We start from the raw sequence: 57,671 nt of genomic DNA, 5'->3' as shown, positions 1-57,671 counted from the left end.
TACGGCCGGATGGGTCACCGTATGGCCCATCGGATTTAATCTGGACTCCTATAAATATATTTTCAGCAACCATATTTTTATGAACACGGTAGGCGTATCCTTTCAAAGGCTAATTCTTGGCGTCCTTCTTAGCTTGTCGCTGACTGTTCTCGCAGCATATCCGCTGTCCAAATCGAATTTAAAGTTTCGCTCGAGATCCGTTTATTCGTGGTTTTTTGTCGTGACGATGATCTTCAACGGAGGACTTATTCCGACCTTTATGGTCGTCAAGGAAACAGGATTAATGGATTCGATCTGGGCCCTAGTGTTACCGTCGGCGGTTAATGTCTTTAATATCGTGCTCATGCTTAATTTCTTCCGCACGCAGCCGGCCGAGCTGGAGGAATCGGCGCAAATGGACGGAGCAGGCACATGGAGAACGCTTTGGAGCATTTACTTGCCGATATCCAAGCCGTCTTTGGCTACGATTGCGCTGTTCACGATTATTTTTCACTGGAATTCTTGGTTTGACGGCATGATCTATATGAACTCGCCATCCCATTATCCGCTGCAGACTTATCTGCGCACCGTTATCGTGGCCAGGGACTTAACGAATATGAATGCTAACGATCTGTCGCTGATTGCCAATATTTCTAACCGGACTGTCTTGGCTGCTCAGTTGTTCGTATCGATGCTGCCGGTCTTGTGCATCTATCCTTTCTTGCAAAAATACTTCGTTAAAGGCCTTGTATTAGGAAGCGTGAAGGGGTAGTCGACTAATACGAACTTGAAATCAGAGAGGTGTCCGATGAATCGAAATCGAAACCAGTTAAAACAATCATTCTTAGATCCGGGAATCCCATTCCGCCCTGTTCCGTTCTGGGCTTGGAATGATGATTTGAAGCAGGAGGAGTTGGACCGTCAGATCGACGGCTTCAAGGAACAGGGCATGGGCGGATTTATGATGCATGTGCGCGAGGGATTGGAAACCCCTTATCTGAGCGATGAATTCATGGAGCGTATCAAGGACAGCGTGGCCAAGGCGAAGGATGTCGGCATGAAAGCATGGCTGTACGACGAAGATCGTTATTCCTCCGGCATGGGCGGCGGCTTGGTTCCGAAGGCGGGCGGGGATGCGGTACGCGCCAAGGCGCTGACGCTGAGTTTGAGCCCATCCATGGAACCGGGCGATACGCAGATCGTTGCCGCTTATAAGGCGGTTATTGAGGGAGATCAAATAACAGAGCTGACCCGGCTTAAGCCTGATAAAGGCGGAGAGAGGCTTTATGGAAATACCGAGACATACCTTGTGTTTCGGGTCCGGATTGCCGCTAAAAACGATTGGTGTCATGGCGATACGTATACGGATTTAATGAATCCGGAGACGGCAAGGCTGTTTATCGAGAAAAATTATGAGCCTTATCGGAAAGCGGTAGGGGAGGAATTCGGCAAAACCGTACCTGGCATATTCACTGACGAACCGACGGTTAAAGGATTTTCCGAACGGCTGGATGAGCCGGAACTGACGTGGATCGCTTGGAGCGAGGTATTTGCAAGCGAGTTTGAACGGAGAAGGGGCTATTCGATCTGGGAGCTGCTTCCTTTCTTTTTCTTTGGAGGGGAAGCTTCTGCTCAAATACGGCATGATTACTGGTTAACGGTCGCGGAGACGTTCAGCGAATCGTATACGAAACAGATTGGAGAATGGTGCAGAGAACAAGGCATACAGCTCACCGGTCATTTTCACTCCGAAGGCAGCATCGTCGGACAGATCCAGCATAGCGGATCCTTGATGCTGCATTATCGGTATATGGATATACCAGGCATTGATACGCTGTGCGAGCAGACGGCCGAACATTTGACGATTAAGCAAGTTTCCAGCATAGCCAATCAACTGGGGAAGAAACGGGTCATTACCGAGACGTACGGCGTAACGGGCTGGGATCTGACCTTCGAGAACAGGAGGTGGATTGGCGATTGGCAATATGCGCTTGGAGTCAACTTGTTGACTCATCACCTCTCCTGGTATTCGCTCAGAGGTTGTCGCAAGCGCGATTACCCGCCATCCTTCAACTATCATACGAATTGGTGGAACCATGACCGGAAGATGGAGGATTATTACGCAAGGCTCAGCGCGGTGCTGAGCGAAGGCAAGCTTTCCCGCAATGTTCTCGTCATACATCCTTCCACTTCCGTGTGGACGAAGCTGGGACAAAGCGTCAATTCGGCTGCATGGAAAAACGACAGGGGTAACGAGACGCTGCTGACTGATTACGACAAGTCGTTCAACGCATTCGTTAATCGTCTAGTCGAGCTTCATATCGATTACGATCTGGGGGACGAGCTGGTTATGAAGGAGTTCGCGAGGGCTGATAAAGATCGGCTTATCGTAGGCGAGGCCATCTATGAAACTGTAATTCTTCCGTCTCTTCACAATCTGCTGTCCTCCACGCTTGAGGTGCTGCTCGCTTATATGGACGGAGGCGGCAAAATAGCAGCATTTGGGGTTATGCCTTCATTAGTCGATGGCCACTCGGCGAATCTTCATCGTTTGGAGGAACTGCTTGGACATAAAGGCTTTATCCGATTGCAGGATGCTGATGAGCTGGAAGATTTGCTGAACAGTGCTGCGTCAAGGGCGGTAAGCATTAAGGATGAGGCGGGCGTAGAAGCGAAGCCGTTTCTTCATATGCATCGTCAAATGGACGGCTGCACAGTTGCTTTTATCGTAAACAATGATAGGGATATTGGTCATCAAGTAGAGATTTGCCTCTCAGGCGGCCAATACTTGGAGGAATGGGACGCTTGGACGGGGAAAGTAATAAAACGATCCGTTCGTTTGAAAGAAGGCGGAGTTACGTTCAAAGAAAATTTTGGACCGGCGCAGTCCAAGATTTACGTTATAGGGAATGAACCGTCTGCCGATTATGAAAGCGAGCTTGTTTGCTCAGGCAATGAACAGGTAACGGAGCTTCTTAAGCCTGTTTCCTTCCAACGGACCGCGCCTAACGCGCTTATTCTCGATCAATGCCAGTATCGAATGAGGGAAGAGCATTGGTCTGAGCCAATGGAGGTATGGAGAGCCCAGCGGATCATTCGCGAGCAGCTCGGCATGCGCCAAGTATTGCATTCCGGCAATCTGCAGCGGTACTTTTGGATTCATGCGGAGCATCCCGGTAACGAGACCCCAGTGGAGCTGCGGTTTACGTTCGCTGTAGCCGAAGTACCTTCAAACGATACGTACTTCGTATTCGAGGATGCGCATCGCTTCTCGTTCGTGCTTAATGGAAAGCGAGTTCAGGCAGAGCCAGAGGGCTATTATTTGGATGCAAGCATGAAAACATTGAGGCTGCCTTCATTGCGTGAAGGTGTGAATACGCTTGATGTTCATATCGCGTACTGTAATGATATGGAGCTGGAGAACGGCTATATTATTGGAGATTTTGCAGTCGACTCTTATCGCAGAATTGTGAAAGAACCTAGCAATCTAACTTACGGAGACTGGCGTGGTCAAGGATATCCTTACTATTGCGGCAGCATGAATTATTGTTTCGAGCTTGATAAGGAAGCTATAGCTGGCAACGGATACAGTCTGGAGTTTGGCCGTTATGATGCGGTGCTGTTGGATGTCAAAGTGAACGGGGCGGCGTGCAAGACGATTCCGTGGCGAAGTGAAGCATCCGTGAATTTGGATCCGTTCTTAATGACGGCAGGCGATAATCAAGTCGTTGTAGAGGTCGTAGGCAGTCCACGGAATTTGTTTGGTCCGCTTCATCAGTTGGAGAACGATCCCAAATGGATGGATTGGTGGTCCTTCCATCCCGAGGACAATGATTATACGGCCGAGTATAGAGGCACGCCATACGGGTTAATGGAACCGGTAAGACTGCTTCGTTCCAACAAATAGCCGGATACTAATAGGACGAGGTGAGGTGTTAACAAATGATGATACCTGTAAACTTAAAGATCAATAACTATTACTCTCCGTTGGGGATTGATACGGCTAGCCCTATTTTTGGCTGGGAACTGGAAAGCGAACGGCAACATCAGATTCAGGCTCACTACCGTATTGTACTCGCTAAGCAAGAGGAGTCGCTCTTTGGTTGCGTGCAATTGCTATGGGATAGCGGCAAGGTGAACTCTTCCGAACAATTCGGCATTGTCTATCAAGGTCAACCGCTTCAAAGCGTTTCTGCGTACTATTGGAGAGTGGCTGTATGGAATCAGCATGGCGAAATGGCATGGAGCGAAATGCAAACGCTGTTTACTGGCTATCTGAACGATGAAGCATGGAAGGCCGAGTGGATCGGACGCGGCGGAGCCAAACCATTTTATGCAAGAACGGAATTTGCCTCGGAGGGACGAGTCAAGCGCGCCTATGCACTCGTGTCGGGTCTTGGCCACTTCAAGCTATACATGAACGGCGAGAAAGTTGGGCCTAACGAGATGGATCCGGGCTGGACCAATTATGCAAAGTCCGTACAGTATGTTTGCTTCGATGTGACGGACAAGATTCGCGAAGGCAGTAACGTAATCGGTTTTTCGGTCGGCAACGGATTTTATGCGGGAGATGCGGGAGATCGGCATTTCTATACGATAGGAAAAGGGTACGAACCCTACGGCACGGAGTTGCTTGCAATGGGAGAATGGCATATCGAATATGAGGATGGCTCTGTTCTATATGTAAGGACGGAGGGCGAGAACTGGAAAGTTCGCGAGAGCGCGACGACGCTGGCGAACGTGTACGGATCCGAAAATTTCGACGCAAGGCTGTATCCGAATGGTTGGTACGGGCTTGCTTTCGACGATTCGGGTTGGGAGACAGCCAAGGTTTTGTCTGCCCCTGTTGGTAAACTCGTGAGCCAAAACCAGCCTCCGATTACGGTGAGAACGGTCTACGATACGATCTTAATCGAGGAGCCGCTGGATCAAGTATACATTTATGATTTGGGCCAAAATATGTCGGGCATGTTCGAAATTTATGTCAGTGGGCCTGCCGGCAGCAAGGTTACCGTTAAGCCTGGCGAACTAAGGAACGAGGATGGTACGGTAGCTACCCCTTGGGACATTGTGACCTATTCCGAGTACACGCTTGCCGGTACAGGGGATATAGAAGTATGGAAGCCCGACTTCTCCTGCTACGGGGCGAGATGGGTACAGATCGAAGGCTGCACGCGCGACGGCGCCGACAAGTCAAAGCCGATCATTCATGATGTTAAGGGACACTTCGTAACGTCGGCGTCAGAGGATGTGGGGAAGCTGCAGACAGACGATCCTCGCATAACGAAGCTTGCTCAAATCATTATAAAAGCGATCGAGAGCAATCTGCAAAGCGTGCATTCCGATTGCCCGACGATCGAGAAGCTGGGCTGGATCGAGACAGCAAGCTTAATGGGTCCATCGATTATGTACGTAAAGAGTGTCGAGGAGCTATGGCTGAAAATTACGCGAGATATGATTGAAGCTCAGACGGAAGAAGGGTTAATTCCTGATATAGCACCGGAATATTCGAAATTTAGCGAGGGTTTCCGGGATTCTATTGCATGGGGAAGCGCAATTATCCTCGTTCCCGGGCTGCTATTGAACACCTACGGCAACCGAGCCGCTATGGAAGAAGCCTATCCTGCCATGAAAGCGTATTTGGATTATTTGAAGTTGAAAGAAGTAGACGGTGGACTTATTAACCACGGACTCGGGGACTGGGGTATTGCGCCGCAGACCGGAGGAGACTACGTCGAGAACGTAGAAACAGCATTCTATTACGAGAGTTACAGGTTGACATCCAAATTCGCGTCCTTGCTCGAACTAGGCAGCGATGCGGAGCATTACGCGGCGGAAGCGGAACGGGTGAAGCGAAGCTATAATGCGAAGCTATTGCGTAGGGTCGCTGGCGAAGGAACAGGGCGTTATGCCTATTGTAAGCCGAACGGGGAATTCGATCCGCTGAATCAGGTGGTTCAGGCGATTCCGCTTTATTTTGGACTTGTGGATGAAGAGTATCGTTCCGATATTGAATCGGCGCTATTGCATGCGGTATCAGGGAGACAGCTGCGATCGGGAGAGATAGGGCTTCGTTATCTGTTTGGTGCGCTTGCTGGCATGAAGCGAAACGATATCGTATTCGATATGATGATGCAGCCCGAGCATCCGAGCTATATTCGGTTCGTCGAACGCGGAGAAACGGCGCTGCCTGAATTCTGGACGGATGATTCCCGTTCCCGAAACCACGATATGATGGGGCATATTTTGGAGTGGCTGTATAAGGAAGTGCTGGGAATATCGTCAGTAAGGGATGCTTACAAGGAAATTCTTATTGCACCGGGTTGTTCGGGCCTAATCCAACATGTTACAGGCAGCCATCGCTCTGCCAGAGGCGAGATTAAAGTCGATTTCAAGTCCGAAATGAATGGTTTGCGGTTAGCGGTTAGCTTGCCCCCGAATACAAGCGGAATCATTAAACTTCCTATTGAATCGGATGAAATGGCGATCATGGAAAGCGACACTCCGATCAGCTTTGAACGTGTTCAAGAACATGGCCGTTTATTTGCAGTAATTCGTATAAGTTCAGGAAGCTATCAATATGCAGTGCGAGAAAGCGGAGTTAGGAATCTTTAAGAATGATTGTTGGAGCTTGATTCTGATATAGAAAAATCGAAAAGTGCTTAACTTTGCTGATGCTAGGTTAAGCACTGTTTCGTTTGAATTTTAGGAAGAGTGGTCTAACACATCGTCCGACTAAACAACTTTATTATCATAATTCCAGCTACGTAATTGTCAGGAATCATACTGATTATCAATATTTTTTCGTCGAATTGAAACTCCTAAAACAGTTGAATTAACTGGCCTTAGTTAAAGAGCTTTATTATCCCACATCAGAAGATCCTGTTATTTTGCTACTATGCGAAATAACAGGATCTTTTTTTATATTCTTCTGAGTAAAGAAGACCTAAGTTCTTTAAAAAACAGTATTTTATTCTCGATGTAAGTGACTCATTTATTTCCAAAATGCTCACTATATTCTCTTGCATTTGAACGATGATTGTCAAAAAAACACCAAATTCTTTATCCGAAAAAGGGGTACAGTTTAAAACATAGCCAAGGCCCACTTTATTTATTGTATGGAGAGATTCGATTTAGAATGGTGATTGTTCTTAGGAAAGAAATGCTCAATATGATCGAAAGTTGGCATTTTTTTCATTTTATAAAAAGTAAAAAAAATAATACGAATTTTACTCCAAATGCAAATTTCGCAATTTAAAATTTATTTGATGATAAGGTAAAATGAGCCGATCACTTTACCAACGGGAGTAAATTATCACGTATAGAGTCCTCTACTCGATTTGCACGGAGCTACATTTCAGGAATAAGCCTTTATTTTTAAAAAATAAACCTGATTATTTGAAGTAACCCTTTCGGAGGTTGCAGTACATTGAGAATAACGCCAAAGTACAGCGTTGTTTTCAAGGAGGGAACACCATGATCCATTTTAACGAACATTTCAATTTCGATTTCGACAGCAAACCATATGACCTTCTGACGATCGGCGAACTGCTCGTGGATATGATATCTAACGAGTATGATGATACCTTTCAGAACGACGGTTATACCAAGTTTTTCGGAGGATCGCCTTCCAATATATCCATTAACACGAGCAAGCTTGGCATCAACTCTCGCATTTTCTCGGCAGTGGGAGATGACGGATTAGGCACGTACCTCATAGACCGTCTGCGCAAGGAAGGCATGGATACGAACGGTATCCAGCGTACGGATTATTCCACGAGCATGGTTGTCGTATCGAAAAGCCAATCGACGCCAATTCCTATTTTTTATCGCGGCGCGGATTATCATCTAACGTACACACCCACGCTTGAAGATGCTTTGATAAAGTCGAAAATTGTCCATTTCTCTTGTTGGCCGTTGTCCATGCTTCCTGCCCGCCAAACCGTAGAACGAGTGATGGAAGCAGCCAGAGCGCATAACGCTTTGATCGGCTTCGATCCCAATTATCATCCGATGATTTGGGCCAAGCACGAAGATGGGGTCCAGTATATCAAGTCCGTTATCCCTAAGGTAGACGTTATCAAACCGTCTGAAGACGACGCCAAGCGATTGTTCGGAGAAGATACTCCTGCTAACCAAGTCGAGAAGTTTCTTGAGTTGGGAGCAAAGCTCGTTATTATGACTTTAGGTAAGGACGGAGCCATCGTGTCTAATGGCACGGAGACGAGAACATTTGACACAATGGCCACCGATATCGTGGATACGACCGGTGCCGGGGACGCGTTCTGGTCCGGCTTCTATGCGGCTGTCATTAAAGGATATCCTTTAGAGCAAGCCCTGAATCTTGGTTTTGCTGTCAGTGCGTACAAATTGAAACATACAGGTGCTGTTGTAGAGCTTCCGAAGCTGGAAGTCATCAAAGATCAATACGGGTTGTAGGAGGCATTCGAGATGGCAATCAAAAACAAAGTACAATTGATCACGTATCCCGATTCGATGGGAGGTAATTTGAAAACTCTTAATGATGTGCTGCAAAAACATTTTAGGGATGTATTCGAGGGAGGCGTTCACATCCTGCCGCCATTTCCATCCTCGGGTGATCGGGGCTTTGCTCCGCTAACTTATCTTGAGATTGAGCGGGGTTTCGGCGAATGGGAGGATATACGGAACATTGGCGAGCATTTCGACGTGCTGGTTGATTTGATGGTGAATCACATTTCTAAGCAGTCGCCGTATTTTCAAGATTTTCTCGCTAAGGGGCGGGCATCTGAGTATGCCGATTTGTTCATCACCCTAGACAAGATTTGGGAAGACGGAGTTCCTGTTCAAGTTGATGTCGATAAAATGTTCTTGCGCAGGCCATTGCCTTATTCTTCGTTCCAAATTGAGGAGAGCAGTGAGACTGAGCGCGTATGGACGACATTCGGCAAAACGGACCCTTCGGAACAAATCGATCTAGATATTCATTCTGAACAGACTCAGAAACTGCTTCAAAGCTTTTTCGAAAACTTTAAGCGGCAAAATGTCAAAATCGTTAGGCTGGATGCTGTCGGATATGTCATCAAAAAACTTGGTACCAGCTGTTTCTTCGTAGAACCGGACGTTTATGATTTTCTTAGCCAGGTCAAGCAACTAGCGGATTCGCTAGACATCGAATTGCTGCCGGAAGTGCACTCCCACTATAGCACGCAATTCAAGCTGGCGGAACAAGGCTATTGGATTTATGATTTCATACTGCCATACCGGATATTAGATACGCTCCTCAATAAGTCTAGTCAGCAATTGCGCAGCTACTTGAAGATCCGTCCGCATCGCCAGTTCACGATGCTGGATTGCCATGACGGCATTCCGGTCAAGCCGGATATGGACGATCTCATAGATACCGTCGAGGCTAGGAAGCTGGTCGATACTTGCGTGGATAGGGGTGCAAACCTGAGCTTGATTCTATCGGATGAGCATAAAGCGGCGGACGGATTCGATGTCCATCAAATTCGCTGCACTTATTACAGCGTGCTGAACGGCGATGACGATGCCTACATGGCCGCCAGAGCGATTCAACTCTTCACGCCGGGTATTCCTCAAGTGTATTATGTCGGATTGCTTGCCGGGTTAAACGATATGGATCGTGTTAAGGCGACAGGTGAAGGACGCGAAATTAATCGCCACAACTATACGGTGGAGGAAATCGAGCAATCACTGGAGCAAGAAATCGTGAAGCGGCAGCTCGCGCTCATTCGCTTTCGGAACACTTATGATGCGTTCGACGGAGCGTTCAGCGTAGTGGACTCGGCCGACGATGAAGTGAAACTCACATGGGTCAATGGCGATTGCCGCTGTGAACTTTTTGTTAATTTGCACACTAATCATACGCTCATTAAATATGTCGATCGTACAGGATATGAAGTGGACTACGTTGTTTAGCGGGAATCCAACAAAGGAGGAATTCGTTTGGCTACGTTGCAAATAAACTTTTATTCCAAATGCATGCGAAGAGAATTAACGTTCAGTGCGTTGTTGCCGCTAGACTCTCCTGAGCTTCCTGGACAATCGGTGGAGCAGGTTAAGAAGCCGATGAAGTCGCTGTATCTGCTCAATGGGTTTTCGGGCAGCCACTCGGACTGGAACAGTTTCTCGCGAATTCGGGAACTCTCGGACAAATACAACATTGCCGTATTCATGCCCGCTGGGGAAAATCGCTTTTATTTGGACGATGAGGATAGAGGAGAGTTGTTCGGGGAATATATCGGAGTGGAGCTAGTGGAGTTCACGCGCCAGATGTTCCCACTGTCCAAGGACCGGGACGACACGATGATTGGCGGTTTGTCTATGGGAGGTTATGGCGCCATTCGGAACGGGTTGAAATACGCCGAGCGATTCGGAAAGATTATTGCCTTGTCATCAGCACTTATTCCGTACAAAATAGCAAACATCGCCGACGATTATTATGACGGAATTGCGGGATATCCTTATTACAGGAGTGTATTTGGCGATTTGGATCATTTGCTCGGCAGCGATAAAGACCCGGAAGCTCTTATTCTTCGTCTGATAGAGAAACAAGCGGATATCCCGTCAATCTATATGGCTTGCGGCATCGACGATTTTCTGTTGGATGTGAACCGTAGTTTCCAGCAGTTCCTTCAAGCAGAGAAGATAGATCATACGTATAAAGAGAGCTCAGGAACCCACAACTGGGATTTCTGGAATGAGACCATCGTTGACGCGCTCGAATGGGCGCTGGGAGATGGCAGCTAGGCCTAAATGACGAATCATCTGTATACGCCCCTGAACGTTTGCTCGCTAGCCGATTGGCTTCGATCGAATGACGGGGGCTTACTTGACTTTTGAAGGACGGAGAAGGGTTATGATCCGAACGAATAGTATCGTATTTAAGTTTTCGCTTCAGCTGACGGTTATCGTAGCAATTCTTTTTTCCGTTCTCGTCTTGAGCAACATCTATTCGTTGGCAGTCGTTCGGAACAATTCGATTGCGAGTTCCAACAATACGCTCGCGATTTACGAGGCTAACATACACAATTACTTCAACAATTTCGAGAGAGATTTGACCGAGGTATTCGAAAATAACATTGACCTTACCATCGACTTTGGGAAGTTGAACGAAAGCAGCCGTTACTTTAAGTCGATGCAGCTCCGCAACGCGTTGGCGGCAAAAATGACGCGCAACGATTCCAGCGACGGCATGTTCATCGTCATACCCGAAGGCGACGTCCTGCTTGGCCAATTTAGCAATCGGATCTTTCTGAAGGACAAGCTGCTGCTAAGCGATTTCTTGAGGATACAAGCTTTTACGCCAGAACCGTCGGAGGAAGCGGCGGAGTGGGCTGCATTCGGCATTCAAGGCTCCAGCTATTTATTCAAATCGATTACCTTCTCCGGAATTAGCTTCGTTACCTTCGTCAAGGCGGATACGCTATTGTCTCTGGTCAACAGGGGAGGAGGCGATATGAACCGCTATGTCCTTAGCGATCGGAATGGTCATGTTTTGTCCTCGAATAATATCGTTCTTGATGCTAACGCCTCCACGATGGACGACTTGAAAGCACAATATAAGCGCCAATTCATGATGCTGTCCAAGCCGATATTGGAAATCGGGCAAATCACGAACCTGGTTGAGAAGCCAGGCTTATTCTCGGGATTAAAGCTGATTCAATGGCTTATCGTTTCGTTGGCGGCTATCTCCCTTATTGTCGTACCGCTTGTGCTGAAGATTCTAGCCAGAGATATATTGAAGCCGGTCCTTGAACTCGTCAAGGCGGCCAAAGATATAGAGAAAGGGCAACTGGAATTTCCACAGCCTTCCGACCGCTATTCCATGGAATTCACGAAGCTGTTTCATTCCTTTCAGTCCATGGTCCGCGAAATAACGGAATTGAAGATTCATTCGTACGAAGAACAGATTGAACGCAGCCGGATGGAGTTGAAATATTTGCAAATGCAAATCCGGCCGCATTTTTTCCTGAATGCCATATCGACGATTACGAGCCTTACCTACTCGAATAAAAACGAGGAAATTCGTAGACTAATCAGCCACCTATCCGAGCATCTTCGCTATATGTTCACGGGGGCGCTAGTAGAAGTTCCAATCGAAGTGGAAATCAAGCACACGGAAAATTATATTTTGATGCAAGAGATTCGTTATCCCGACCAAATCTTCTATATGACGGAAATCGACGACCAAGTCGGCAAAGAGCGCATACCGCAATTTATGATTCAAACGTTCGTCGAAAATACGTTCAAGCACGCCTTGGTTTACGGAGAGATGTTGTCCATATTTATTCGGGCCGGCAAGGAAACAAGAGAGGGCACTACGTTCGTCAAAATCGTAATCGAGGATAACGGCGGAGGCTTCTCCTCCGAATGGTTGCAAGAAGAGGCTGATTTCGCTCCTTCAAGGAACCATCCAGGCCAAGTTGGAATTGCGAATATACGAAAGACGCTTCAACTGCTTTACAAAAGAGATGACTTATTGAAGCTGTCTAATGCCGAGGCAGCCGGAGCCAGAGTAGAATTGTGGATTCCGATGCTGCAAGGTGACGAACGAGAGGAACGGGAGGGACGATATGCGTTGTTTGCTGATTGATGACGATATCCCTACGATTGAAGCCCTAAAGGGCATCTTGAATTGGAGCGATTACGGCATTACGGAAGTCGTCGCGGCTTATAACATGCAGGATGCGCAGCGGTCATTCGAGTCCAGGGAACCCGATTTGATTATATGTGACATTGAAATGCCCAGAGGGTCCGGCATCGATATGATCAAATGGGTGAGGGAACACCAGTATGAGGGCGGATTTATTTTCTTCACCTGTCACGAAAGTTTTGAGTTTGCCTCCAGTGCTATATCCTACAGTGCCGACTCTTATCTCGTAAAGCCGTTGGACAAACAGAAGCTGGAAGCCGCTCTGCTCAAGTCCCTGGATACGCTTCGGCAAAAACGAACGCTGGGCGAATATAGCAAGATGGGACTTACATGGCTGAAAAATAAGGATTTGGTAGAGAAAAGCTTCTGGAGAGATGTATTAACAGCGGTCATTTCTCCAAGGATGGATTTGATTCAAGGTGAGATTATGAAACGAGAGTTATCCCTCTCGGTTGACAGCGATTATGTTCTGTTCCTTGCGAGTGTACCGCGTTCACAAATCGAAGGAGTATGGGCAGACAGTCTGTTTCAATATGCGTTCGCCAACCTCTGTTCGGAGATGATGTTTCACCAAGTGAATCACGATCGCGTTATTGCTTATCAAGCCGATAACGTATTTTATAATGCGATTATTGTAGAGGGTGTCTCCGACATCGGCGAGCTGAAAGAAAAGGGCGAGCAGCTCATCCGGATGTGCAAGCAATATTTGAAATGCACAGCTACCTGTTACATTAGCGAGACGGCAGCCATCTCTCAGCTATCGCAGAGCAGAGAGCAGTTGGAGCTTCTGGATGCGTCGAACATTATATTCAGGGGTGTCGTGCACGACCAGAAGGAGCCATTCAACTACAAGATTACGGAGCGGTATACACTTGATTGTGACTTATTTATGATGCTGTTTATTCAGAAAGAGAAGCTCCAAATCGTCAATCGGTTGAAAAAAGAACTGGAGACGCTGTCTGTTCAAAATAGGCTGGACTCTGCGACTCTGCAGGCGATTCGCGAAGATTTTCTGCAAGTCGTCTATTCCTTTCTCTCGAGAAATCATATTCAAGCTCATCGGCTCTTCGCCAGTGATCGTACGCAGCAGCTCGCACAGCATGCGGAGCACAGTGTGTTCGACTTCATGAAGTGGGCGCAATTGATTACAGACCAAACGATTGAGTCTGTTAAGGCGGCGCTGCAGTCGGAAGGCGTTGTTGAGCGCGCCAAACGGTTCATACATGATAACTATACACAAGAGCTTAACCGCGAGGATGTTGCGGCAAGCGTTTATTTGACGCCGGATTATTTGGCCAAAGTGTTCAAGAACGAAACTGGCCTTTCCATCAAAGAATATTTGAACGAACATCGAATCAGGACGGCCAAGCAGCTGTTGATTGAAAGCCATTTACCTATAGGGCAGATCGGGATGGAGACAGGCTTTGACAGCATCTCCTATTTTTCTACTGTGTTCAAAAAACTGACGGGAGAAACGCCGAATGCGTATCGCGCGAAGCATAGGTCTAGTTTTTGAAAAAACACGCCGTCTTTTTTAAAGTGCTGCATGCTGGCCCGGCAGTATACTGAAAGCGAAAACAATGACAGGAGGAAATGCCATGAACAGAAAAAAGGGGTTAAAATCATTGGTGCTGTCGGCTGCGATATGTGGCTTAGTTTTATCGGCTTGCAGCAATAATTCGGGCACATCATCAGATAAGTCGGAAGCAGGCAATTCGAACAAAGTGGAAGAAATCGTGTTCGCAATGCCGACCTTCAACCGTATACCCGAAGACTTGAGTAAAGTGACGGATGCGATCAACGCAATCACGACCGAAAAAATCGGCGTAAAGGTGGACTTCCGTCTTTACGGACCGTCCGACTATGCGCAGAAGGTCAATCTAGCGCTCCAAAGCGGCGATAAGATGGATGTATTCACGACGCTCGGACAATTTACGAATTATGTATCGAAAAGCCAAGTTGCACCGCTCGAGGATCTGCTTGCTCAATACGGCAAAGAAATGACCGCTGTACTAGAATCGGATTTCGGACCGGATATGCTGAAGGCTACGACGCTCGACGGACATATTTACGGCGTTCCGGTAAACAAAGGCATGGCCTTGCCTATGAACATCGTTTACAACGCGGACATGCTGAAGGAAGCCGGTCTTACGGCTGATGATATTCAAACGGTTGATGATCTGCCGGCTGTATTCGAAGCGGTTAAGGCCAAGTTCCCGGATGTGGTTCCATTCGGACCAATTAACGTCAACCCTAGCGACACAGGTCTCATCAATTTAATCAAAGGTGAGTCCAAAGTCGACTTCTTGACGGATACGACAGGAGCAGGCGTTGTAATCGGCGATGACGGCAAGGTTGTCAACTTGTACGAATCGGATGTTTTTAAGAACCGTGTTGCAATGATGAGGGACTGGTTCAATAAGGGCTATCTGCAGAAAGATGCGGCGACCTCTACGATTACAGCTCCAGAAATGATCTCCTCCGGCCGTCTGTTCTCCTATCTGGGCGGATACGGCGGGATGGAAGTAGCGAAATCATTGAGCGCACAAACGGGAAAAAATCTTGAGACGAAACGTATCGCCCCATTCTACTTTGACACGAGTGCCGTTAATTCGGTCAACTGGATGGTATCCAGCACGTCGAAAGTTCCAGAAGCGTCTGTCAAATTTCTCAATTTGTTATACACCGATACAGACCTGATTAATACCGTTCTGTACGGAATTGAAGGCGAAACGTATGCGAAGGTTGATGAGCATCATGTCAAATTTCTAGATGGACAAGATGCGAATACTGTATCCTATACGGCTATGCTGAGCACTGGTATTGTCGGCTCCGAGTCTCTCCAATATCAGTTCGAGGGAATCAACTGGTCGGATATCGAGCTGAAGCTGAAAGAAAACAAAGATACGGAAAGATCCCCTTATTTCGGCTTTATCTTCGATCCAAGCGAAGTGAAGACGCAAATGAGCTCTGTGATTAATGTTGTGAATCAATACCTTCCAGGACTTGTCACGGGTTCGCTGGACCCGGATGAGGCTATATCAAAATTTGTCAAAGCCCTTGATGATGCGGGAGCACAATCGATAATGAAGAGCAAACAAGAGCAGTTAGATAAGTGGCTCGGATCGCAAACGAATGAATAGCAAATAAGTATGGAGGAAAATGGAGCCCATAAGAGGTTCCATTTTCCTTAAGTGGAGGTGCAACGAATATGACGACAACTACTGCTACTACAAAAACAAAATCAAAAACGCTTAAAAAGACGCTTCCTCTCTTATTATTGGCGGCTCCGGGATTGCTGTACTTTCTGATTAACAGCTATTTGCCCATGTTCGGCGTTTTCATCGCTTTCAAGGATGTGAATTATGCCAAAGGCATCTTTGGCAGCGACTGGATCGGTTTCGACAACTTCAGGTTTCTATTTCAAACGAAAGACGCTTGGATTATGACGAGGAACACGCTGCTCTATAATTTGACCTTTATTGTAGTCGGTACGATCATCTCGATTATTATCGCCATTCTGATGGCCGAATTACTGAAGAAGGCTTACACCAAGCTGTATATGTCGGGACTGATTCTTCCAAGCCTTATCTCCATGGTCGTTCTCTCCTTGCTTGCGTTTACCTTCTTGAATGCCGACAGCGGATTTATCAACCAGTCCATTCTCCGTCCGCTCGGCTTGCCCGAGATCAACTGGTATTCGGAAGCCAGGTATTGGCCTTACTTGCTCGTTTTCATACAAATATGGAAAACTGCAGGCTACGGCTCAATTGTGTACTTCGCTTCCATTGCAGGGATCGACAAAAGCATCTATGAAGCTGCCAAAATCGATGGTGCGGGCAAGCTTAAGCAAATCCGCATGATTACATTGCCGCTCCTAAAGCCGACAGTCATCGTTCTCGGACTAATGTCACTCGGAAGAATATTCAATTCTGACTTCGGATTGTTCTATCAGGTTCCTATGAATGCCGGTGCCTTGTACAGCACAACTCAAACGATCGATACCTATGTGTATCGGGCGCTTATGCAAATGAACGATATTGGAATGTCGGCGGCAGCTGGCTTATATCAATCACTCGTCGGGTTCGCACTCGTCGTTGTTGTGAATGCGATTGTCAAAAAGGTAAGTTCGGAAAATGCGTTGTTCTAGGGGGGATAAAATATGATTCAAACAAGAGGAGAAAGGACATTCGTCATATTCTCTGCGGTCGTGATGGGGTTGTTGACTCTGCTTGCTTTTTTGCCGTTCGCGTTAATCGTTATTGCTTCATTCACCGACGAATCGACCTTGATTCGTAACGGGTACAGCTTCTTTCCAGATCAGCTAAGTCTTGATGCATATGAATACTTGAAATCGTCCGCGTATACCTTCGTAAGAGCGTACGGCGTATCGTTCCTGGTAACGATATTAGGAACCGGAATCGGTCTATTGATTACGAGCATGCTTGCTTACCCCATGTCTAGAAGGGATTTCAAACACCATAACAAGTTGGCTTTTATCGTTTTCTTCACCATGCTCTTCAGCGGAGGAGTCGTTCCTTCCTATATGATGTGGACTCAATATTTTCATATAAAGGATACAGTGTGGGCACTCATTTTTCCCAATTTGCTTGCCAACGGCTTTAACGTATTGCTAGTTCGTAATTACTTTAAAAACAACGTGCCAGTCGATCTAATCGAATCTGCCCAGATTGACGGCGCTTCGGAGATACGGACATTTTTCCGCATTATGCTGCCGTTATCTATACCTGTTATGGCGACCGTAGGTCTCTTTATGGGACTTGCTTATTGGAATGATTGGATTAACGCGCTTTATTATATTTCCAAGCCTCAGCTTTATGGTATCCAAAATTTGCTCGTGCAACTAATGAACAACATTCAATACCTTAATTCAGGTCAGGCTGGTGCCGTTATTGGCTCGCAAGCCGTCGAAATGCCTAGCACAGCCGTGCGTATGGCGATGGCCGTTCTTGGTATATTGCCAATCTTGTTCGTTCTGCCGGCGATGCAGAAGTATTTGACCAAAGGGGTTATTATTGGCGCAGTCAAAGGATAATTCAATTCTAAATGAATGAGAATGGAGTGTGCGTTTATGAAGGTACAAGAAGTGATTGACCGGATTTTGCTCGATTGCTGCGGAGGCAAGAAGCTGGAGCAGACTTGCGATGTGCTGGCAAGCGGCAGCGAGGATATAGAAGTAACGGGAGTGGTTACCACTTTCATGGCGACTGTTGATGTCATTAAGGAAGCGATCGCTATCGGAGCGAACCTTATTATTACGCATGAACCGACTTACTTTACGGGGATGGACACACTCGATTGGCTGCAAGAGGATCCCGTCTATCTGGCTAAGAAAAAGCTGATCAAAGACCATCAGATTGTTATTTGGAGATTTCACGACCATATGCATATGGCCGATACGGACCGAATTTATGACGGTTTGATTAAAGAGCTTGATTGGGAGAACAATCAAATCGACGTTAAATCTCCTTGGGCTTATGAGATTAACCTGACAACGGTTGGGGAGCTTGCTGACTTCTTGAAGCAGCGGTTAGGCATGAGTGTCTTGCGAATCGTCGGCAATCCGGAATCGCCTTGCTCACGTATCGGGATTTTGGTTGGTGGAGGAAGTCTCGGCCTCGGCAGGGAGCAGATGCCGATGGAGCTGATGCAAGACAAGAACTTGGATGTCATGATCTGCGGCGATATTACGGAATGGACGTTATGCGCATATGTTAATGACGCTGCTATGCTAGGAATGGATAAAGCTATGATCGTAGTTGGCCACGAGCGCACCGAGGAGTGGGGAATGAAGCATATGGCAGCATGGCTGCAGCCTTTGGTGAGTGAGCTTCCCGTTACATTCGTCGATGCGAAGGAACCTTTCCGTTATCTGTAAACCGAACTGGAGGGAGAACTAGTTATGGATTTTACGAGCAATCGCGAAATATTGGATCAGGTCATTAGGGATAGAGAAAGCATTCGGCCGATTGCCACCCATCGTAAAGCCGATGGGTCAATAGATGTAGAATCAAATCTGAGATTATGGAATACGATAATCGTCAAATTTAAGCAGATACAGCTATGGGAAGCTGGTGCGCCAGATTTTGACGAGTCGTTTATTCTTCAGCCTCAGCCCTCCATCATCTTTATCCCCAGTCCGTTGGAGGATGTGCGAGGCACAGTCATTGTTGCCCATGGTGGAGGATTTGAGATAAGAACAGGCAGTGAGGGATTCCACACTGCCGACTTCTTCAACAAAATGGGCTTTAATGTTGCCATTCTTACTTATCGATTGAAGCCATATACCCGATTTGACGCTATTGCGGATATGCAAAGAGCTGTGCGGATATTAAGGTCGAGAGCCGATGAGCTTCATATTTCGAACATCATTTCCGTTATGGGATTTTCAGCAGGCGGAATGCTTTCGGCGAATTGCGGCACTCATTTTGACAATGGTCAACAACATGCTGATGATCCTGTGGATCGTTATTCCTGTCGTCCGGATGCCGTAGTTGTCGGTTATGGGGCCTTTAGCTTTGCCGCGTTTTCCATGGAGCTGTTCACTAACGTATTCACGGATCCAAATCGCGCCGAAACCATCTACTTGTCTCCCGATAAAAATATTTCCGCCGCCACGCCGCCATTTTTCATTTGGCAAACGAATCCCGACGATCCGAGATTTTCACTGAATCTTGCCAAAGAACTGACGGATGCCGGCGTTCCTTTCGAACTGCACTGTTTCCCTGATGGCCCACATGGTGTGGCGCTTGCCGATGGCAACAATGATATGGATTACAGACTTCCACATCTGATGCATTGGAGTGAGCTATGTGCGGAATGGTTGGAAGGAATAGGATTATAGCGGTAATGAGGGGGCAGTATGCTTAAGTGATAAGAGGACGAGCGTCTTCAGAAAGAGATCGAAAAGCGAGCCCGTACCACGACTCTTGTCTTATGTATATAAAAGTCGGATTATGACCACAACTCGTCGGAATATTGCTTGTGAATCAGCTTCAATACAACTATTATTAATTTGTAAGCGACCAGAAGCGGGCAGGGCGTAGATGGGCTTTGCTGCTGATTCATACTGGTGGTTACCTTCTAACTCACACTAAACAATAAATGAAGAACGGCAGCCACTCGTGGCTGCCGTTTCGTTTCGAAGAAAATCGACGGGAAAGCAGATGAAACCATGCGACTCTTACCCAACAAGAATGTATATAAAACCCTCACATTCAAGCTTATTCTTGGCTCACAGATGATCATTATTCCGCTTATCTTTCTTCTGATCTTCGATCATCTGTATTCCATCAACATATTGCACAAGAAAGTATCCGAATCGAAGAAAGACACCCTCGCGTTATATATGAACGAGATCGATTCCGAACTCAAAAACGTTGAGAATTATATTCTGAATATTATAAGTCACGATATGAGCATTCCCAATCTGGAGAATGAAGACTTGGGCACGAGAGAGTTCGCGAAATATAATTTAAAAGACAACATAGTCGAGGGTATAAGCACCTATAATCTCATTGATGGTCTAGTTATCTATTCAAATATGACGGAGGACTATTTATATTCGTATAGCTCGAGAACGAGTTACCGTGAGAGAGCTGCCGCGTTAGACTATATGGTGGATAAAGTGAGCAGTGGTGAAAGTTTCGCCAGCTTAAGGTGGTTCCCAGCGACAATCGGATCGTCTACCTACATGTTGAGAATCATGAATGTAGGAAGCGTCTATATGGGGGCATGGATTAACGTTGACACTTTTAATAAATACATTCATGGTTTGGATGTCAGCGTGAAGGATTCTGTTATTTTCGCCAATTTGCACGGGGTGCCGATGAATCATGCGGAATTTGTAGAAGAGCATGACATCGATCTATCGGGTGACTTGAGCAGTTATTATTTTACCGGTGAGGGTAATAGCTATATGGTGATCGGGCAGGATTCCAAAAGAGGCGATCTGCGAGTAACGGTCATCGATACCGAAAACAACATTCTCGAAGGCCTTGATCGGATTCAAATCGTAATTAGCGTTATCGCGTTGCTTTCCATTCTTTGCATACCCTTAACTTTTATTATATTGAGAAAATGGATTTTCAAGCCGGTCACAAAGCTGAAGCACGCCATTAAAATGCTTGAAGGCGGTGACTTAAGCCATAATATTAAAGTGGAAGAGCATCCATATGAATTTATGCTGCTGATCGATACGTTCAATAAATTCACGTCACAGATCCAGCAGTTGAAAATAGACGTCTATGAAGAGCAGATTCATAAACAGAAAGCCGAGCTTCAATATCTTCAAATGCAAATCAAACCTCATTTTTATTTGAATGCCTTTAACACCATCTATAGCATGGCCCAAATGAAGGACTATCAACTGATTCAGGACATGGTCAGAAGTTTGTCGGATTATTTGAGGTACACGGTGAAAGGGAACTTTACGCTTGTCCTGTTCGAGGATGAACTTAGGCATGTGCAAACCTACCTTCAAATCCAGAAAATACGTTCGGGGGAAAACTTGATTTGTCACATTGATGCCGATCAGCAATTGATGAGCCTGCGAATGCCGCCTCTTATTCTCCACACGTTTATTGAAAATATTATGAAGCATGCCCTTACGATGTATGAGCCGATCACCGTAATTATTAAAGCGGAATGGATTGAACTCAATAATGGAAAATATGCGCAAATTTCGATTCAGGACAGCGGGAGTGGGTTTTCGGAAGAAGCGCTGGAACAAATTAATTCGGATTATGTCCTTCATAAGGATGACGGGGCAAACATCGGTATTTGGAACGTTAAGCAAAGGCTCAAGCTGATGTATGGCAATAAAGCGAGTATTACCGCAGCCAACTCGGGCGGTGCATGTATTACGATTATTTTGCCGATAGAAATGGAGCCGATTCAGAATTGAAAATTCTTATCGTTGATGATGAAATTCAGACCGTTAGGGCCATTAAACACAGCATAGACTGGGACATGCTGAAGATTGATGAGGTCCATACGGCGCACAATATCGCTCAAGCCAAGAAGATACTCACCGAAATGACATCCCCAATCGACATTGCAATATGTGACATTGAGATGCCGCAAGGGAGCGGGCTAGAACTGCTCGAATGGATGAAAGATCATTCTATAGAAACGGAGTGTATCCTGCTCACTTGTCATGCAGAATTTGAATTTGCCAAAAAAGCGATTGAGCTTGGCAGCTTCGATTATTTGGTTAAGCCGATCCCGTTCGAGAAATTGGAGCAAGTCATTAACAAGGCTGTTTCCAAAATATCCTCGACAAGACGTTTAAAAGAGTACAGCGAATACGGGGAATACTGGATTCATAATCAATCGATGGTTGCGGAAAGCTTCTGGGCTGATTTAGTGCAAGGCCAATTGACGGACAAGCCAGATGCAATTGCTCAGAACGCAAAGACAAGGAAAGTGGCTTATAAAACCGATGAACGTTATGGATTGCTCTTAATTAGTAAAAAAAGACTCGTTACTAAGCTGGATGCATGGAACCAGCACCTGCTCGATTACGCTCTTAAAAATATAGCGGGTGAAATATTATTCGGCAATGTAAATTCAGAAGCCATTATGATTCTGAACGGCCAATTGCTGGCCATCCTTCCGGAAATAAGGGACAAGAGCCAGCATACAAGCAAGCTAAAGGATAAATGCAAGGAACTCATTGCGGCTTGCAATAGCTATTTGGGATGCAGTGTAAGCTGTTATATTGGCGATATTGTATATGGAGAACGATTGTCCGATTTATATAAACAGCTGCTTGAGATCGACAAAAACAATGTTGCGCTGAGCAGTAAAATATATGACTTGAATGAATGGGACCGTGATCTCGATTCCCCGAACGCGGCCTTGCAGAGCTTGCTCCAAGAATGGACCTTGATGCTGCAACAGGGGAACAAAGAAAAATTGCAGCAGGACATTATTAAATATCTTCAAGCGCTGGCTGCAGAGGATAAGCTTAACCTAGAGGTGCTGCGCATCGTCCAGCACGACGTACTGCAAATGGTGTATGCGTTCCTGCAACAAAAGGAAGTCCAAGCTCATCAGCTCTTTAAAGATCCGCGGTCTCAGGAGCTCTTTCGCCATTCAACTAGCACGTTGGACGGAATGGTTCAATGGACCCGTTATTTTATCGATAAGGCGGTCGATTACACGGTGGAGATTGCGAAATCTCAATCGGTGATCGGTAAAGTAAAAGAATATATCCACGCCAATCTAAAAAATGAATTCACGCGAGAGGATATCGCGAATTATGTCTTCCTGAATGCGGATTACTTAACTCGAATATTCAAAAAATCAACTGGATTGTCGATCGTCGAGTATGTGACCGAAGCAAAAATCAAGAAATCTCTGGTCCTGCTTAACGATCCGCAGCTATCAATCAGTATGGTGGCCAGTGAGGTGGGTTATGATAATCTTACGTATTTTTCCAAGCTGTTCAAAAAAGTCGTTGGCAGTACGCCTTCGGATTACAGAAGGCACCATGTAAAGTCGGAGAAGGAATGAAAAAAGTCGGAAAAAAACCAAAAGCCGTCTGACGACGGTTTTTTTTGTGCCTATCCTAATAAAAATGCTCTTTACCGTGGTCTTAAACCGGCTATTAGTAGTCAGAGTAGTTAAAGAATCGAAGACGGAAGCGCTTCTATAATAAAGCTAACCTGTTGCGATGGGCAATACATGCAGGTTGCTTGAACGAAAATAAATAATGAAGGGGAAATCAAAGTGAAAAAGAAAAGCAAACTCATTACGATGCTGGCGATTACCGCATTGCTTCTGTCCGCCTGCGCGGGCGGAAATGGAGGCAATAATAACGGCAACAGCGGCGGCGACAACAAGGAAAACGCGACTAAAGAACCGACAAGTAGCGCTAAGCCCGAAGAAATCGTATATGCCTACCCCGTATACGGAAACATACCGACGGATTTACAGCTGATTGAAGACGAAGTCAACAAAATTTCGATCAAAGAAATTAACGTGAAAGCAAAGCTGATGCCGATCAACGGCGGCAACTGGGATCAACAGGTCAATCTGATGATTTCCAGCGGAGAGAAGCTTGATGTGATGCCGACTATGGGCAATTTCAATACGATGGTCGCCCAGAAGCAATTGCTAGATATTAAGGAATTGATTGATTCCTACGGTCAAGGAATCAAAACGGCTGTTGGGGAAAATTTTTTGAAAGGGACAACCGTTGACGGGAAAATATACGGGGTTACCCTTGGAAATGGTAAAGCAGCTGTGCCCAATATTGCAATAAGAAAAGACATTCTTGATAAATATGGTTTAAACATAGACAGCGTAAATACGTTTGAAGATATCGCCAAGATTTACGAGACAGTAGCTCAAAAGGAACCGCAAATGTCCATGCTCATTCCGTTTGGTGCTGGAGATGTTACAATGGCGCCTAGCAATCTGTTATTTCAATCCAATTACGATAACTTGGGTGACGGTATAGGCGTGCTTCTCGGGAATGATAATTTCAATGTCGTCAACTTGTATGAGACAGAGGAATACAAGTCGCTCCTGTATACGATCAGGGACTGGTATACAAAGGGATATATTTTGAAAGATGCAGCAACAACAACCGAAACGGCAACGAGCTTACTCAAAGCAGGGAAGGGATTCTCTGAATTTAGCAGCGGTGAAGTGGGATTGGATGCGCAGTTGACAAGAAACACCGGACAGTCGTTCGTAACCAAGAAGCTGCAAGAGCCGCTTATTACTTCGGGAGCCATCCAAGGTATGACTTGGGCAATTCCTGTAACAACTAAGAAGCCGGAAGCGGCAATGAAGTTTTTGAACTTGACCTACTCGAATGCTGATGTCGTTAACTTGTTGGACTGGGGTATCGAAGGTAAACATTACGAGAAGAAGTCGGATGGAACGATCGGCTACCCGAGCGGAGTGGATGGAAGTAATTCAGGTTATGCCTTTGGCCAAGATTGGCTGATGGGCAATCAATTGATTGCTCATGTATGGGAAGGCAACGATCCGAACAACTACAAAATTCTCGCTGAAAACAATCAGAATGCACCTATCTCAAATGCACTCGGTTTCTCTTATGATAGTTCGAAGGTGAAGACAGAAATTGCGAATGTAAACAATGTGCTCTCTCAATACAGGCCTGGACTCCATACGGGAAGCCTGGATCCGGACAAATACTTGCCTGAGTTGAATGCCAAGTTAAAAACGGCGGGTATTGATAAGATCATCGCGGAGAAACAAGCGCAGCTCGACGCGTGGGTTGCGGCAAATCAGAAGTAAACATGTCATCTCTGAGGGTACAAATATGTAACCAACGTACAGACTTGAGTTACATATTTGTGCCCTATTTCATTCTGAACACGCAAGAGGAAGGAGGAAGATTGCTTTGAATAAAACATTGAAGAAAAGAAAAAGCATGATTCCGATGTATGTGATGATGTTGCCAGGGCTATTGTACTTGCTAATTAATAACTATGCCCCGATGTCTGGTCTATTTATTGCCTTTAAGAGTATCGATTACTCGAAAGGTATCTTTGGCAGTGATTGGGCAGGATTTCAAAATTTCAAGTATCTCTTCAACACCTCCGATGCTTGGATCATTACACGAAATACGATATTGTACAATTTGGCGTTTATTATACTTGGAACGACGGCAGGCATAACGGTCGGCATCCTCTTAAGTGAAGTGTCCAAGAAGCTGCTGTCCCGTTTCTATCAAACGGTTCTGCTTCTGCCGCAATTAATGTCTATTATTATTATCGCTTATATCGCTTATGCGTTTCTAAGCGTGGACACGGGTTTAATTAACAAAACGATATTGCCAATCTTCGGCATAGATCCGATCTCCTGGTATATGGAGCCTGCTTATTGGCCTTACATCCTGACGTTAATCTATTTATGGAAAGGCTTGGGCTATTCTTGCGTTATTTATCTTGCTTCTATTCTCGGCATCGACCGTTCTCTATATGAGGCTGCGGAAATCGATGGGGCTGGAAAGTGGAGACAAATTACTTCGATTACTTTACCTATGCTAAAACCGACCATTATCACATTGGTGTTGATGTCCATAGGAACGATGTTTTATTCCGATTTCGGCTTGTTCTACCAGATCCCGATGAATTCCGGCGTTCTCTTCAGTACGACCAGCGTAATCGATACTTATGTGTATCGAGGATTGCTACAGTTGAACGATATCGGAATGTCCTCCGCCGCTGGAGCGTACCAATCCGTGGTTGGGTTCGTCCTGATTTTGCTAGCCAATTTTGTTGTTAGAAAATTAGATAAAGATAACGCGCTTTTCTAGGAGGCAGAGTAATGAATAAGCTATTTAATGCGCGTTCTGTCTATCAGATCAGCATCAACATGATTTTAACGATATTGGCATTGGCAAGTATTTTGCCGTTTCTGCTGCTTGTCATTTCCTCTTTCGCGGATGAGACGACCTTGACACTGAATGGTTATTCCTTCTTTCCCGAGAAGTTCAGCTTGAACGCCTACGAATACTTGTTTGAACAAAGCAGCATGTTGCTTAGGGCTTACGGAATTACCGTTTTGGTTACGGCTGTCGGCACGACCTTATCGCTGTTGATCACATCTCTGCTTGCTTATCCGCTATCGAGGAAAGATTTTAAGAAGAGAAATATTTTCACCTTTATTGTGTTTTTTACAATGCTTTTCAATGGAGGTCTTGTACCTTCCTATCTGATGTGGACGACTGTTTTTCACATTAAAAATACGATTTTCGCTTTAATTTTGCCTAACTTGCTGATGAGCGCTTTTTTCGTGCTGCTCATGAAAAATTACTTCGCCAACAATATTCCGCCGGAATTGATAGAATCCGCGAAAATGGACGGAGCTGGCGAATATAAAGTGTTCTTTAAGGTTGTACTTCCTCTATCTTTACCCATTCTAGCGACTGTTGGGCTCATGGTCGGGATCGGCTTTTGGAATGATTGGACCAATGGACTATATTATGTGACCGATCCTGATCTTTTTAGCATACAAAATTTGTTGAATCGAATTCTATCTAACATTCAGTTTTTGAGTACCAACATTGTAAGTCAGAAGGTAAATACAGAGATGCCTAGTACCGGTATTCGGATGGCTATAGCTGTTATTGGGATTATTCCTATTCTAATTCTCTATCCTTTCTTCCAACGGTATTTCGTCAAGGGAATTACGATTGGCGCGGTAAAAGGTTAGTAGATTACGCTTGGAGAGGAAGATTTACATGGATCTATCGGGTTTTAGCAAAAGCAACTGGATCTGGACTGCGGGTCCGTTTGATCGGGACAGCGCTTCTTTTATCTACTTTCGGAAAGAGTTCGAATTAAATCAGGATATCCGATCATCGCGTTTCCGAATGAGCGCAGACTCTAGGTATCGACTTTATATTAATGGCATTTCTATCGCCCAAGGACCGTGTAAAGGAGACAACCAAGTCTGGTTTTACGATGAGGTAGAGGTTGGCTCGGCACTTCGGCAAGGGGTGAACGTATTCGCGGCGGTCGTTCTCCGTTACCCTGAGCAGCATGACAAGGGCAACCATTCCGTCTGGAGAACAGATATGCCGGGGTTGTATTTAGATGGAATCATCGAGCTGGCTGATGGAACCGCGCTATCCTTTGGCGCAGATGAAACGTGGAAGAGCTTCTATGATGACCGCATTCAACTGGGGAAGGTGAATCCGTATTTCGACCCGCTCTATATCGTTGAGGCCGCGGCTGGAAACAGCAGCAGCTTCGGATGGAAGGAAGTCGGCTTTGACGACAGCGGTTGGACGGATACGAAGGCTTATCTGGACGTTCAGGTCAGGAAGGCGATCAGCCCGGGCGGGATGACCGCTAGACCGATTCCGATGATGGTTGAGAAGCCGAGCAGATTCAAAAATGTGGTGTGTGCGAGAACGCTGGAAACGAATGTAGACGAGTGGCAGCTATTCATTGATGGGGTTGGCAGTGTAACCATTCCGCCCAATACGCGGGCAGTTGTAGAGATCAGTGCCGGAGCCGAAACAACCGGTTTCTTGGAAACGGCATTTTCCGGAGGCAGAGAAGCTTCGGTTTCTATCCTTAGTTCGGAAGCTTATGTGTATCCAGCCAAAGATCAGAAAGGGCATCTCCCTGCTCCGGCGAAGGGAGACCGCACCGATTATATCCACGGACATTTAGAGGGAGCGCCTGACATCTATCGGGTTGGCGGCTTCGGTACGCTTGAGCGGCCGGAGGAGTACGAGCCGTTCTGGTTTCGAACGTTCCGCTTCGTACAGATCACAGTGGAAACACAAGACGAGCCTTTAACGCTCATCAAGCTGGGATACCGGGAAACTGGATATCCGCTCGAGGTCCGGACTACAGTAGCAACGTCCGACGAAACCTTGAAAGGCATTTGGGAGATCAGCGAGCGAACCTTGCGTCTCTGCATGCATGAAACCTATGAGGATTGTCCGTACTATGAGCAGCTTCAATATGCAATGGATTCGCGATCGCAGATTCTGTTTACGTACAACATTGCAGCCGATGATCGGTTGGCAAGAAAGTGTATCGACGATTTTTTCCGCTCGCAGCGTTATGATGGTCTGACTAACAGCTGTTATCCGTCTACCGGACCTAATGTCATTCCGGGATTCTCGATTTATTATATCCTTATGATTCATGATCACATGATGTATTTCGGCGATAAGAAGCTGGTTGAGAAGTATATGCCTTCCGTCGAAAGAGTGCTGCAGTTCTTCGACCTGCGATTGGAAGAAACGGGATTGACGGCTCGAACATCCGAAGGCGGAATGGGCAATCCTTACTGGTCTTTTGTCGATTGGGTAGGAACATGGAATACCGGCGTGCCGAACGCCATCTATAAGGGACCTGTGACCTTCGATTCCTTGTTATACCGGATGGGACTTCTCGCTGCTGCGGAGTTGGCCGACTACTTGGACCGCCCCAATATGGCAGCAAGCTTCCAGCAGAAGGCCGAAGCAATTAAGCAAGCGGTACTTACGCACTGCGTTGGCAGAGATGGTCTGATTCAGGACGGTCCCGATGTAGAGGAATACAGCCAGCATGCCCAAGTATTCGCGGTATTGACGGACGTCGTGAGCGGAGCGCAAGCAGCACAATTAATGGAGCTGGCTTTGACGGATAAGTCCTTGGCTCCATGCTCCGTTGCGATGGCTTATTATCTATTCCGCGCCCTAGAGAAAACCGGACTCTATCACAAAACAGATGAGTTATGGAACTTATGGCGTCAGATGCTGGCGAAAAATTTGACGACATGCGTGGAAGATGACGTCAATGAACGAAGCGACTGTCATGCCTGGGGCTCCGTAATTCTGCATGAGCTGCCTGCAATCGTTCTTGGCGTTCAACCGGCGGAGCCTGGCTATGCGAGTGTCCGAGTAAGCCCTAATCCTGGCTATTTATCTTGGGCTCATGGCGAGGTTATAACACCTAAGGGCTTGGTTAGAGTGAGCTGGGAAAAGGTTGAGGACGGAAGGATTGATCTCAAAGTCGACGTGCCTGTGGGGGTAGTCTATGTATCCTAGCCCTGTTAAGTAGAGACATATCTTTATAGGGCTGACTCGTACGACCTTATTCCGATATTAAGCGGAATAAGGTCGTTTTTTTGGTGCAATTTGTGAGATGCTGCAAGGCTTATGACTCGCAATTGTTCACTCGTGCCTCATTTGTTCATTCTCGAAAAGTAAGATTTGTATATTCAAATTGTATATATTCACTATATTTGCGAACGGCATATTTGCTAGCATTATATTTGCAAGCGCTTTCAGATTAAGGTTTAAGCATCCGTAGTCAAAAATCCCGGCCTTCGCGGGGAAAAAACAAAACGAGGAGAATGATAATGAAATCTGAACGATGGAAAAATGCTAGGAAAATGCTAAGAAGGCAAATGCTTATGCTTTTCGTCTTAAGCATAGCCTTAAGCACGTTGCCGCCGCTGCATGAAGTCGGCGCGGCCGAAGCGGATGAGCTGGCGGGCATGGTGGCCCATTACCCGCTCAATAGTACATATCAATATACGAACAAGCTTAACGCGAGCCAGAGCTTGAGCGGCAGCGATGTAGTCTGGCGCACGGATTATGTTTCCTTAGTGAATCCGGGCAATGCGAATAATGGACATATAGCGGGTACGAATCCGGGAACACACGTAACGGGAAGAAAGCTGTCTTTTTCGCTGGACATTAAGCTGAACAAGACGCAGACGCGCACAACTACTGCGCAAAATACGCTTTTTTCCTATGGCGCTAGCAATGATACCAATATCACGCTCCGGCCTTACTACGGCAACGGCACGGCCGCCGTCGTCCTGAAGCGGAACGGGACGGATTCCGTAGTGGCGTCATTCCCGGCACCGGCCGCCGATGTGTGGCACAACTATGCCATTTCACTGGACGGTACGGCCGGCACAGGCAAGCTGATTGTCTGGGTTGACGGGGCAAAAGCAGCGGAGGTAGCGTCGAACGGAATCGGGGCCGACGAGATCGGGAACGTACAATTCCGTCTCAACCGCACGATCAGCACTTTCTCCAATCTGGACTCGCACTATCGCGATGTTCGCGTGTTCAACGAAGCTCTGGATGGGGATGACGCGCTTGTTTTGGCGAGTGAAATTCGGAGCTTTGCATGGAACGACTTGCTCGCTTTGAAGCCGCTGACAGATGGTCAGGTCGTTCGCGGCAATCTATTGCTCGTTCGCGATTCCAATCTGACCTGGACCTCGAGCGACAATACAGTGATCGACGCAAGCACGGGCACGGTGACGCGCCCGGCAAAGGGTACGTCTCCAAAGGATGTAACGTTGACGATGAATTGGTTTAATTACAGCCAGACATACAACGTAACGGTGCCGCCATATGATGCCGGCGATATGATCATTGCCAATTTTAATTTCGACGACGCAAGTAACGGGCTTGTGGGGGGAGGAGCGAAAGCGGCTGCCCAAGGCACGGCAAGTTATGCCGATTCGTTTGAAGGCAACGGCAAGGCGGCCAATATAAGCAGCGGCTTCTGGCTGAATGCAACCAAAACCGATGGATCGCCGCTCCTTGCCGGACTTAGCGAGCTGACGATTTCTTATGACAGCAAGACGGCCGGTGGCAGCGGCTGGACATTCTTCGCCGCCCCGAACACTACGGCGCAGACGTACCAGAACGAGCATTACGTTGCCATTATTGACGGGACGTCTTCCTTAACCGTGGAACGTTATTCTAACAGCGGCACGCGTCCGGCGAGCGCGCAAGGAAGCAGCGGCACGGAGTGGAAGCATGTGGATGTGGTTCTCTCGGCGACCGACAGCAAAATTTATATCGATGGCGAGCTTAAATCAACGGTGGCAAGCAGCTACGGCTTGACGAACATTTTGACGGCGACTGGCGGCATCCTCCAGATCGGGAAAGGCAACTGGGGCTCGGGTGAATACTACACGGGCTTGATCGATAACTATCAAATTTTCAACAAAGCGCTCACGCAGGAAGATCTTATCGAGTATAGAGTGACGAATATTTTACCTCGTATATCGCCTGCCTCGGGACAAATCTATGGTCCCGTTACAATTTCTCATCCGGCAGGCAATAAGTTTATTTATTACACGACCGACGGAACGGAACCTACCTTGGAGAGCACGCCGTATACGGGCCCCTTCGAAGTGGTAAGCGGCGCGACGGTTAAAGCGGCCGCCATAGCTCCGAACGGAAACAGCAGCGAAACCGTGACCGTTAGCTATTACGGCAGTCAGTGGTCGGCTACAGCGAACGCGTTCAGATTGGACGGCCAGACATCGGTAAATAACGTCAAAGTTTCTTGGCCGGAGATCGCGGGAGCAAGCTATTACGAAGTGTATCGGGGCATTAAATTGATTGATCGGACGACGGGCGATACGATGGACGATTATGGTCTTGAAGCAGATCAAGATTACGTCTATACCGTCAAGGCGATCAGCGGCGGCGCCCAAGTGGGATTAGCCAATACCAATACGGTGCATACGTTCTCGTACGATCCTTCGGCAATCACGAAGAAGAAGAACAACTATAACGGAGCAGACACTCTGGGCGCAGGCGATACCTACGGGGTGAAAGTCGGCAATACCTGGTATCACTATGCGTATAGAGCATCGACCAACCAAGAAACGGGCATTGTAACGACCGGCATCTATGAGATGACGGGTATTGATGGACGAACTTACGGCAACGATCGCCTGCTTGGTTCATTCGATGATATGCGGGTCGAAGGCGCTGGGTACACATGGAATCCCAATACGGGCAAAGTGATTTTGACCGCCCACGAGGAAGCAAGCAGCGGCTATACGAGGGCGCATATCTTCATCGGCTCGGTCACTCCGGGCGGCGGCGACTTTGCTTCTACTTACAGAGGCCGTCCGTTTGGCAACGATTCGAGGGACATGTCGATTTTCGTGGACGATGACCAAACGGCGTATATTTTGTTCGCCACGCGCAATAACAGCGATATCGCGATTCTCGAATTAGACTCGGGTTGGGAGCAGCCCGTCGAAATCGTAAATACGGTTTTCGTTGATAAGCATAAAGAGTCGCCTACTGTCGTTAAGCACGAAGGACGTTATTATTTCTTCGGCTCTACGGCCAACGGCTGGTATCCGAGCCAGGGGGAATACGCTTCAGCTGTTGCTCTAGACGGGGAGTGGACGCCGCTGCGCCCGATCGGCAATGGTTCTTCCTTCGCTACCCAAGCCAATGGAGTAGGAAAGTGGACGGGGACGAGCGGACAAGTCTCCTACGCTCAGAACGGTTTTCACTGGGGAGCGCAGTATGCAACGAATTATAAGGATCCGATGGGCACTTATGCGAGGCTGGCGCCTATGGTGTTCCATAACGGGGTTGCGACAGCCGACTGGTTCCAGCAGCTGGATCTGGATCCTGTCCACGGGATGATTCCGGTTCAAGCGGGGCAATATCTCTCCCTAGGGAAAAATGCGACCGATTCCCAAGGACTTGATGCGAAAGCAGTGACGGACGGATCTGACTTGGCGACAGCGTCGCGCGTTCAGCATAGCGCTCTTGGCTACAATATCGTCATTGATTTGGAGCAAAATGCCGGGTTGTCCGAAATTAATCTAACGACCCGCGTGGTGCTAGGTTCGGACGCCGTCTATCGTTATAAGCTGGAAGGCAGCGCCGACAAGTCGAGCTGGACGCAGCTCGTTGACGGATCGGCCAACAATGTCGTCGGCTTCGTTACGAATCCAATAACCGACACTGGACACTACCGTTATGTCCGCTTAACCGTAAGCAACATTATCAACGTGCATAACGGACAAGTTGCGACTTGGGCCGACGGTATTATTGAGCTGGCGGTGTATGGAACCCCGCATATCGATAAATCGGCGCTTCAGGCAAAATACGACGACAAAAAAGATTCGGTGCAAGACAATTATGTGAACGCAACTTGGAAAAAGATTACGCGTGCGCTTGATAACGCGGAGGCGGTATTGGCGGATAGTTCCGCGACGCAGTGGAACGTAGACCGAGCAGTGCTGCAAATCGAAGAAGCTTTCAAATGGGCTTTGACCGTTCAGCCGGGCAATGTGGTTGATTATTCCGCCGCAGGCGTGCCGGTCGGGGAAACGTGGTACGATACCGAAGGAAATCCGATCCAAGCCCATGGCGGCGGTTTCCTGCAGCAGACTGCCGGCGACGGCAAGCCGATCTATTACTGGGTGGGTGAAAACAAGATTCATAACAGCGCCGTCTTCCACGCCGTGGCATTGTATTCATCGCGCGACTTGGTCAACTGGACTTATGAAGGCGACATTATCGATTCCTTCAACGAAACGGTAGAAGGCGCGGAATTCGGTCTGTTGGATAACAAATGGGAGCGCCCGAAGCTGCTTTACAACGAAAAAACGAGTAAATACGTTCTTTATGGCCATTGGGAAACGGCGAACAGCTACGCGAGCAGTCAAATCGCGGTAGCAACCGCGGATTCTCCGGCAGGACCGTACACGTTCCTGGGGCACTGGCGTCCGGGCGGTACTTTGCGCAACTGGCGCAGCGACGGCGGCTTCTTCTCCGATTCGGAATATTACAAGACGAGCGGCGTGAAGGTATCGGTTCCGACAAGCGTGCAAAACGATGAGACTCAAATGGGTTATTTATCGCGCGACTTCACGGTATTCGCCGATGATGACGGCACGGCTTATCTCGTATCGGCGGAAGGACATTCCATGAGGGTTCACCGACTCAATGACGAGTATACGGACGTCGACTTTACGACCTACGACTTCAGCGACCCTGCGACGAAAGCAGACGATTTCGAATCGTACAGCTTCTACAACGATGTAGGGCGGGAAGCGCCGGCGGTCGTGCGCGGCGATGACGGATACTATATGGCTGCCTCGGGACAATCGGGATGGCTGCCTAACCAAGGAACGATCAGCTATACGGCGGATCTTAAAGATCCGAATGGCTGGACTCCCGTCAAAGAAAGCGGTTTGATTCTTGAGAAATACACGTTCGGCAACAACAGCACGTATTACAGCCAGCCGACCAATATTATGAAATTGGTCAATGAATCTGGTGAAAATACGTACGTCTACATGGGAGACAGATGGCGTTCGGGGCAGCTTTCCGACTCGCGCTACGTGTGGCTGCCGATTTCGTTCAACGAGACGGAGCAGACAGCTTCGATTACGTACACGACGGGCTGGAAACTGAACGCGACGACAGGAAGCGTACAGTTCCCGCAGGTGCAGCTCGTATCGCAGGGCAAGAGCGCGACAATCACGAACAATGACTCGGTGGGCGGGATTGAAAACGCGAACGACGGCATCGACTACAATTTAAGGACATCCGGCGATTCGACCCATTTCTTCGGGGGGTTAGTCGGTCCTTACGAATACACGGTAGATTTGGGAGACATCTACGACTTATCGCGAATTGACGTTGCGTATAGGCTATACAACGGTTCGGAAATGTACCATAAGTATCAGATCTACGGCTCCACTGACAATACGAACTGGACGGAGCTCGTCGACAACAATGCCAATACATGGGCAGGATTCAACTCCGATAAGCTAAGCGGCAGTTATCGGTACGTGAAGCTCAAAGTGAACGAGGTAAGGCGCGTCAACAACAATGCCCTAAGCAACAGCTGGGGAAGCGGGCTCGTCGAGGTGGAAATCTACGCCAAGTCGGCCGAGCCGTTAGTAGTGACTCTGCCAAGCGCTGATTTGGAAGCGGGCGCGTATTTCTATCCGCAGCAAGTGACGCTCACTCACGAGATCGAAGATGCGGAGATTTATTACACATTGGATGGAAGCACGCCTGATTCTTCCAGTACGCTTTATACGGAATCGATTTCATTGCCTATCGGTGAAGTAACGCTTAAGGCAATTGCCGTCGTAGACGGCGAAAGCAGCGAAGTGCTGGAGAAAGCATATGTCATTACGGTGGATCGTACTGCCTTGGCGGCGGCTATCGAAGCGGCTGAAGAGCTTTACGAGGACGATTATACGGCAGCCAGCTGGAGCGATCTTGAGCAAGCATTGATTCTGGCCATCATAGTTCGAGACGACACAGCGGCGACGGAGCAGCAGGTTACCGAAGCTTTGAATGCTTTGCAAGCAGCGGTGGACGCTCTGGAGCTTAGTCTCCCGGCGACAACTCCCGTATTATTATCGGGACCGCGGAGCGTTGTTTACGATCAAGAGTTTGACGTCGTACTGAGACAGAATACGGTAACCGAAAGCGTATATGCGCAAGACTTCACTTTTAATTATGATCCGGAACAGATCGAGTTTGTTTCGTACGAGCCGTTGAAGGCAGGCTTCTCCATTCTGGATGCGGATACGGATACGCCGGGACAAATCAGATTTACCTCGGTTGATCTATTGGAGGAACAAGGTCAGAGCAGTCCTATCGATATTCTGAAGGTGAGGTTTAAGGCGAAGCAACTGGATCAAGCCGCAACCGGCAGCGTGTTCCTATCGAATGTTATTTTAGCGGACGGAGCAGGACTTGAAACTGAGGTAACGGATGACATCATTTACGACTTTGATATCGAGGCAGTTTCGAAAACAGACTTGGAAGCAGCGATCGCGAATGCGCAAATCCTGCACGATTCCGCTGTTGAAGGTAACGAGGCAGGGCAATATCCGGCAGGCTCAAGGGCGGTTCTAGAGATGGCAATCGATAACGCGATCGAAGTGCAAAACAATAACGCGGCGACGCAAACCGAAGTAGATCAAGCGCTAGTTGAATTAAATGAAGCGGTTGAAACCTTTGCAGCACTCGTTATCTCCCAACTGATAGGCGATTTGAACGGCGACGGTGTCATTGGGGTTGGGGATTTGGCCCTGTTGGCAGCTTCCTTCTATGGAAAAAACAATTCCGATGCCGCTTGGGACTCCTTCAAGAAAGCGGATCTAAACAACGACAACGTCATCGACATTGTGGATTTACGTGCATTGGCAGCATTGGTTTTGGGATAAACGCAATTAGAAGGGAAGTGCAATGGATTGAAAAAAAGAATATCGACAATCGGACTAGTTATGCTTTTGCTATGCACCCTATGGCCAACTGCATCCTTCGCAGCGCAGGGACCCGATTTTTATCTCAGCATTTCTAAATCGAAAGTAACTGTCGGGAACCAAATCGAGGTGGAGGTTCGGGCCCGCAACGTTCAGGCCATGGTTGCCTACGAGCTTAATCTAAGCTTCGATCCAGCGTTGGCGACACCGGTCGGAAGCTCGTTCACAACGAATTTGAGCGGTTTCAGTACGATAGTGAATCCCGAATTGTTAAGCGGCGGACATCTGCGGGCAGTATATACTAAGCTTGGCAACGCCGCAGGCGACAATGGAGATCTCGTATTAGGCAAAGTTAAATTTACCGCCAATACAAAAGGTAATGCCGCTTTTACGCTGGATCAAATAAAGATCGGTCAAACCGGCGACCAATGGGCAACCTATGCTCCGAATGTTCAAGCTAGCGTACAGATTGCCAGCAGCAACGGCAGCGTCGGGGGGGATTCGTCCCCCGAGCCTGAACCGGACAAGGAGCCTGTCGAAGTGAAGGACGGAGCCATAACTGCTATCGGCAAGGCATATGGGGATGGAACGCTCGTCGTGAGTCTTTCCCCTGAGGATATCGCGGAAGCAATAAAGTCGGCGAAATCCGATACGATTACGATTGAAGTGAAGTCGGAGCCGGGAACGGAAGCAGAAGGAACAACGATTGTGATCCCGGTGAAAGAGCTGGCTTCCATTTCTGGAAATCTGGAGCTGGCTGTCAAGTGGGGAAGAGTAAAGGTGCGTTTCCCGGCCAAAGCTAACGAAGGCGTTATAGTGGCTGGATCGCAAGTTGTAGAAGTTGCCATTCATTCAGTCAATGAGCCGGAAATCCCGGACTCGGCCAAGCAACGAATCAAAGGGGATATCGTATTCGATATCGACATAAAAGTAGACGGAAGGGACGTTCAAACGTTCGGTCCGGACCATCCGGTAACGGTGGAAATCGATTATACCCCGCAACAAGGGGAGAAAACGCATCAATTGATCGTATACCGCATCATGGATAACGGGGAACTGGAAATTGTGAAAAACGTCAAATACGAGCAAGGCGTTCTGAAGTTCCAGCCGGAATCGAGCGGACGTTATGCGGCAGCGTATGTAGACGTATCCTTCACCGATCTGAACCAAACGGCATGGGCTCGTACGATGATTGAATCGCTAGCGGCAAGGGAAGTACTGCAAGGCGTCGGCCAAGATCGCTTCGCGCCATCGCGTATCGTCACGAGAGCCGAATTCGTGGAGCTGCTCCTCAATGCGCTGCAGTTGAAAGAGAGCTCTTCGGCAGAAAGCAGCTTTGCCGATGTGGATCAGGACGATTGGTACTTTGACGCTGTAACAACAGCTTCCATGCTTGGCATCGTGAGTGGAAAATCGGATGGAAGCTTCGGATCGAAAGAAGAGATTTCCCGCGAAGATATGGCGGTTATGCTATCCCGCGCATTCCAGTATGCCGGGTTAGCAATCGATACGAGCCATTCCTCGGGGCAAACCTTCTCCGACGAGGGTAATATTGCCTCTTATGCGCAAGAGGCGGTAGATCGTTTGTTTGCATCGGGTATCATCCAAGGGTTTGAGGACGGCAGCTTCCAGCCGAAAGCTTCGGCGACGCGCGCGCAAGCGGCAGCCGTCATTTACAAGCTTCTAAATCTTTAATAAATAGCAGCGGGATGGAGCAGAGAACAGATCTGTTCCATCCCATTTGACAAATTGAAAAGTTGTAACTATAATGATTACAACGGTGGTGGTAAACATGAAGCAAATTAGCACGCGCTTTTCGATGGCTGTTCATACTCTTTCCCTGATTGCGGTTAGCCCGGGCGAATTGACGGGGGATTTCATAGCGGGCAGCGTAAATACGAACCCGGTTGTGATACGAAGAATTATGGGCATGCTAAAAAAAGCGGGGTTAGTCGATGTTCGTCCTGGGGTTGGAGGAGCTTCATTGCGAAGAGCACCCGAAGACATCACGCTTCTAGATGTTTATCGCGCTGTTCATGTAACCGAAGAAAATCAATTATTCCGTATTCACAATGATGCGAATATACGCTGCCAGGTTGGACGGAATATTGAGGCGGTGCTCCAATCGGAATTGGTTGAAGCACAGACTGCTTTGGAACAAAGGCTCGCTCAAACGAGCTTAAACGATCTTATCGCAAGGTTTATTTAGATGGAAGCTCTTTAAGAGCTTTTGTTTTTGAATTTGTTGTAACTAGTCTTGTTATAACATGTTTGATTACAACAATACATTTTTGGAGGGAATATGAGATGAAACTATTAGTGACTGGCGCAACAGGGAAATTGGGAGCAAAAATCGTAGATACGCTGTTAAAAACGGTACCGGCAAACGAGCTGGCGGTCAGTGTCCGCAATCCTGAGAAAGCGGAAGGCTTGAAGGCGCAAGGCGTAGACGTTCGATACGGCGACTTCGACAAGCCGGAATCGTTGGACACGGCATTCGCGGGAATCGATCGTTTGCTCATTATATCCGCAGACGGGGATACCGAAACTCGAATTCGCCAGCATACGAATGCAGTTGCTGCGGCAGAGCGTGCAAAAGTCGGGTTTATTGCCTATACGAGCGCAACTGATGCGAAGGAAAGCAAGCTGTTCCTTGCCGAAGTACACCGTTTCACGGAAGAAGCTATCATCCAAACGGGCATTCCGTATTCTTTCTTGCGTAACAACTGGTACTTAGAGAATGAAATAGGCAGCATTCAAGGCGTTATCGCCGGCGCGCCGTGGGTCACATCCGCTGGGAACGGCAAGGTGGGCTGGGCGTTGCAGCAGGATTACGCGGAAGCAGCCGCAGCCGTATTGACGGGAACTGGACACGACAATTCGGTCTATGAGCTATCGGGTCCATTGCTGACGCAGGAAGAGTTCGTGTCCGTACTAGGTACGGTACTAGGTAAGGACGTACCTTTGTTGCAAGTCGACGATGCCAAATATGCGGAAATCATGAAGGGCGCGGGCATTCCCGACTTCGTCCTCCCTATTCTCGTAGGCATCCAGCAAGGCATTCGTGAAGGCACGCTTGAAATCGAAAGCAACGATCTTGAGAAGCTTCTCGGACGTCCGCTTACGCCTATCAGCGAGGGCCTCGCTCAAATCGTTAAATAATTTGCTGTTTAGGAAACCGACCTTTCGTGACGAAAGGTCGGTTTTTTTATAGGTTGCCAATTGCTATAATAATGATGGTAAGCGTTTGCATATATACGAATTCAATTCGTTCTGGGAGGACATTATGAAAATTCAAAGCTATGAATTGTTCCAAGTACCCCCGCGTTGGCTTTTTCTAAAAATAGTAACGGATGAAGGGATAGCGGGCTGGGGCGAGCCGGTCGTGGAAGGACGTGCGGACACGGTGAAAGCCTGCGTCCACGAGCTAATGGAATATATGATCGGCAAAGATCCGATGCGAATCGAGGATCATTGGTCGATGCTGTATCGCTCCGGCTTTTACCGCGGCGGCCCGATCCTCATGAGCGCTATTGCAGGGATTGACCAAGCGCTTTGGGATATTAAAGGGAAATTTTATAATGCTCCCGTCTATCAATTGCTGGGCGGCGCTTGCCGGGATTCGATCCGCGTTTACTCCTGGATTGGCGGGGATCGGCCTTCCGAGGTTGCGGAAGAAGCGAAGAAGGTCGTATCCGCAGGATTTACGGCTGTTAAGATGAACGGAACGGAAGAGCTGCAATATATCGATTCCTATGACAAAATCGACGAAGCGGTCGCACGGATAGCAGCGGTACGGGAAGCTTGCGGCACGTCCATTGGCATAGGCATCGATTTCCATGGCCGCGTGCATAAGCCGATGGCCAAAATTTTGGCGAAGGAACTGGAGCCGTTCCGCCCGATGTTCATTGAAGAGCCGGTCCTTTCCGAAAATAACGAGGCGCTCAGGGAGCTGGCTAAGCACACTTCCATTCCGATCGCTACCGGAGAGCGGATGTTCTCTCGCTGGGATTTCAAGACGCTTCTTGCCGATGGCGTTGTCGATATTATCCAACCGGATTTGTCTCATGCAGGCGGAATTACCGAATGCAAAAAAATTGCCTCGATGGCGGAAGCCTACGACGTAGCATTGGCGCCGCATTGCCCGCTTGGCCCGATCGCGCTCGCAGCTTGTCTGCAGGTGGATGCGACGGCCCATAATGCATTCATTCAGGAGCAAAGCCTGGGCATCCATTACAATGAAACCGGCGATCTTCTCGACTATATTACAGACGCCTCCGTGTTCGACTATAAGGACGGTTATGTGAAGATCCCTCAGGGTCCGGGCCTCGGGATCGAGATCAACGAGGAACATGTTAGGCAGATGGCAGCGGTGGGGCATAATTGGAGAAACCCCGTATGGCGCCACAAAGACGGCAGCATCGCCGAATGGTGATGCGTTCATCGATCCATTGTTGACGAAAAAAAACAAGCCATCTCGACTGCCGCAGGCAGTTGGGATGGCTCTTTTGTGCTGCATAACGTTAGGTTTGCACGTAGGCTTACGAAGCCTTATTTGTTTAAATCCCGAATGCTGCTGCCTGGATCGAAGTCGCCTTGAAGACGAATATGCTCGTAGGGGAGCGATGGATTGGCGATTCGCCAAATCATCCGATCGCCTGCACGGCAGCCGGTTTCGCGGGTTGGAAGGTCAGGCCTGCCAATATCCGGCATTCCACTCTGCACGTTAAGCTCTAGGCACACGATCGAGTAATCGGTGGGAATCCGCTTTCCAGCCGAGTGACACGCCAGATAGGTCCGCGTTAAGGCTAGCTCGGTTGCGCAGATGAACGCTGTAGGCTCGTATCGCTTTACATGATCAAGCCAGCTTTCCGTCCAGTTTTCTAACGAAACGTCCGAGCGAAGCATATGCTCATCTGGATTGACCCCGATGATCTGCAAAGGCTGCTTATTAAGCAGGAGGCATGGCTGGGGGAAGAATTCCATGAGAGTCTCGGTGTTACTCAATGATCGACTATATAAGTTGAAATAATGAAATTCAATCTAAGGGCAAGGAAAAAGGCGTTAGAGCAAAGTTAGCGGCGTATAGAGCTATTTTCTAGCTCTATTTCGCCAAAGCACACATAAGTATGTGGAATAGAGCTAATTTCTAGCTCTATTCTTCCCGAAACACCACCGCAGGAGCTCCTTTCGACGATTCGGCGGCGTATAGAGCTATTTTCTAGCTCTATTTCTCCAAAATACTCTTAGGTGTGTGGAATAGAGCTAATTTCTAGCTCTATTCTGTCCACAAAACCATAAAAGGAGTTCCTTTCTGAGCAGTCTTAGTTGGGAAAATCATTTGCTTAACTTTATAAGGAGCAAAGAACCTCATATGCCTTGATCTTGGCTGCTTCTTTACATATATTGCGTACAATATGTTTAGGAATCAGTTATAGTGGTGTATCCTTTATAATATAATGGGATAATCTTGAGCCATTATATAAAACGAGTAAACAGGGGAGGTATGCATGCGCAAAGCAACTAGCAAACTATTGATGCTCGTCGTAATTATAGCAGCTGCATACAGTCTTGAATTGAAGCTTGATTTATTTCCGCCTTCCTCGGAATCTAGCGAGCCTGCAGCGGCGGCGGAGAGGGATGTGCTGGGCGAGCTTCGTGCGCAGCTTGCTGAACGATTCCAAAGCCGTGCCGAGCACTTCACTGTTACGTTCGAAGGTGACAAGCAGGAGATGTCCGATCGCTTGCCTGATCTGATTCGCGAGGCGCTTAAGCAGGACGATTATATCGCCTATATACTTGATTCCTACGTGTACACCATTCGAAGCTGGGGCGGGCGTTCTACGATTTCGATGGAAGCAAGGTATCGGGAGTCGGTGGAAGAGACGGCGATTGTGGATGCGGCAGTGACAAGAGCGCTGCACGATATTATAGCGCCTGATATGAACGATCACGAGAAAACGAAAGCGATACACGACTGGATCGTCACGCATGTAGAATACGACCAGTCGCTGAAACACTATACAGCCTATAACGCAGTTGCACTAGGCAATGCTGTCTGTCAGGGCTATTCGCTGCTCGGCTACAAAATGCTTAAGCAAGCGGGAATCCCGGTGCTTATTGCCGACGGCTCGGTCGATACGGGCGAGCATGCTTGGAATATGGTTCAGCTTGACGGTATTTGGTATCATCTTGACCTGACATGGGATGACCCTGTTATAAGCGGAGATGCAGGCAACGATTCTACATCGGATAATGTGATCCGTTATAACTATTACTTGAAGACTGATGAGGAGCTTCGTGAGGATCATCGTTGGACGAAGACGTACCCCGCTGCAAGCAGCAGCTACCTCGGCGCCCTGCAGTTAGCTGAACAATCCGGCAGCCAGTCTGATGCGGCCAAAGCGAACAAGCTGAAGATTGAGCTCGGATTGCATTGGCTCGACGCGGAAAATACAGTGTCAAGCGCAGATCAGCTGCGCACCGTCATTCATACGGCTGTCAGCTCGCGCAGCGGAAGCTTGGAGTTCAGGTATGTAGAAGGAGAGACGTTCCCTGAAGCGCTGAAGGCAGCGTTCGAAGGCTTGAATGCTGGCTATAAGGCCAGCTATGAATCGTATCGAAATGACGGCTCGAAGCTCGTTCGCTTAAAGCTGGAGTATGAATAAACGAAGAGAAGGCTGTCTGGCCGAAGCGACGAGCTATGTATGCTCGCTTCGGAGGGACAGCCTTCTTCATTGTTAGTGGATGGATGCTTATTGCTCGCGATTTCGGGCTGCGGTCATCTGTTGCCAGACAGAGCCGGCAGCTTCTTCGCCGCGCTCGATGCGTTCAAGCGCCATCTGCGCTTGAAGCTTGATCTCGAACTCGGCATCGTTAGCCGCTTCGCGCAAAGCATCGATTGCCGTCTCGTCTCCGAGCTCGTACAGATAGCGCGCCGCGCGCCAGCGAACAAGCTTGTTCTTGTCGCGCAGCGCTTCGATCATTGGAGCGATCGCGGCAGGATCGCCGAGATCGGATAAGGTGTCGCCGGCCGTTCTGCGGACGGACGACGAAGCATCCCGCAAGGCCGCGAATAGCAGCGGCATCGCTTCTGGCGATCGCAGATCGCCCAAGTAGACAACCGCTAGGCGGCGGATCGATGCATTGTCGTCTTGAAGCGCCGCCGACAGCACTTCGATCGTCTCGACCGACGCGGTGAACCGTTCGAAGGCGGCATAACGCAGCTTCCAGTCGCTTTCCTTGAATTGCGCGAGCACTTGCTCCGCTGTTAACGGAGCGGGTCTGACCGGCGCTGCTGCGGCATCGCCTGCCGCAGCGTCGTTACCCTGCTCCTTCGCGTGGGCGATGAGCGTATCTAGTCTCTCCTGCGTATAAGACGCCTCAAGCTCGCGTACGATCTCGGCGGCAATCTCTTCGGGCTCGCCATAACGGACGCCGAACTCCTCCAGCTTGCGCTCGCGGATCATTGCCGAGCCAGCCGCTTGCTGAACGGCTTCTCCGAATGCGGGCGGGAGCGCCGAACGCACCTCTCCGCCTGCCATTCGAACGCGCACCTGCATTGGAATGCCGCGGTACATTTGAACGAACACCTGCGCTTCGCCGAAGCTGGCGGAGGACTCAGGTCCGTCGCCTGCACGGTTATCGCCGTCCTCGGCTTGCAGCAACTGGCCGGCTTCGGCTAGAATACGCGCCCAATCTGCGCCTGGCAGACGGTCGAGCGCAATAAAGTCGGCAGTGCGGAACACACTCTTGACGCCCTCGATGCGGAGCAATTGCCGGAGCTGCTCTGGTGCTTCTTCCGCTTCCTTCGACTTATAGGTCAGCCGCTGACCGCGCGGTAGCGACTCGTCCACGTTCAGCTTCATGGAATTGGGACTTGGCGTTGGTTCTATAGAAATGAGTTTCATTCATTAGCCTCCTCGAAAAAAATATTCACCCATTGGAGCTCTTTATCGTATTTTTAAGTGTACCTGATTTCGAACGCGGATGCGAGAATGCCATTTGCATTTCATATTGCGGGCTTGGTATCTTTAAGGAGACGAATACGACAGCGAGGAGGGATGTACGGTTGCGGTTAAAACGATTTGCCAACTTAGATCATGTAGAGCAGCATAATTCATTGAAGCAGTTCAAGAGGTGGCGGCAAGAGCGCATTCGCAAGCTGAAAATGAAAGATTATTCGTTTGCCGTTCCGAACGCCCAGCCTGACATCGCTTTCCTGCAGGCGAATAGAAAGCAGCCTACTATTACATGGATTGGACATTCGACCTTCCTGATTCAAATCGGAGGGCTCAATATTATTACGGACCCGGTCTGGGCAGGGCAGATGGCTTTTCAAAAAAGACTGACGCCGCCTGGCATTCAAATTGAGGACGTGCCGCCTATCGACATCGTTCTCATCTCGCATTCCCATTACGATCACTTGAACATTAATTCGTTGCGCAGACTAGGGGGGCCGAAGCAGCTAATCGTGCCTGCCGGTCTTAGCCAGAAGCTGAAGCTTAAAGGTTTCATGCGCGTAACAGAGCTGCACTGGTGGGAGTCGCTCCATATTCATGGCATCAAATTCACATTCGTTCCTTCACAGCATTGGACGCGCCGCAATCCATGGGACACGAACAGCTCGCATTGGGGAGGCTGGGTCATTGAGCCGGTTGGCTCGCGAAGCGGTCGTCTTGTCGGCTATGACGGCGGCAAGGCGAGGCAGTTGTTGCAGCCTTCGCACGGAAGCGCAGCTGACGAGGGAGCGGCAGCTTCAGAGGACTATCGGATCGGTGATGTCCCAACATCAAGAAGAGATGAAGCGAAAGCTCATATATCCAAAGCTGCGGCAGTTCATGATCATAGCAGGCATTCAAGCTTCCGAGCAGAGGACGCGTTCGCATCGGATGTTTCGGATCGTCCCGTAGTCTCGGACTCACCGACGATTTATTTCGCCGGCGACAGCGGCTACTTTCAAGGCTTCAAGGAAATCGGCAGCCGCTTCCCGATTGATGTCGCCTTAATGCCGATAGGCGCATATGAGCCGGAATGGTTCATGGGTCCGCAGCATGTGACGCCGGAGCAGGCGTTGCAGGCGTTCGAGGATACAGGCGCGAAGTGGTTCGTTCCGATGCATTACGGCGCATTCAAGCTGGCAGACGATACGCCGAGCGAGGCGCTATGCCGCTTAGAGTCAGCTCGTCAATCGAAAGACATCGATTCGTCGCGCCTCGTCGTTCTTCCGCATGGCGAATCATGGCGACTGGCTGGCAAGTAAATAACATCCATAACAAACGAGAATAATATAGCGCCAAATACGAGCAGTGACGATATAAGCTGCAACGTATATACTTGAAGGTAACAAAACGATACCGAAGGAGATTAGCAACTTATGAGTCAGTCTGTTATTCGTATTGGCATTATTGGCGCAGGAGCAATCGGCGCTGTTCATGCGCAAACTTTCGCCAAGGTCGAGGGGGCCGAAGTGGCGGCTATTACCGACGTTTATTTGCCGCTCGCCGAGCAGCGCGCTCAGGAGCATAATATAACGATTGTGCATGAGTCGCCGCAGAGCCTGCTGGAAGACAGCTCGATCGACGCCGTCATTATCGGCGTGCCGAACAAGTTCCACGCTGATCTGGCGATCGAAGCATTCAAGCAAGGCAAGCATGTGCTGCTTGAGAAACCGATGGCGATCAATTCCGAGATCGCGCGTACGATCGTAGAAGCTGCCGAGCAATCCGGCAAGGTGCTGATGATGTCGCATCAAATGCGCTGGACAGGCCTTAGCCGTGCAGTAAAAGCGCGCATCGACAGCGGTGATGTTGGCCGCATCTATAACGCGAAGACAGGTTGGCTTCGCAAGAAAGGCATTCCAGGCTGGGGTTCCTGGTTCACGCGCAAGGATCAATCCGGCGGCGGACCGCTGATCGATATCGGCGTTCATATGATCGATCTGTCGCTGTATTTGATGGGCAATCCGAAGCCGGTATCCGTATTCGGCACGACGTATTCGGAGTTCGGTCCGAAGCGCGAGGGCATCGGCAACTGGGGCACACCGAATTGGGAAGGCTACTATGATGTCGAGGATCTGGCATCTGCGCTCATTAAGCTCGACAACGGAGCGACGCTGTCGCTTGACGTGAGTTGGGCGGCTCATGCAGCCGGCTTGTCCGAGGATCCATTCATTCACCTCATGGGTACGGAAGGCGGCGTGTCGGTTGTCGGCAATAGCGGCACTTACGTGACTCACAAGGAAGGCGAAGTTGTGCTTAGCGACATTACTCCACTTGAAGGTGAAGAAGACCGCATCCTAATGGGCAGTCACTTCGTTTCCTGTATTCGCGAAGACAAGCAGCCGATTACATCGGGCTTGTCCGGATACACGACTAACCGCATTCTTGACGCCATCTATGAATCATCGCGTACGGGCAATGAAGTGAAGCTGAACTGGGATTAACATCCGTAAGCACCATTATCGCAGCCGTAATCAGCTAACCGCATATCAATAGCACGAAGCCGCCTCTAGATAATGACCTCCGTTATTATTTTGAGGCGGCTTTATTTGTTGCAAAGGAGCGTATATGAAGAAAACAATCGTACTTCTATTGCTCATTGGCTTATGCGTGTTCCAATACATAAGAACAAGCACGCCCGATCAAGACCCTTTTACAGTGACCGATTACAGCAGATTGCATCCCGTTAAGGTAGAGCGAGTGGTGGAGGGCAAGGAAGAGGAGCAGCTTATCTCCCTTGTTAAGGACGCGAAGCGCAAAGGTCTGACTTTGTCCATTGCCGGCCAGCGCCATAGCCAAGGGGGCCATACCTATTACAAGGACGGCATCGTCGTCGATATGACGAGCTATAACAAGATTATTAAAGTGGATCAAGCTGCCAAGCAGATCACCGTGCAAGCCGGTGCGACGTGGGAGGATGTGCAGAAGGCGATCAATCGATACGGTCTATCCGTCCGAACGATGCAGTCGCTCAATCCGTTCACGATTGGCGGCTCGATCAGCATTAACGCTCACGGCAGAGACATCCGCAACGGCTCGCTTATAAGCAGCGTTGATTCCTTCCGGCTCCTGACCGCCGACGCTGCAATTAAGAATGTAAGCCGCACGGAAAATGCAGAGCTGTTCCCGTTAGCGCTTGGCGGCTACGGCCTGTTCGGCATCATTCTGGACGTAACGCTTAATCTGACGGAGGACGAGGTGTACCGCGAGTCAACCGTGCTGATGGACTTAAACGAATACGTGGACTATTTCCGAGACGAGGTGCTTCCGAATCCGGATATCAAGCTGCATATTGGGCGCATATCAGTTGCCGAGGACAGCTACTTTACCGAGGCGCTAGCCAAGAACTATACAGTCGACCGATCGCTATCGCTTAGCAAGTATAACAAGCTGGAAAGCAATGAGAAGTGGGTCGCTCCGGGCAAGCTGCTGTTTAACTTGAACCGATCGACGGAATGGGGCAAGAAGCTGCAGTGGAACTTGCAAACGTACTTCTTCGTAGAGCAATCGGATAAGATTATGAGCCGCAATAACGCGATGCGCGCCGCCTATGAATTTATGGAATACAGTCAGCCTGGCGCTAACGATCAATTGCAGGAATATTTTATTCCATTGAATCAATTCGACAGCTTCGCCAAGCGGCTAAGCGAGATTGTGAAGGAAGACAAGCTGAACTTGCTCAATGTAACGATTCGATACGTCAGCAAGGATGAGGAGGCCTCTCTCTCCTATGCGAAGGACGACATGCTCGCTCTTGTCTGTCTATTCAACGCTCCGTTATCGGAGAAGGGGCAGCAGAAGATGAAAGAGAGCGTTCAGCGGATTATCGACGAAGTGATTGTGCATGAAGGGTCTTATTATTTGCCATATATTGCTTACCCGACGGTCGAGCAGTTCCAGAGTATCTATCCAAACTACAAAACATTTTTCGATCAGAAACGGAAGTATGACAACGAAGGGCTGTTTATGAACTATTTTTACGAAAATTATGGCTCTGAACCGTTGAGAGAGGAGGCCGCACCCTGAACATGAACGTCAAATGGCTGATTAGGTCGCAAAGCGTCGTTACGTTAGCGGCAGGCATGATCTATCCTTATTATTTGTTGTTTCTCAAAAACTTAGGCAACAGCTATTCGAAGTATGGCTTAGCGTTCGCCGTATTCACGATCAGCTCGGCTGCCGTATCCACTTGGCTGGGGCCGAGGCTAGACAAGCATGGCACACGTATTCTTGTTGCCAGCTCGCTTGGTATGATGGCTTCCATGCTGGCATTCCCATGGACAAGCTCTTATGCGCTCGTACTGCTGCTACAGCTTATTATGGGCACTTGCAATGCGATGCAGCGGATGAGCGAGCGGCTGCTGCTCGCCGAGGGTACAGAATCCGGTTCAAGAGGGATAACGATTGGCTCTTATCACTTCTGGACGTCGGTTGCCTCCGGCTTTGCGGTTATTGTCGGCGGATTGCTGATTGACTGGCTGACGATCAACGCTTTGTTCTATATGAGCGCGATGCTGTATGGAGTTAGCGCTTGGGTCGTATGGAGGGCAAGCGGTACGAGTCGCAATCGCAAGTCAGCGAAGCCAAAGAGAGGCGAGAGCGGGCTGTCCATGCCGGAGTAGGCGAAAGGCAACCGCTTTGACTGACTTTTTGCACCAATGCCCAATTGGGCGTTCGTTTCGCGCCATACTGTGCTATAATAGTTCGAGATAAAGTGATCATGTAGTGAAGGACGGGATTAAAGAAATGATTAGCACAAGTGGCATTACGCTTCGTTACGGGAAGCGTCCGCTTTTTGAAGATGTAAGCATCAAATTCACGCCAGGCAACTGTTACGGCTTGATCGGCGCTAACGGCGCAGGTAAATCGACGTTTCTCAAAATATTGTCCGGCGAAGTTGAGCAATCAAGCGGGGAAGTTCATATAACACCAGGCGAGAGATTCGCCGTATTGAAGCAGAACCATTACGAATACGATGGGTTCGCTGTGCTTGAGACGGTTATTATGGGCTACAAAAAGCTGTATGAGGTTATGAAAGAGAAAGACGCTTTGTATGCAAAAGCCGATTTCACAGATGAAGACGGCATGCGCGCAGGCGAGCTGGAAGCCGAATTCGCTGACATGAACGGCTGGGAAGCGGAGTCCGAAGCGGCAGAGATGTTGAACGGCCTTGGCATTACGCCTGATATGCACAGCAAGATGATGAGCGAGCTTGACGGCAACGAGAAGGTTCGCGTATTGCTGGCGCAAGCGTTGTTCGGCACGCCGAACATCCTGCTCCTCGATGAGCCTACCAACCATTTGGACATCGAATCGATCCGTTGGCTGGAAGACTTCTTGGGCGATTACAAAGGTACTGTCATCGTAGTCAGCCATGACAGGCATTTCCTGAATACGGTATGTACGCATATCGCGGACATCGACTTTGGCAAAATCCAGATGTACGTCGGCAACTACGACTTCTGGTACGAGTCCAGCCAATTGGCGCTTCAATTGATGCGCGGCGAGAACAAGAAGAAGGAAGACAAGATCAAGGAACTGCAAGCGTTCATTCAACGTTTCAGCGCGAACAAGTCGAAGGCGAAGCAAGCGACGTCGCGTCAGAAGCTGCTTGAGAAAATTACGCTCGACGACATTCGTCCATCGAACCGTAAATATCCGTTCATCCTGTTCAAAGGCGAGCGTGAAGCGGGCAAGCAGCTATTGCTCGTTGACGGCTTGACGAAGACGATTGACGGCGAGAAGCTGATCGACAATCTGACGATTGCGATCAACAAAGGCGACAAGGTTGCTTTCGTCGGTCCGAACGGCTTGCCGAAGACGGTCTTCTTCCAATTGCTGACTGGCGAGCTTGAGCCCGATGCGGGCAGCTACTCGTGGGGCGTTACGACGACTCGCGCTTACTTCCCTAAGGATAACTCGGCTTACTTCGACGGCGTAGACATGAACCTTGTGGAATGGCTTCGCCAATATTCCAAGGATCCGGATGAGACGTTCCTCCGCGGCTTCCTTGGCCGTATGCTCTTCTCCGGCGATGACGCGATGAAGAAAGCAAGCGTATTGTCCGGCGGCGAGAAAGTGCGCTGCATGCTGTCGAAGATGATGCTGGAAGGCGCGAACGTGTTCATCATGGATGAGCCGACGAACCACTTGGATCTCGAGTCCATTACAGCGCTGAACAACGGTCTAACAGACACGGATTGCACCGTTCTGTTTACCTCGCATGACCATCAGTTCGTACAGACAATTGCGAACCGTATTATTGAGTTTACGCCTAATGGCGTGATCGATCGTATGACGACATACGACGAATACCTTGAGAATCCAGAGATCAAAGCGATCCGCGAGCGCATGTACGCGGTACAATAAATAACAAGAAGCGCCGCACGGAGAGGTTCACCTCTTCGAGCGGCGCTATTTTTTTTTGCTATTTCAACGCAAGCTGACGTCCTTTGCCATATGGGATACACATCGGCGTGCCGAATATCGGATCGGCAGCTACCTGGCATTTCAGCTCGAAGACGTCTTGAATGAGCTGCTCGTTCATGATCGCCTCCGGCTCTCCTTGCGCATGGATGCCGCCGTCCTTGACGGCGACGATATGATGCGCGTAGCGACAGGCGAGGTTAATGTCGTGCAGCACCATGACGATCGTCCGTTGTTCCCGTTCGTTCAGATCAAACAATAGATCCAATATTTCGATTTGATGCGTCATATCGAGATAAGTCGTCGGCTCGTCCAGCAATATCGTTTGCGTGTTCTGCGCGAGCGTCATCGCAATCCATGCTCGCTGCCGCTGACCGCCGGAGAGCGAGTCGACGGAGCGTGATGAGAACTCTCCCATATGCGTCTCGTCAAGCGCTCGCTTGACTAGCTTCTCATCCTCGTGGGACCATTGCTGCAGCCAGCTCTGATAAGGATAACGGCCTTGCTTCACAAGTTGATGGACCGTAAGTCCCTCAGGGGCAATCGGTCCTTGGGGCAGGATGGCTAGGCGGCGGGCAACCTCCTTGCTCGAGAGCTTGGCGATTTCGCTGCCGTCGAGCAATATAGCTCCGCCTTGCGGTTTGAGCAGCCTTGCTAGCGAACGGAGGAGCGTTGATTTGCCGCAGCCATTGCTGCCGATGAATACCGTAATTTTGCCCTTAGGAATAACGAGATCGAGCTCGCTGAATATTGGTTTTTGACCGTAGGCTAACGTTAGGTTTTTGGCTTGTATGGCGGTCATGAAACTCACTTCCCTTTCTTGATGTGAACGTCGATTAAGCTCTGTTGCGATGCCGGTACAATAAGTAAATGAAGAACGGTGCGCCTACGGCAGCCGTAAATACGCCAGCCGGAATATCGAGCGGAATGAAAGCCGTTCGCGCGACAAGGTCCGATAGCAACAAGACAAGCGAGCCGATGAGACCAGAGACAGGAATGACTCCGCCATAAGCAGGTCCTACGAGTTTGCGCGCAATATGGGGCGCCATAAGTCCGATGAAGTTGATAGCGCCTCCGATCGCTACTGCCGCGGCGGCTAGCGCAACGCTAATGATTAGCAATACAGTACGTTTGGCATTAACCCGGCTGCCAACGCTTGTTGCGACTTCATCGCCAAGCTCCTGCACGTTGAGATGCCTTGCATACAGCAGTGCGATAGGGAGCAGAACGACGAGCCAAGGAAGAAGCGTCATGACATCTCTCTCCCAAGATACGCCGTATATGCTGCCAGTCATGAAAGTGAACGCCTTAACGGCAACTGCGGTCGGCGTGAATGATGCGGTTAGGATAAGCATGTACGTAAGCGCCGAAAGCGCGGTAGCCATACCGATGCCTATCAGAACGAGCCTCATCGGTGTAATGCCTTTGCGATAGGCAAATAGATAAATGAGCAAAGCGGTCGCGAACGCACCTGCCATCGCGCTTAGCGGCATAAACCGAATGCTCACATGCGAGAAATATAAGATGAAGACGACGGTGCCTAACGACGCGCCTCCGGAAATACCGATAACATCCGGCGAGGTTAGCGGATTGCGCACAATGCCCTGAAGCAGAGCTCCGGCTACCGCAAGCGCAGATCCGACCAATACGGCAATAATAACCCGCGGCAATCGCAGCGTTAATATGATCATTGAATTCGTATCATCGCCGATTCCAAATATCGTCCGTACGACTTCCAGCGGACTGATAAAGAGGCTTCCAAGCCCGGTGCAGATGACGATAGCCGCTAGATTGGCGATGATGAGCATGCCGATGACGAAGGCCGTTCGGCGATTGATTTGGTAAGACATGACACGGTTCCTAATGGTTAACCACGGGTTCATATTAAGAGCGCCCCCCTCTTCTAGCGATATACACAAAGAATGGGATACCGAGTATGGCGGTCATAACGCCGACGGGAACTTCCTTCGGAAAAGCGATATAACGAGAGCCGATGTCGGCTGCCAGCAGCAGAATGCCGCCATAAACCGCGCTATATGGGATCATCCATTTATAGTCGATGCCGACCATGTAACGAACCAAATGCGGGATGATAATACCGATAAAGGCAATCGGTCCAGCCATTGAGACGGAACCGCCTGCCAGCAATACGACAAGAATGCCCGCAATCAGTTTGATGTAAATGGTTTTCTGACCAAGTCCGACGGCCACATCGTCCCCAAGCGCAAGCACATTCATATGTCGGGCTAAAATAAAAGCTCCGATTAGCGCAAGCAACATGAATGGCGCTGCTGCTTGATAGATAGAGATGCTTCGGTCCGCAACCGAGCCGACGAACCAATAAAGAACTTGGTCGAACGTTTGACCGCCCGTAAGCAGTACGCCCATGGACAAGGAAGAAAAGAACGCGGTGATAGCCGAGCCCGCGAGCGTAATCTTAAGCGGAGTCAGTCCGTCGTTGCCGATTGAGCCTAGAATGTATACGAGGGCGGCAGTAACCGCTGCACCGATGAACGCAAGCGAAGCAAATGTTGAGAAGCCGCTTACGCCAAAGAAAGCGGAGCCGGTTACGATGAAGAAGGCTGCTCCGGCATTAATGCCGAAGATACTCGGCGAAGCAAGCGGGTTGCGCGTAATGCCTTGCATTAAAGCGCCGGCTACGGCTAAGCTTGCGCCGACTGTCGCCGCGATTAGCGCTCGCGGCATTCTAGCCGTCTGAATGATAAGATGCTGTTGTGACGTTGTATCATACGATATGTACGATTCAATAATCGTTTGCGGTTTAATATTGACCACTCCGAAGGCGATGCTGCTGATGAAGCAAGCGGCGAAGACGAGAAGGCCCAACAGTAGGCCGGCAAACTTGCCTGTTCGTGTTGTTAATAGCGTGTCCATAATTTCCTCTTTCCTTGATGTTTACAATGCGAATTAGGATACTAGGTCATTTTAGGGGATGGATATGGCTCTGTCAATGAATCTGAAAATCATTATCAATTAAACGTTGACATCCTTGGACGAGCTTGGTATAGTTCGTGAAGTGCAACTTGAGAATGATTTTCAAAAATGAATGGGAGTTGGAATTTTATGTTACAGTTATTGAAGGGAAAATTTACATGGACTGTCGTTACGGCATTGCTGGCATTGGCAGTTATCGTATCAGGCTGCGGTCAGTCCGCTAACAATAACGCAAATGAGGCGGATGCTGGGCAATCAAGCGAGAACCAATCGGCTGATGTGCGGAAAGTTACTCATGCAATGGGCGAAACGGAAATCAAAGGAAATCCAGTACGTATAGTCGTGCTTACGAATGAAGGAACAGAAGCTCTTCTTGCGCTAGGCATTAAGCCAGTTGGGGCAGTAAAATCATGGACGGGCGAGCCGTGGTATGATCATATCAAAGCGGATATGGAAGGCGTAACGGTTGTCGGAGAAGAGAGCCAGCCTAACCTTGAATTGATTGCAGGTCTGAAGCCGGATCTTATTATCGGCAACAAATTGCGTCAAGAAGAAGTATATGAGCAATTGAAGGCAATTGCTCCGACTGTATTCTCAGAGACGCTTCGAGGCGCTTGGCAGTCCAACTTCAAGCTCTATGCCGATGCGGTAGGCAAAAGCGCGGAAGGCGACAAAATTATCGCTGAATACGACGCTCGTACGGCAGATTTCAAAGGAAAAGCCGGAGACAAGCTAAATCAAAAAGTGTCCGTTGTTCGATTCATGGCAGGCAAAACCCGCATTTATTTGGGAGATACGTTCACAGGACTTGCGTTCAGCAAGCTTGGCATAACTCGTCCCGACAGCCAAATGGGCTATAAGGATACGTTCGTAGAAGAAATTACGAAGGAACGCATTCCGGAAGTAGATGCGGATATGCTGTTCTACTTCACATATGAGACGGGCGATGGCAAAGGATCGCAAATGGAAGAAGAGATGTTGAAGGATCCGCTCTGGCAAAGCCTTAACGTTGTGAAAAACAACAAAGCGATCCAAGTGAACGATGCGATCTGGAATACGGCCGGCGGCGTAATTGCAGCTAACCTGATGCTGGATGAGCTATACGATATTTACGAAATCGCGAAATAAATGCATAAGTACGTAGCAACAGCCGGGCTTTCGAAGCTTCGGCTGTTTTTTTAATTGTTCAGTCCATAAGCTGCTTCAGCTTACTCTCCGTCGTGGATTCGGGAGCGGGGGTGTAGACGCTGCAGCGCAGGTCGGCGCTTCCGTGCACTTGGAGCGAGGTGAGATGGAACAGCATCTTGCCGGCTTTGGCATGGCGGAATTGAAGCAGCACTTCCGGTGCGGAGCTAACTCGGCTTTGCTCCCATAGCGCATTGAAATTCGGATGAATCGCACTCATCTCTTCAAGGAATTGCTCATACCACTCATCCTCAAAATATTGCCCGTAGTACGCACGGAAGATAGCGAGGTAGCCGCTAACGAATTGTTCCCAATTGACCGCCAGTCGCTGGAACTCCTTGCGTGTGAACAGCAGCCGTATCATATTGCGCTGATCGGGCGGGATCTGATCGAAGTCCAAGAAGACATGCGAGGCCGCTTCGTTCCAGCCGACGATCTGGCAATGTCTGTCCGATATAATCGTAGGACAATAACGAAGCTCACGCAGCATGTATTGTAAGGGCGCGCTAATTTCCGGCTGAGGCAGATCCTCCTGCTTAAAGGAGGTCGCGCCTGGTCCAGCATCAAGCGCCAGCGCGTACAAATATTTGCGCTCATCGACCGTTAGCTGCAGAGCAGCTGCAATGGCGTCTAAGACCGAGCTTGATACTTTGATATCGCGGCCTTGTTCCAGCCATGTATACCAGGTAGAGCTGACGCCTGCCAGCTGAGCGACCTCTTCCCTGCGAAGACCAGGCGTCCTGCGGCGAGTACCGGCGGGCAGGCCAACCGCTTCGGGCTGCAGCTTCGCCCGTTGTGTCTTGAGAAATTGGGACAACACTTGCAGTCTTGTGGAATGATTCATGGCTGGCGACATCCTTTATTATCGTTATCGTGGTACTGATTATACTATAATAAATGACAACTTGTAATAGGATAACTTCTATGACATGATAACCTCCATAATCGTTATTCGAGGAGGAAATAGGATGGAGAGAGTTGTAGTGACGGGGATGGGCGTCGTATCGCCGCTTGGCAATGACGTTGACAGCTACTGGAGCAAATTGATCAAAGGCGCTTCCGGTATTACGCATATCGATCAATTCGATACCGCAAGGTTCAAGTCCAAAATAGCAGGAGTAGTGAGAGACTTTGATCAAGATAGCCTATTTGGGCGCAAGGAAGCGCGCCGGATGGACCGGTTTACTCAATATGCCCTTGCTGCGGCAGAACAAGCGCTTCATAACGCCGGAATTCAGCTGGAAGAGATAGACCTTGAGCGAATGGGCGTTTATGTGGGATCTGGCATTGGCGGTATCCAGACGCTGATTGAGCAGGACGGCGTACTTCGCGAACGCGGGCCGGAGCGGGTAAGTCCGATGTTGGTGCCAATGATGATCTCGAATATGGCTGCTGCGATGATCAGCATTAAGTATGGCGCGCTTGGCCCGACGATGTCACCGGTAACGGCATGTTCGATAGGCAATACAGCCATCGGCGAAGCGTTTCGGCTCATCAAGGGAGGATATGCAGACGTGATGTTTGCTGGAGGCGCAGAGGCGGCTATATCGGAAATATCGCTAGCGAGCTTCGGCAACGCCACGTCGCTGTCGACGAGGAACGATGAGCCTGAGCGAGCAAGCCGACCTTTCGACGCCGGCAGAGACGGCTTTGTCATGGCGGAGGGAGCAGGCATCCTTGTACTCGAGTCTCTCTCGCATGCTCGAAGGAGAAATGCTCCTATTGTAGCGGAAGTCATTGGTTATGGCGCAAGCTCCGACGCTTATCATATGGTCGCGACTCATCCTGAAGGCAGAGGTGCTTATCTTGCCATGAAGGCGGCGCTTCAGGATGCAGGAATTAAACCGGAGGATGTCGATGTAATCAACGCCCATGCGACAAGCACTGAGATCGGCGACAAGTCGGAAACGGTTGCGATTAAGAGGCTGTTCGGCGATTATGCCAAGCAAGTGCCGATAACGGCAGGCAAATCTATGACCGGTCATATGCTTGGTGCCGCAGGCGGTGCGGAAGCGATCTCCTTGGCTTTGAGCCTTCGTACCGGCATTATTCCGCCGACCATTAATCAGGAGCAGCCCGATCCGGAATGCGACTTGGATTTCGTGCCGAACGTTGCACGTCACGCCGATTTAGACATCGGGATGTCAAATTCATTCGGCTTCGGCGGACACAACGCAGTTATTGTGTTGAAGAAATACAGAGACTAATTGCTGGAATTAGATGAAACCTTACGCTTGGATAAGGTCAAAAAACTTGGCCGCATGCATAAATCTAAGCACCTGGTCAACACTGTTTCTCTAGACCCAAATCGGATTGCTCGGGTATGATACCAGTATGTTCATATATGGTGCGATCTAATGGCAGCGGTAATGGCTGATGAAACAGTGGGAGGGCATGCTTTGACTGGTTACGATGATATTAAGCAGGGCGAGAAGGGCGCTTGGGTCAGCATCGGTGCTTATCTGGTTCTATCTGCGCTTAAGCTCGGAGCAGGTTATTGGTTCGCATCGGGCGCGCTCGTAGCCGACGGTTACAATAACTTGACCGATATTGTGGCATCGGCGGCCGTATTAATCGGACTTCGGATTTCTCAGAAGCCTCCGGATAAGGATCATCCGTACGGCCACTTTCGAGCGGAGACCATTGCAGCGCTCATAGCATCCTTCATTATGGCTACGGTAGGCTTACAAGTGCTTATCGATGCGGTGAAATCGTTGTTCGAGGCGGAGAAGCACGTGCCTAATCTGATCTCGGCTTGGGTTGCATTGTTCGCCGCAGTCTGCATGGCTGCCGTTTACATGTACAATCGCAGGCTCGCTCTGCGAATCAACAACCAGGCTTTGCTCGCGGCGGCAAAGGACAATTTGTCCGACGCGCTTGTCAGTATCGGCGCGGCTATCGGCATCATCGGCGCTCAGTTCGGGCTGCCGTGGCTA

39 protein-coding genes (2 of these 39 running past the window's edge) are annotated in these 57,671 nt (G+C 48.9%); 33 read left to right on the top strand and 6 right to left on the bottom strand.

Annotated elements, in window-relative coordinates; all coding sequences use genetic code 11:
• The 24 genes from V8F51_RS01540 to dgoD all read left to right on the top strand — a co-directional run.
• Positions 1-751, top strand: partial view of a carbohydrate ABC transporter permease gene (locus V8F51_RS01540; RefSeq protein WP_337098270.1) — the 3' portion only. Its footprint begins 134 nt before the window's first position; 751 of the gene's 885 nt are visible here — the last part of the coding sequence; its start codon lies off the left edge, out of view; it ends in the stop codon at positions 749-751.
• A 36-nt stretch (positions 752-787) separates the two neighbouring features.
• Entirely contained in the window at positions 788-3,886 is a 3,099-nt protein-coding gene (locus V8F51_RS01535) for a glycosyl hydrolase (protein ID WP_337098269.1), read from the top strand.
• A gap of 35 nt (positions 3,887-3,921) precedes the next feature.
• Positions 3,922-6,594 carry a family 78 glycoside hydrolase catalytic domain gene (locus V8F51_RS01530; RefSeq protein WP_337098268.1) on the top strand — a complete coding sequence of 891 codons (2,673 nt, stop codon included), beginning with the start codon at positions 3,922-3,924 and terminating at the stop codon, positions 6,592-6,594.
• A gap of 861 nt (positions 6,595-7,455) precedes the next feature.
• Positions 7,456-8,418, top strand: a complete 963-nt coding sequence (locus V8F51_RS01525) for a carbohydrate kinase family protein (RefSeq protein ID WP_337098267.1) — start codon at positions 7,456-7,458, stop codon at positions 8,416-8,418.
• Between the two features lie 12 nt (positions 8,419-8,430).
• Complete coding sequence (gtfA, locus tag V8F51_RS01520) at positions 8,431-9,900, top strand: sucrose phosphorylase (RefSeq protein WP_337098266.1); 1,470 nt, start codon at positions 8,431-8,433, stop codon at positions 9,898-9,900.
• Between the two features lie 63 nt (positions 9,901-9,963).
• Complete coding sequence (locus V8F51_RS01515) at positions 9,964-10,731, top strand: alpha/beta hydrolase (RefSeq protein ID WP_337098265.1); 768 nt, start codon at positions 9,964-9,966, stop codon at positions 10,729-10,731.
• 109 nt (positions 10,732-10,840) lie between these two features.
• Positions 10,841-12,577 (top strand): sensor histidine kinase, encoded by a 1,737-nt coding sequence (locus tag V8F51_RS01510; RefSeq protein ID WP_337098264.1) that lies wholly within the window; start codon positions 10,841-10,843, stop codon positions 12,575-12,577.
• Positions 12,558-14,153, top strand: coding sequence for a helix-turn-helix domain-containing protein (locus tag V8F51_RS01505; protein ID WP_337098263.1), 1,596 nt, complete (start codon positions 12,558-12,560; stop codon positions 14,151-14,153). The genes V8F51_RS01510 and V8F51_RS01505 overlap by 20 nt, the downstream gene beginning before the upstream one ends.
• Positions 14,154-14,235: 82 nt before the next feature.
• The gene (locus V8F51_RS01500; protein ID WP_337098262.1) at positions 14,236-15,780 is read left to right on the top strand and encodes an ABC transporter substrate-binding protein; all 1,545 of its coding nucleotides are present in this window, start codon (positions 14,236-14,238) and stop codon (positions 15,778-15,780) included.
• Between the two features lie 68 nt (positions 15,781-15,848).
• Positions 15,849-16,787: an ABC transporter permease gene (locus tag V8F51_RS01495; protein WP_337098261.1), complete on the top strand. Its 939-nt coding sequence runs from the start codon at positions 15,849-15,851 to the stop codon at positions 16,785-16,787.
• A 12-nt stretch (positions 16,788-16,799) separates the two neighbouring features.
• Positions 16,800-17,693, top strand: a complete 894-nt coding sequence (locus V8F51_RS01490; protein WP_337098260.1) for a carbohydrate ABC transporter permease — start codon at positions 16,800-16,802, stop codon at positions 17,691-17,693.
• A 36-nt stretch (positions 17,694-17,729) separates the two neighbouring features.
• Positions 17,730-18,536 carry a Nif3-like dinuclear metal center hexameric protein gene (locus V8F51_RS01485; protein WP_337098259.1) on the top strand — a complete coding sequence of 269 codons (807 nt, stop codon included), beginning with the start codon at positions 17,730-17,732 and terminating at the stop codon, positions 18,534-18,536.
• A gap of 24 nt (positions 18,537-18,560) precedes the next feature.
• Positions 18,561-19,502: an alpha/beta hydrolase gene (locus V8F51_RS01480; RefSeq protein WP_337098258.1), complete on the top strand. Its 942-nt coding sequence runs from the start codon at positions 18,561-18,563 to the stop codon at positions 19,500-19,502.
• A 396-nt stretch (positions 19,503-19,898) separates the two neighbouring features.
• Positions 19,899-21,563: a sensor histidine kinase gene (locus V8F51_RS01475; RefSeq protein WP_337098257.1), complete on the top strand. Its 1,665-nt coding sequence runs from the start codon at positions 19,899-19,901 to the stop codon at positions 21,561-21,563.
• Entirely contained in the window at positions 21,560-23,176 is a 1,617-nt protein-coding gene (locus V8F51_RS01470; RefSeq protein WP_337098256.1) for a response regulator transcription factor, read from the top strand. The genes V8F51_RS01475 and V8F51_RS01470 overlap by 4 nt, the downstream gene beginning before the upstream one ends.
• A 216-nt stretch (positions 23,177-23,392) precedes the next feature.
• Complete coding sequence (locus V8F51_RS01465; protein ID WP_337098255.1) at positions 23,393-24,934, top strand: ABC transporter substrate-binding protein; 1,542 nt, start codon at positions 23,393-23,395, stop codon at positions 24,932-24,934.
• A 100-nt stretch (positions 24,935-25,034) separates the two neighbouring features.
• Positions 25,035-25,958 carry an ABC transporter permease gene (locus V8F51_RS01460; RefSeq protein ID WP_442956390.1) on the top strand — a complete coding sequence of 308 codons (924 nt, stop codon included), beginning with the start codon at positions 25,035-25,037 and terminating at the stop codon, positions 25,956-25,958.
• 11 nt (positions 25,959-25,969) lie between these two features.
• Positions 25,970-26,857, top strand: coding sequence for a carbohydrate ABC transporter permease (locus V8F51_RS01455; protein WP_337098253.1), 888 nt, complete (start codon positions 25,970-25,972; stop codon positions 26,855-26,857).
• A gap of 28 nt (positions 26,858-26,885) precedes the next feature.
• Positions 26,886-29,195, top strand: coding sequence for an alpha-L-rhamnosidase-related protein (locus tag V8F51_RS01450; RefSeq protein ID WP_337098252.1), 2,310 nt, complete (start codon positions 26,886-26,888; stop codon positions 29,193-29,195).
• Between the two features lie 368 nt (positions 29,196-29,563).
• Positions 29,564-36,130 (top strand): chitobiase/beta-hexosaminidase C-terminal domain-containing protein, encoded by a 6,567-nt coding sequence (locus V8F51_RS01445; protein WP_337098251.1) that lies wholly within the window; start codon positions 29,564-29,566, stop codon positions 36,128-36,130.
• A gap of 27 nt (positions 36,131-36,157) precedes the next feature.
• The gene (locus V8F51_RS01440) at positions 36,158-37,864 is read left to right on the top strand and encodes an S-layer homology domain-containing protein (RefSeq protein WP_337098250.1); all 1,707 of its coding nucleotides are present in this window, start codon (positions 36,158-36,160) and stop codon (positions 37,862-37,864) included.
• A 97-nt stretch (positions 37,865-37,961) separates the two neighbouring features.
• Positions 37,962-38,378: an Rrf2 family transcriptional regulator gene (locus V8F51_RS01435; protein WP_337098249.1), complete on the top strand. Its 417-nt coding sequence runs from the start codon at positions 37,962-37,964 to the stop codon at positions 38,376-38,378.
• Between the two features lie 98 nt (positions 38,379-38,476).
• Positions 38,477-39,331: an SDR family oxidoreductase gene (locus tag V8F51_RS01430; protein ID WP_337098248.1), complete on the top strand. Its 855-nt coding sequence runs from the start codon at positions 38,477-38,479 to the stop codon at positions 39,329-39,331.
• A 124-nt stretch (positions 39,332-39,455) separates the two neighbouring features.
• Positions 39,456-40,604: a galactonate dehydratase gene (gene dgoD, locus V8F51_RS01425; protein WP_337098247.1), complete on the top strand. Its 1,149-nt coding sequence runs from the start codon at positions 39,456-39,458 to the stop codon at positions 40,602-40,604.
• A 116-nt stretch (positions 40,605-40,720) separates the two neighbouring features.
• Here the strand turns inward: dgoD and V8F51_RS01420 are convergent, their stop codons facing one another.
• A complete protein-coding gene (locus V8F51_RS01420) occupies positions 40,721-41,176 on the bottom strand; it encodes a substrate-binding domain-containing protein (protein WP_337098246.1) in 456 nt (151 codons plus the stop codon).
• A gap of 503 nt (positions 41,177-41,679) precedes the next feature.
• Here V8F51_RS01420 and V8F51_RS01415 point away from each other — a divergent pair.
• Complete coding sequence (locus tag V8F51_RS01415) at positions 41,680-42,837, top strand: transglutaminase domain-containing protein (protein ID WP_337098245.1); 1,158 nt, start codon at positions 41,680-41,682, stop codon at positions 42,835-42,837.
• A gap of 87 nt (positions 42,838-42,924) precedes the next feature.
• On the opposite strand, the gene V8F51_RS01410 is transcribed toward V8F51_RS01415, so the two are convergent.
• Entirely contained in the window at positions 42,925-44,079 is a 1,155-nt protein-coding gene (locus tag V8F51_RS01410) for a conserved virulence factor C family protein (protein WP_337098244.1), read from the bottom strand.
• A 161-nt stretch (positions 44,080-44,240) separates the two neighbouring features.
• On the opposite strand from V8F51_RS01410, the gene V8F51_RS01405 reads away from it, so the two are divergent.
• The 5 genes from V8F51_RS01405 to V8F51_RS01385 all read left to right on the top strand — a co-directional run bounded on the left by V8F51_RS01405 (position 44,241) and on the right by V8F51_RS01385 (position 50,538).
• Positions 44,241-45,431 (top strand): MBL fold metallo-hydrolase, encoded by a 1,191-nt coding sequence (locus V8F51_RS01405; RefSeq protein WP_337098243.1) that lies wholly within the window; start codon positions 44,241-44,243, stop codon positions 45,429-45,431.
• A 114-nt stretch (positions 45,432-45,545) separates the two neighbouring features.
• Positions 45,546-46,613 (top strand): Gfo/Idh/MocA family protein, encoded by a 1,068-nt coding sequence (locus V8F51_RS01400; protein ID WP_337098242.1) that lies wholly within the window; start codon positions 45,546-45,548, stop codon positions 46,611-46,613.
• Positions 46,614-46,737: 124 nt separating this feature from the next.
• Entirely contained in the window at positions 46,738-48,195 is a 1,458-nt protein-coding gene (locus V8F51_RS01395; RefSeq protein WP_337098241.1) for an FAD-binding oxidoreductase, read from the top strand.
• A gap of 2 nt (positions 48,196-48,197) precedes the next feature.
• Entirely contained in the window at positions 48,198-48,791 is a 594-nt protein-coding gene (locus tag V8F51_RS01390; protein ID WP_337098240.1) for an MFS transporter, read from the top strand.
• Between the two features lie 124 nt (positions 48,792-48,915).
• Complete coding sequence (locus V8F51_RS01385; protein ID WP_337098239.1) at positions 48,916-50,538, top strand: ABC-F family ATP-binding cassette domain-containing protein; 1,623 nt, start codon at positions 48,916-48,918, stop codon at positions 50,536-50,538.
• Between the two features lie 58 nt (positions 50,539-50,596).
• On the opposite strand, the gene V8F51_RS01380 is transcribed toward V8F51_RS01385, so the two are convergent.
• The 3 genes from V8F51_RS01380 to V8F51_RS01370 are packed head-to-tail and all read right to left on the bottom strand — an operon-like array spanning position 50,597 to position 53,490.
• Positions 50,597-51,397 carry an ABC transporter ATP-binding protein gene (locus V8F51_RS01380; RefSeq protein ID WP_337098238.1) on the bottom strand — a complete coding sequence of 267 codons (801 nt, stop codon included), beginning with the start codon at positions 51,395-51,397 and terminating at the stop codon, positions 50,597-50,599.
• Positions 51,398-51,431: 34 nt separating this feature from the next.
• Entirely contained in the window at positions 51,432-52,478 is a 1,047-nt protein-coding gene (locus tag V8F51_RS01375) for a FecCD family ABC transporter permease (RefSeq protein WP_337098237.1), read from the bottom strand.
• A gap of 1 nt (position 52,479) precedes the next feature.
• Positions 52,480-53,490: a FecCD family ABC transporter permease gene (locus V8F51_RS01370; protein ID WP_337098236.1), complete on the bottom strand. Its 1,011-nt coding sequence runs from the start codon at positions 53,488-53,490 to the stop codon at positions 52,480-52,482.
• A 189-nt stretch (positions 53,491-53,679) separates the two neighbouring features.
• Between V8F51_RS01370 and V8F51_RS01365 the strand changes: the two genes are divergently transcribed.
• Positions 53,680-54,678 (top strand): ABC transporter substrate-binding protein, encoded by a 999-nt coding sequence (locus V8F51_RS01365; RefSeq protein WP_337098235.1) that lies wholly within the window; start codon positions 53,680-53,682, stop codon positions 54,676-54,678.
• Between the two features lie 58 nt (positions 54,679-54,736).
• Here V8F51_RS01365 and V8F51_RS01360 read toward each other — a convergent pair whose 3' ends face one another.
• Complete coding sequence (locus V8F51_RS01360; protein WP_337098234.1) at positions 54,737-55,579, bottom strand: helix-turn-helix transcriptional regulator; 843 nt, start codon at positions 55,577-55,579, stop codon at positions 54,737-54,739.
• Positions 55,580-55,703: 124 nt separating this feature from the next.
• Between V8F51_RS01360 and fabF the strand changes: the two genes are divergently transcribed.
• Positions 55,704-56,942, top strand: a complete 1,239-nt coding sequence (fabF, locus tag V8F51_RS01355; protein WP_337098233.1) for a beta-ketoacyl-ACP synthase II — start codon at positions 55,704-55,706, stop codon at positions 56,940-56,942.
• Positions 56,943-57,134: 192 nt separating this feature from the next.
• Positions 57,135-57,671, top strand: partial view of a cation diffusion facilitator family transporter gene (locus V8F51_RS01350; RefSeq protein ID WP_337098232.1) — the 5' portion only. It continues 357 nt past the right edge of the window; 537 of the gene's 894 nt are visible here — the first part of the coding sequence; its start codon is at positions 57,135-57,137; its stop codon lies off the right edge, out of view.

The organism is Paenibacillus sp. YIM B09110, from assembly GCF_037167145.1.
GTDB lineage: Bacteria > Bacillota > Bacilli > Paenibacillales > Paenibacillaceae > Pristimantibacillus.
Note: the sequence above shows the minus strand (reverse complement) of the source record. Positions and strands in the feature narration are given on the sequence as shown.

Excerpts from the sequence above, each read along its gene's own strand:
- V8F51_RS01365 (WP_337098235.1), top strand. The coding sequence starts at position 53,680 with ATGTTACAGTTATTGAAGGGAAAATTTACATGGACTGTCGTTACGGCA.
- V8F51_RS01375 (WP_337098237.1), bottom strand. The coding sequence starts at position 52,478 with ATGAACCCGTGGTTAACCATTAGGAACCGTGTCATGTCTTACCAAATC.
- V8F51_RS01390 (WP_337098240.1), top strand. The coding sequence starts at position 48,198 with ATGAACGTCAAATGGCTGATTAGGTCGCAAAGCGTCGTTACGTTAGCG.
- V8F51_RS01455 (WP_337098253.1), top strand. The coding sequence starts at position 25,970 with ATGAATAAGCTATTTAATGCGCGTTCTGTCTATCAGATCAGCATCAAC.
- V8F51_RS01490 (WP_337098260.1), top strand. The coding sequence starts at position 16,800 with ATGATTCAAACAAGAGGAGAAAGGACATTCGTCATATTCTCTGCGGTC.
- V8F51_RS01500 (WP_337098262.1), top strand. The coding sequence starts at position 14,236 with ATGAACAGAAAAAAGGGGTTAAAATCATTGGTGCTGTCGGCTGCGATA.
- V8F51_RS01380 (WP_337098238.1), bottom strand. The coding sequence starts at position 51,397 with ATGACCGCCATACAAGCCAAAAACCTAACGTTAGCCTACGGTCAAAAA.
- V8F51_RS01400 (WP_337098242.1), top strand. The coding sequence starts at position 45,546 with ATGAGTCAGTCTGTTATTCGTATTGGCATTATTGGCGCAGGAGCAATC.
- V8F51_RS01385 (WP_337098239.1), top strand. The coding sequence starts at position 48,916 with ATGATTAGCACAAGTGGCATTACGCTTCGTTACGGGAAGCGTCCGCTT.
- V8F51_RS01430 (WP_337098248.1), top strand. The coding sequence starts at position 38,477 with ATGAAACTATTAGTGACTGGCGCAACAGGGAAATTGGGAGCAAAAATC.
- V8F51_RS01495 (WP_337098261.1), top strand. The coding sequence starts at position 15,849 with ATGACGACAACTACTGCTACTACAAAAACAAAATCAAAAACGCTTAAA.
- V8F51_RS01510 (WP_337098264.1), top strand. The coding sequence starts at position 10,841 with ATGATCCGAACGAATAGTATCGTATTTAAGTTTTCGCTTCAGCTGACG.
- V8F51_RS01480 (WP_337098258.1), top strand. The coding sequence starts at position 18,561 with ATGGATTTTACGAGCAATCGCGAAATATTGGATCAGGTCATTAGGGAT.
- V8F51_RS01530 (WP_337098268.1), top strand. The coding sequence starts at position 3,922 with ATGATGATACCTGTAAACTTAAAGATCAATAACTATTACTCTCCGTTG.
- V8F51_RS01410 (WP_337098244.1), bottom strand. The coding sequence starts at position 44,079 with ATGAAACTCATTTCTATAGAACCAACGCCAAGTCCCAATTCCATGAAG.
- V8F51_RS01435 (WP_337098249.1), top strand. The coding sequence starts at position 37,962 with ATGAAGCAAATTAGCACGCGCTTTTCGATGGCTGTTCATACTCTTTCC.
- dgoD (WP_337098247.1), top strand. The coding sequence starts at position 39,456 with ATGAAAATTCAAAGCTATGAATTGTTCCAAGTACCCCCGCGTTGGCTT.
- V8F51_RS01360 (WP_337098234.1), bottom strand. The coding sequence starts at position 55,579 with ATGAATCATTCCACAAGACTGCAAGTGTTGTCCCAATTTCTCAAGACA.
- V8F51_RS01475 (WP_337098257.1), top strand. The coding sequence starts at position 19,899 with ATGATCATTATTCCGCTTATCTTTCTTCTGATCTTCGATCATCTGTAT.
- V8F51_RS01525 (WP_337098267.1), top strand. The coding sequence starts at position 7,456 with ATGATCCATTTTAACGAACATTTCAATTTCGATTTCGACAGCAAACCA.
- V8F51_RS01505 (WP_337098263.1), top strand. The coding sequence starts at position 12,558 with ATGCGTTGTTTGCTGATTGATGACGATATCCCTACGATTGAAGCCCTA.
- V8F51_RS01535 (WP_337098269.1), top strand. The coding sequence starts at position 788 with ATGAATCGAAATCGAAACCAGTTAAAACAATCATTCTTAGATCCGGGA.
- fabF (WP_337098233.1), top strand. The coding sequence starts at position 55,704 with ATGGAGAGAGTTGTAGTGACGGGGATGGGCGTCGTATCGCCGCTTGGC.
- gtfA (WP_337098266.1), top strand. The coding sequence starts at position 8,431 with ATGGCAATCAAAAACAAAGTACAATTGATCACGTATCCCGATTCGATG.
- V8F51_RS01370 (WP_337098236.1), bottom strand. The coding sequence starts at position 53,490 with ATGGACACGCTATTAACAACACGAACAGGCAAGTTTGCCGGCCTACTG.
- V8F51_RS01450 (WP_337098252.1), top strand. The coding sequence starts at position 26,886 with ATGGATCTATCGGGTTTTAGCAAAAGCAACTGGATCTGGACTGCGGGT.
- V8F51_RS01445 (WP_337098251.1), top strand. The coding sequence starts at position 29,564 with ATGCTTTTCGTCTTAAGCATAGCCTTAAGCACGTTGCCGCCGCTGCAT.
- V8F51_RS01395 (WP_337098241.1), top strand. The coding sequence starts at position 46,738 with ATGAAGAAAACAATCGTACTTCTATTGCTCATTGGCTTATGCGTGTTC.
- V8F51_RS01485 (WP_337098259.1), top strand. The coding sequence starts at position 17,730 with ATGAAGGTACAAGAAGTGATTGACCGGATTTTGCTCGATTGCTGCGGA.
- V8F51_RS01515 (WP_337098265.1), top strand. The coding sequence starts at position 9,964 with ATGCGAAGAGAATTAACGTTCAGTGCGTTGTTGCCGCTAGACTCTCCT.
- V8F51_RS01415 (WP_337098245.1), top strand. The coding sequence starts at position 41,680 with ATGCGCAAAGCAACTAGCAAACTATTGATGCTCGTCGTAATTATAGCA.